General features: G+C 58.3%; 50 protein-coding genes, 2 pseudogenes and 1 riboswitch (1 of these 53 only partly in view). Of the genes and pseudogenes, 29 read left to right on the top strand and 23 right to left on the bottom strand.

Annotation, left to right across the window (positions count from 1 at the left end; translation table 11 throughout):
• The 14 genes from NW816_RS09415 to rsmH all read right to left on the bottom strand — a co-directional run.
• Window positions 1-1,373, bottom strand: partial view of a DUF3352 domain-containing protein gene (locus tag NW816_RS09415; protein WP_414408976.1) — the 5' portion only. 271 nt of this gene lie to the left of the window's left edge; 1,373 of the gene's 1,644 nt are visible here — the first part of the coding sequence; its start codon is at window positions 1,371-1,373; its stop codon lies off the left edge, out of view.
• Window positions 1,374-1,468: 95 nt separating this feature from the next.
• Window positions 1,469-1,969, bottom strand: coding sequence for a ribonuclease H family protein (locus NW816_RS09410; RefSeq protein WP_414356510.1), 501 nt, complete (start codon window positions 1,967-1,969; stop codon window positions 1,469-1,471).
• A gap of 480 nt (window positions 1,970-2,449) precedes the next feature.
• Window positions 2,450-3,556, bottom strand: coding sequence for a phosphotransacetylase family protein (locus NW816_RS09405; protein WP_414408975.1), 1,107 nt, complete (start codon window positions 3,554-3,556; stop codon window positions 2,450-2,452).
• Window positions 3,557-3,798: 242 nt separating this feature from the next.
• Window positions 3,799-5,223 (bottom strand): TrkH family potassium uptake protein, encoded by a 1,425-nt coding sequence (locus NW816_RS09400; RefSeq protein ID WP_414408974.1) that lies wholly within the window; start codon window positions 5,221-5,223, stop codon window positions 3,799-3,801.
• A gap of 71 nt (window positions 5,224-5,294) precedes the next feature.
• Window positions 5,295-5,984, bottom strand: a complete 690-nt coding sequence (locus NW816_RS09395) for a potassium channel family protein (protein WP_414408973.1) — start codon at window positions 5,982-5,984, stop codon at window positions 5,295-5,297.
• A 70-nt stretch (window positions 5,985-6,054) separates the two neighbouring features.
• A complete protein-coding gene (clpX, locus tag NW816_RS09390) occupies window positions 6,055-7,401 on the bottom strand; it encodes an ATP-dependent protease ATP-binding subunit ClpX (protein WP_414343692.1) in 1,347 nt (448 codons plus the stop codon).
• An 809-nt stretch (window positions 7,402-8,210) separates the two neighbouring features.
• On the bottom strand, window positions 8,211-10,271 hold the full coding sequence (gene ligA, locus NW816_RS09385; RefSeq protein ID WP_414408981.1) for an NAD-dependent DNA ligase LigA: 2,061 nt from the start codon (window positions 10,269-10,271) through the stop codon (window positions 8,211-8,213).
• Window positions 10,272-10,303: 32 nt separating this feature from the next.
• The gene (locus NW816_RS09380) at window positions 10,304-12,355 is read right to left on the bottom strand and encodes an ArsA family ATPase (RefSeq protein ID WP_414408972.1); all 2,052 of its coding nucleotides are present in this window, start codon (window positions 12,353-12,355) and stop codon (window positions 10,304-10,306) included.
• Window positions 12,356-12,477: 122 nt separating this feature from the next.
• Window positions 12,478-12,885, bottom strand: coding sequence for a hypothetical protein (locus NW816_RS09375; RefSeq protein ID WP_238376949.1), 408 nt, complete (start codon window positions 12,883-12,885; stop codon window positions 12,478-12,480).
• A gap of 237 nt (window positions 12,886-13,122) precedes the next feature.
• Entirely contained in the window at window positions 13,123-13,992 is an 870-nt protein-coding gene (locus NW816_RS09370) for a (2Fe-2S) ferredoxin domain-containing protein (protein ID WP_414408971.1), read from the bottom strand.
• A gap of 11 nt (window positions 13,993-14,003) precedes the next feature.
• Window positions 14,004-14,432 (bottom strand): DUF1636 domain-containing protein, encoded by a 429-nt coding sequence (locus NW816_RS09365; RefSeq protein WP_414408970.1) that lies wholly within the window; start codon window positions 14,430-14,432, stop codon window positions 14,004-14,006.
• A 101-nt stretch (window positions 14,433-14,533) separates the two neighbouring features.
• Window positions 14,534-16,504: a TonB-dependent receptor plug domain-containing protein gene (locus NW816_RS09360; protein ID WP_414408969.1), complete on the bottom strand. Its 1,971-nt coding sequence runs from the start codon at window positions 16,502-16,504 to the stop codon at window positions 14,534-14,536.
• Between the two features lie 41 nt (window positions 16,505-16,545).
• Window positions 16,546-16,698, bottom strand: a riboswitch (cobalamin riboswitch).
• 329 nt (window positions 16,699-17,027) lie between these two features.
• A complete protein-coding gene (locus tag NW816_RS09355; RefSeq protein WP_414357046.1) occupies window positions 17,028-17,552 on the bottom strand; it encodes a hypothetical protein in 525 nt (174 codons plus the stop codon).
• A gap of 176 nt (window positions 17,553-17,728) precedes the next feature.
• A complete protein-coding gene (rsmH, locus tag NW816_RS09350) occupies window positions 17,729-18,640 on the bottom strand; it encodes a 16S rRNA (cytosine(1402)-N(4))-methyltransferase RsmH (RefSeq protein WP_414408968.1) in 912 nt (303 codons plus the stop codon).
• Window positions 18,641-18,874: 234 nt separating this feature from the next.
• Here rsmH and aroA point away from each other — a divergent pair, with 234 nt between their 5' ends.
• The 3 genes and pseudogenes from aroA (at window position 18,875) to NW816_RS09335 (ending at window position 21,177) form a co-directional block, all read left to right on the top strand.
• Window positions 18,875-20,209 (top strand): 3-phosphoshikimate 1-carboxyvinyltransferase, encoded by a 1,335-nt coding sequence (gene aroA / locus NW816_RS09345; RefSeq protein ID WP_414408967.1) that lies wholly within the window; start codon window positions 18,875-18,877, stop codon window positions 20,207-20,209.
• Window positions 20,210-20,307: 98 nt separating this feature from the next.
• Window positions 20,308-20,704 (top strand): annotated as a pseudogene (locus tag NW816_RS09340) (IS630 transposase-related protein); the annotation flags it as partial.
• Between the two features lie 122 nt (window positions 20,705-20,826).
• Window positions 20,827-21,177 carry a TIGR03792 family protein gene (locus NW816_RS09335; protein WP_414408966.1) on the top strand — a complete coding sequence of 117 codons (351 nt, stop codon included), beginning with the start codon at window positions 20,827-20,829 and terminating at the stop codon, window positions 21,175-21,177.
• Here NW816_RS09335 and NW816_RS09330 read toward each other — a convergent pair.
• The gene (locus NW816_RS09330; protein ID WP_414408965.1) at window positions 21,174-21,950 is read right to left on the bottom strand and encodes a DUF502 domain-containing protein; all 777 of its coding nucleotides are present in this window, start codon (window positions 21,948-21,950) and stop codon (window positions 21,174-21,176) included. The genes NW816_RS09335 and NW816_RS09330 overlap by 4 nt on opposite strands.
• A gap of 294 nt (window positions 21,951-22,244) precedes the next feature.
• On the opposite strand from NW816_RS09330, the gene NW816_RS09325 reads away from it, so the two are divergent.
• The 3 genes from NW816_RS09325 (at window position 22,245) to NW816_RS09315 (ending at window position 25,505) form a co-directional block, all read left to right on the top strand.
• Window positions 22,245-22,712, top strand: a complete 468-nt coding sequence (locus tag NW816_RS09325) for an SRPBCC family protein (protein WP_414357051.1) — start codon at window positions 22,245-22,247, stop codon at window positions 22,710-22,712.
• A 77-nt stretch (window positions 22,713-22,789) separates the two neighbouring features.
• Window positions 22,790-23,293: a GNAT family N-acetyltransferase gene (locus NW816_RS09320; protein WP_414408964.1), complete on the top strand. Its 504-nt coding sequence runs from the start codon at window positions 22,790-22,792 to the stop codon at window positions 23,291-23,293.
• A 106-nt stretch (window positions 23,294-23,399) separates the two neighbouring features.
• Window positions 23,400-25,505: a thioredoxin domain-containing protein gene (locus NW816_RS09315; protein ID WP_414408963.1), complete on the top strand. Its 2,106-nt coding sequence runs from the start codon at window positions 23,400-23,402 to the stop codon at window positions 25,503-25,505.
• A gap of 47 nt (window positions 25,506-25,552) precedes the next feature.
• Here NW816_RS09315 and NW816_RS09310 read toward each other — a convergent pair whose 3' ends face one another.
• Complete coding sequence (locus NW816_RS09310; protein WP_414408962.1) at window positions 25,553-25,987, bottom strand: Fur family transcriptional regulator; 435 nt, start codon at window positions 25,985-25,987, stop codon at window positions 25,553-25,555.
• 153 nt (window positions 25,988-26,140) lie between these two features.
• Between NW816_RS09310 and NW816_RS09305 the strand changes: the two genes are divergently transcribed.
• The 8 genes and pseudogenes from NW816_RS09305 (at window position 26,141) to NW816_RS09270 (ending at window position 30,863) form a co-directional block, all read left to right on the top strand.
• Window positions 26,141-27,400: a metallophosphoesterase family protein gene (locus NW816_RS09305; protein ID WP_238376945.1), complete on the top strand. Its 1,260-nt coding sequence runs from the start codon at window positions 26,141-26,143 to the stop codon at window positions 27,398-27,400.
• A 207-nt stretch (window positions 27,401-27,607) separates the two neighbouring features.
• Window positions 27,608-27,859, top strand: a pseudogene (locus tag NW816_RS09300) (zinc ribbon domain-containing protein); the annotation flags it as partial.
• Between the two features lie 40 nt (window positions 27,860-27,899).
• The gene (locus NW816_RS09295) at window positions 27,900-28,103 is read left to right on the top strand and encodes a hypothetical protein (protein ID WP_414408983.1); all 204 of its coding nucleotides are present in this window, start codon (window positions 27,900-27,902) and stop codon (window positions 28,101-28,103) included.
• Between the two features lie 93 nt (window positions 28,104-28,196).
• Entirely contained in the window at window positions 28,197-28,541 is a 345-nt protein-coding gene (locus NW816_RS09290) for an ArsR/SmtB family transcription factor (RefSeq protein WP_414330075.1), read from the top strand.
• A 247-nt stretch (window positions 28,542-28,788) separates the two neighbouring features.
• Window positions 28,789-29,016 (top strand): hypothetical protein, encoded by a 228-nt coding sequence (locus NW816_RS09285; RefSeq protein ID WP_414351969.1) that lies wholly within the window; start codon window positions 28,789-28,791, stop codon window positions 29,014-29,016.
• Between the two features lie 113 nt (window positions 29,017-29,129).
• Window positions 29,130-29,675 (top strand): DUF3110 domain-containing protein, encoded by a 546-nt coding sequence (locus tag NW816_RS09280; RefSeq protein WP_414408961.1) that lies wholly within the window; start codon window positions 29,130-29,132, stop codon window positions 29,673-29,675.
• 41 nt (window positions 29,676-29,716) lie between these two features.
• Complete coding sequence (locus NW816_RS09275) at window positions 29,717-30,442, top strand: hypothetical protein (RefSeq protein WP_414408960.1); 726 nt, start codon at window positions 29,717-29,719, stop codon at window positions 30,440-30,442.
• 31 nt (window positions 30,443-30,473) lie between these two features.
• Window positions 30,474-30,863 carry a hypothetical protein gene (locus NW816_RS09270; RefSeq protein WP_414408959.1) on the top strand — a complete coding sequence of 130 codons (390 nt, stop codon included), beginning with the start codon at window positions 30,474-30,476 and terminating at the stop codon, window positions 30,861-30,863.
• 24 nt (window positions 30,864-30,887) lie between these two features.
• Here NW816_RS09270 and NW816_RS09265 read toward each other — a convergent pair whose 3' ends face one another.
• The 3 genes from NW816_RS09265 to larE form a co-directional block, all read right to left on the bottom strand.
• Window positions 30,888-31,169: a DUF1830 domain-containing protein gene (locus NW816_RS09265; RefSeq protein ID WP_414331305.1), complete on the bottom strand. Its 282-nt coding sequence runs from the start codon at window positions 31,167-31,169 to the stop codon at window positions 30,888-30,890.
• Window positions 31,170-31,610: 441 nt separating this feature from the next.
• Window positions 31,611-33,443: a DUF3769 domain-containing protein gene (locus NW816_RS09260; protein WP_414408958.1), complete on the bottom strand. Its 1,833-nt coding sequence runs from the start codon at window positions 33,441-33,443 to the stop codon at window positions 31,611-31,613.
• 59 nt (window positions 33,444-33,502) lie between these two features.
• Window positions 33,503-34,423, bottom strand: a complete 921-nt coding sequence (gene larE / locus NW816_RS09255; RefSeq protein ID WP_414408957.1) for an ATP-dependent sacrificial sulfur transferase LarE — start codon at window positions 34,421-34,423, stop codon at window positions 33,503-33,505.
• Window positions 34,424-34,866: 443 nt separating this feature from the next.
• On the opposite strand from larE, the gene ebsA reads away from it, so the two are divergent.
• The 9 genes from ebsA (at window position 34,867) to NW816_RS09210 (ending at window position 44,501) form a co-directional block, all read left to right on the top strand.
• The gene (gene ebsA, locus NW816_RS09250) at window positions 34,867-35,238 is read left to right on the top strand and encodes a type IV pilus biogenesis protein EbsA (RefSeq protein ID WP_414408956.1); all 372 of its coding nucleotides are present in this window, start codon (window positions 34,867-34,869) and stop codon (window positions 35,236-35,238) included.
• Window positions 35,228-36,922, top strand: a complete 1,695-nt coding sequence (gene cimA / locus NW816_RS09245; protein ID WP_414408955.1) for a citramalate synthase — start codon at window positions 35,228-35,230, stop codon at window positions 36,920-36,922. Before ebsA ends, cimA begins: the two co-directional genes overlap by 11 nt.
• 74 nt (window positions 36,923-36,996) lie before the next feature.
• On the top strand, window positions 36,997-37,707 hold the full coding sequence (gene coaE / locus NW816_RS09240) for a dephospho-CoA kinase (RefSeq protein ID WP_414408954.1): 711 nt from the start codon (window positions 36,997-36,999) through the stop codon (window positions 37,705-37,707).
• A gap of 36 nt (window positions 37,708-37,743) precedes the next feature.
• Entirely contained in the window at window positions 37,744-38,250 is a 507-nt protein-coding gene (locus NW816_RS09235) for a hypothetical protein (protein WP_414408953.1), read from the top strand.
• A 122-nt stretch (window positions 38,251-38,372) separates the two neighbouring features.
• Window positions 38,373-40,484, top strand: a complete 2,112-nt coding sequence (locus tag NW816_RS09230; RefSeq protein WP_414408952.1) for a DNA polymerase III subunit gamma/tau — start codon at window positions 38,373-38,375, stop codon at window positions 40,482-40,484.
• 76 nt (window positions 40,485-40,560) lie between these two features.
• Entirely contained in the window at window positions 40,561-41,100 is a 540-nt protein-coding gene (locus NW816_RS09225) for a hypothetical protein (protein ID WP_414408951.1), read from the top strand.
• Window positions 41,101-41,338: 238 nt separating this feature from the next.
• Window positions 41,339-42,193 carry a PD-(D/E)XK nuclease family protein gene (locus NW816_RS09220; RefSeq protein ID WP_414408950.1) on the top strand — a complete coding sequence of 285 codons (855 nt, stop codon included), beginning with the start codon at window positions 41,339-41,341 and terminating at the stop codon, window positions 42,191-42,193.
• Between the two features lie 233 nt (window positions 42,194-42,426).
• Entirely contained in the window at window positions 42,427-43,557 is a 1,131-nt protein-coding gene (locus tag NW816_RS09215) for an ABC transporter ATP-binding protein (protein WP_414408949.1), read from the top strand.
• Entirely contained in the window at window positions 43,551-44,501 is a 951-nt protein-coding gene (locus NW816_RS09210; protein ID WP_414342559.1) for an ABC transporter permease, read from the top strand. The genes NW816_RS09215 and NW816_RS09210 overlap by 7 nt, the downstream gene beginning before the upstream one ends.
• On the opposite strand, the gene NW816_RS09205 is transcribed toward NW816_RS09210, so the two are convergent.
• Window positions 44,484-45,503 carry a Rieske 2Fe-2S domain-containing protein gene (locus tag NW816_RS09205; protein WP_414408948.1) on the bottom strand — a complete coding sequence of 340 codons (1,020 nt, stop codon included), beginning with the start codon at window positions 45,501-45,503 and terminating at the stop codon, window positions 44,484-44,486. The genes NW816_RS09210 and NW816_RS09205 overlap by 18 nt on opposite strands.
• 203 nt (window positions 45,504-45,706) lie before the next feature.
• Here NW816_RS09205 and crtH point away from each other — a divergent pair, with 203 nt between their 5' ends.
• The 3 genes from crtH (at window position 45,707) to NW816_RS09190 (ending at window position 50,449) form a co-directional block, all read left to right on the top strand.
• Window positions 45,707-47,263: a carotenoid isomerase gene (crtH, locus tag NW816_RS09200; protein ID WP_414408947.1), complete on the top strand. Its 1,557-nt coding sequence runs from the start codon at window positions 45,707-45,709 to the stop codon at window positions 47,261-47,263.
• A 263-nt stretch (window positions 47,264-47,526) separates the two neighbouring features.
• The gene (locus tag NW816_RS09195) at window positions 47,527-49,500 is read left to right on the top strand and encodes a tetratricopeptide repeat protein (RefSeq protein ID WP_414408946.1); all 1,974 of its coding nucleotides are present in this window, start codon (window positions 47,527-47,529) and stop codon (window positions 49,498-49,500) included.
• Between the two features lie 226 nt (window positions 49,501-49,726).
• Window positions 49,727-50,449, top strand: a complete 723-nt coding sequence (locus tag NW816_RS09190; protein WP_414351054.1) for a hypothetical protein — start codon at window positions 49,727-49,729, stop codon at window positions 50,447-50,449.
• On the opposite strand, the gene NW816_RS09185 is transcribed toward NW816_RS09190, so the two are convergent.
• Together NW816_RS09185 and NW816_RS09180 are read right to left on the bottom strand one after the other, a co-directional pair.
• A complete protein-coding gene (locus NW816_RS09185; protein ID WP_414408945.1) occupies window positions 50,446-52,503 on the bottom strand; it encodes a serine/threonine protein kinase in 2,058 nt (685 codons plus the stop codon). The two genes, NW816_RS09190 and NW816_RS09185, sit on opposite strands and share 4 nt — an antisense overlap.
• Before the next feature lie 540 nt (window positions 52,504-53,043).
• Entirely contained in the window at window positions 53,044-53,229 is a 186-nt protein-coding gene (locus NW816_RS09180) for a hypothetical protein (RefSeq protein WP_414408944.1), read from the bottom strand.
• Between NW816_RS09180 and NW816_RS09175 the strand changes: the two genes are divergently transcribed.
• The 3 genes from NW816_RS09175 (at window position 53,228) to NW816_RS09165 (ending at window position 55,918) form a co-directional block, all read left to right on the top strand.
• Window positions 53,228-54,196 carry an NAD(+) kinase gene (locus NW816_RS09175; protein ID WP_414351512.1) on the top strand — a complete coding sequence of 323 codons (969 nt, stop codon included), beginning with the start codon at window positions 53,228-53,230 and terminating at the stop codon, window positions 54,194-54,196. The two genes, NW816_RS09180 and NW816_RS09175, sit on opposite strands and share 2 nt — an antisense overlap.
• Before the next feature lie 59 nt (window positions 54,197-54,255).
• Window positions 54,256-54,894 (top strand): histidine phosphatase family protein, encoded by a 639-nt coding sequence (locus NW816_RS09170; RefSeq protein WP_414408943.1) that lies wholly within the window; start codon window positions 54,256-54,258, stop codon window positions 54,892-54,894.
• Between the two features lie 64 nt (window positions 54,895-54,958).
• A complete protein-coding gene (locus tag NW816_RS09165) occupies window positions 54,959-55,918 on the top strand; it encodes a patatin-like phospholipase family protein (protein ID WP_414408942.1) in 960 nt (319 codons plus the stop codon).
• 103 nt (window positions 55,919-56,021) lie between these two features.
• Here NW816_RS09165 and NW816_RS09160 read toward each other — a convergent pair whose 3' ends face one another.
• Window positions 56,022-57,065, bottom strand: a complete 1,044-nt coding sequence (locus tag NW816_RS09160; protein WP_414408941.1) for a DUF58 domain-containing protein — start codon at window positions 57,063-57,065, stop codon at window positions 56,022-56,024.
• Window positions 57,066-57,399: the final 334 nt, after the last annotated feature.

Genomic DNA, 57,399 nt, shown 5'->3' with positions numbered 1-57,399 from the left:
TGGGCGAGGGTTTGCAGCGCCGCCGTGCTGCTGGTCACGATCAAATAGTTGCCTTCCCAGGCGCGGGTCAAAAGCGGGCGGTTAAACAAGGGATCCGCCCACGTCACCTGTCCACCCGCCTCCGTTACCCCTACTCCCGATTCTTGGGCCAGCCGATCCAACTGAGTCAGGGCCGCGTTGGCCTTGTCTTTTTGGCTGGTCTCGATCACCAAGGCTGCTCCCATGCCCTGCAACAGGGGATGGGCCTGGGCATCCGGTGCCACCAGCAGGGCCATCTCCCCATCCATCCAAGCCAGCAGATCTTTTTCCAAGTCCAAACGGGTATTGGCGCGAAACTCAGCCCGCAGCTCCTCTAACGACTCCTTGACCGGCGGATCTTTTTCCAGCTCAGGCATAACGGCTTGCCAGCGCTGGGCAATCTGCTGGGTGGTCAGCACCGCCAAGGCATTGCCGGGCAGCCGCTGAATGAGTTCGCCGCGAGCCGTTTGCCACCCCCCCTGCACCTGGGTTTTCGGATCGGTCTGGGTCAACATGCGCAGCCGCAGGCCCTGCTCCTGCCAGTGGGCAGCCATGGCCAAAGAGCGCAGGGGTTGCAGGGATCCCAGCGTCGCCGGATCCAGATCCTGCATCCAGTCTTGGAAAGATTCGGGATCCTCCTGCAAAGCCTGGAAGTTGAAGTAGGCAAAGGCCAGCGTGCCGCTCTTATACAGATCGCCAACAGCGGTGCGGAAACTTTCGGAGCGGCCAATCGGCTCTGCTTCGCCGCGATACACAGCAATCGCCTGCTGCATCACCCTCGGGTCGTTGGCCACCGCCACAAAACGGTTGCCAAACTCAGCAGTTACCCACCGCTCGCCCGGCTCCCCGTTGGTTTGCACATAGAGGGTGACCCCCTGCTCCTGGCGCTGCTCGAAGTTGGCCCCTTCTGCTGCTGCTTGTTGCCGCACCTGGGCCAAGAATTGCCCAGACAAATCAGCGTTGCGGGTGCTGGCTCCAAACAGGATCCCAGGCACCGGCTCGGCAGCTCCAGGCACCAGATTGGGGATCACCACTGCCATCGTGAATTGCTCGCCAGCCCAAGCTTGCATCTCTTCCCGAGAGAACTCCTTGCCGGTTTCAGCCAAAGCTTCTGCCGTCCAGCTCTCCCACTGGGCCAAAAGGTCAGGGTGAGTGCGAAAAGATTCTTCCGGTTGGGTAGAAAAGGTCAGTACCAGGGGCGCCGACTGGGGAACCAGCGCGGTTTCCGGCAGAACATCGCCGGGCAACTGTACCTGTGGCCCTCTGAGTTGGCAGGATCCCAGGAGCCAAGAGCCCCCCACCGCCATCAACGTAAGGGAGAGAGGACGAAACCGGCACTGAAGTTGGGTCTTCATATCACACCTGCGACGAGCCGTCCTCTTGAGGATAGGCGATGGACTCAGAGCCTGTCTGTGATCGCAGCCTCATACATCGGAATATGTAGAAATTGTTACTTTGGCCGGGCGCGAGCGACCAACTCATCCACGTACTCGTTCCAGCGCAACCCTTCGTGAGCCTGGATCCAAACCACCCGCACCTGGGGGCACTCCTGCTTTAGCCGATACAGTTCCTGGATCAAATCCAGGTTTTCCACCGGGCCTGTGCGCCGCCGCCATCCCTGAGCTGCCCACTGCGACATCCAACGGTTGTAGGTTTGCACGCAGAGGTGGGAATCGCTGTAGATGGTGTCCACGCTGTTGCCTTGGGTGTCACGGCAATACCGCAAAGCCCGAATTAAGCCGGTCAGTTCCATGCGGTTGCTGGTGCTATCGGGATCCCCTCCCCAAAACTCTTCCACAACCCGATCATCTTGAACCACCACCACGGCCCATCCCCCTGGCCCCGGGTTAGGAGAACATCCCCCGTCCGTGAAGATGCCGCTGCGGGGGCAGGCAGCCAGACGGCTGGGGCGCGCTCCTTTGCGGCTGCGCATCCGTGAAACCTTGGTCATGGTGCTCATCCGATGCTAACGGGAAGATTTGGGATCCCGGCTCGACAACAGACACTGCATCTTACCGCACAAGGGCGTGCCAGCACCACTATTTAGTGTATCTAGTTCCGGGAAAGTTTTACTTTACACTATCAGTAGTATAAACCTCGTCAACACCAGCTCACGTGACGTAAGGTTAGAGAGACAGGGAAATTCTGCCAAAACGGCGCGAACAAAAACCCCCAGAAAATCTGGGGGAGGAGTGGTGTGTTGAGGTGATGAATACTCGCATGATATCTCTCGAATTCGGTGAGTAGGCCAAACCGGCGATAGATCCCTGCGTTTTTTTGCAGAAATCATTGCAGATACTGGAAAGCATCAGACACTAGAGACCAGCGCGTCAAAACTGAGCTTATTTCGTCTTGATCATATATATAGTGCTCAATCTCGAAGAAATATCTATTTAGACACCAAATATAGAGAAGCCAGTAATAACTTTTCTTATGCACCTACCGCCGACACTAGGGGTTGTGTCAAGCCCAAATGAGCATAGAGACGGGAAAAGTCAAAATTCGCTGACATTAGCTCTTGGATGCAGCGGACTTTCACCTCCTCGTGCAGGCGAATCTGCCCAAAAACCCGTTCGATGCGGTTGATGGTGGTGAAGGTGTCCAGATCCACCGAGAGAATCGGCACTTCCAGCTCTTCTGCTCGAGACCGAATGCGGGGATCCAGAGGGAGCTTGCCGGTCAAGATCAGGCAGAGGGTGGAAGTTTCCAGGGCGGCCAGTTGAATATCGGTGCGGTCTCCGCCGGTGATCACCGCTTTGTGATCCAGCTTGCGGAAGTACTTCAAGGCCGAGTTGACGTTCATCGCCCCCACCGCGATGTCTTCGACCATCAAGTCCATCCGATCCGGACAGCAGAGCACCTCGGCATCCAGTTGCCGCACCAACTCCCCAACGCTGATGCTGCGCAAAATGCGATGGGAGGGCAAAATCCCCAGCACCGGGATCCCGTGTCCCTCCAAAAAAGGCCGAATGATCGTTTTTGCCGGTTGCATTTGGTCAGGTGGCACATCGTTCAGCAGCACGCCTGCCAAGCGGGATCCCAGTTGGCGATGAACAAAGAGAAGAGAATCGACGGCCAAGGGGGAATGGTAGCGACTGATCAGCAGTACCGGAGCATCCAGGGCTTGGGCCATCTTGGCCAGCGACAGGCCAAACAATTCCCCCTCGTAAAGATCGGCTGGGCCTTCCAGCAGCACCAAATCGGCAGGGGAGCGCTGGACAAACTCCAACAGAGGGGCAACCGGGCACTCTGGAGCTGGATCCCCGGGAGCTCGCTTCATTTGAGCCAGCAAAGCCTCTTCGTTGAGCCGGAGCAGCATCGGCGGCATTTGATCCATCGTCAGCCGCAGAGACTCCGCCACAAAGCGCATATCCGGATCGCCCCCTTCCAGCGAGCAATCTTCCCGCTCGCAAGAACCGATGGGCTTCCCATAGGTGACTTTTATCCCTTGCTGCTGCAGATGCTTGGCCAAACCCAAGATGGCAGCCGACTTACCGCTGAAGGGCTCAGTAGAACCAATTAAAAGGAACTTGGACACGGATGGCTCCCGGTAACGAGAGGGACGAAGGGATCCGATACTCAGTCTAACGAAGGCTACTCGGGGAGAAGCCGGTGCAGAATCTGAGCAAAGGTGGGGATTTCCCGTCTCTTGAACTAAAACGCAGGTTGAACGCAAGCTTGGACGCAAAGTCTTACTCTTCAAGTTCCCAAAAACCAGAGACCAATGTTGGAACCTGGGCAACGCCGCCGCGACCAGACTCTTTTTTTCTCGGTTCCGGGCTAACCGATTAAGATCGGCTCTTCCGGGTAGGTCACCAACGGGCGAGGCTGTTGTTGGGCCAAGGCCAAGACAATGGTCAATGCCCCCAGCCGGCCCCAGAACATCACCAACACGATAATCAGTTGGCCAAACCAGTTTAACTCCCCAGTGAAGGCTGCCGAGAGGCCGCAGGTGGCGAAGGCGGAGATCACCTCAAACAACACCGGATCCAACCTACTGTTACTGTGGGTTATCAAAATCAACCAAGCGGCCAACAACACCACAAACAGAGAAACCGTCAACACCGCTGCCGCCTTGCGCACCATGGAGGGATCCAAGCTGCGCCCGGCAATCTGAGCGCTGGGCAAACCGCGGGCATAGCCCCAGAGGGCCAACACCAACACCGCCAAGGTGCCGGTGGTTATGCCGCCCCCCATAGAAGCTGGGGCTGTCCCAATAAACATGAGAGCCATCAGCAGCAACCGGCTTGCCGGGGTCAAATCCTCAATGGGGATCCCGGCAAACCCAGCCGTTCGAGCAGAAACCGATTGAAAAAACGTCAGGCCCAAGCGGCGGGGCCAGCTCACCTCCAGCAGGGATCCACCGGGCAAGCTCTCTCCCAAAAACAAACCAATGCCGCCCGTGCAGAGCAAGACCACCACCACGCCCAGGGTAATGCGGGTGTGCAGAGAGGGGCGGTGGCCCCGCGGCCAGGTTAACAAATCCGACAAAACCGGGATGCCCAAACCGCCGATAAAAATCAGACCGGCCAAAATCGCCAGCGACAGACCGTCTGTAGGGATCCCTTCCCGGCCAAACAGGTCAAATCCTGCATTACAAAAGGCCGACACCGCGTGAAAAATAGCCAGAAAAACTGCCCGCCCCGGCCCATAGAGATCCCGCCAGTGCACCCAGAGCAGCAGAGCCCCCCCCAACTCAATGAGAGTGACCCCCAGCAGCACCCACCGAGTCAATTCCAGGATCGCCCCCGGATCGATTAGACCCAGCGAATTGCACAGCGCCAAGCGATTGAGGAGGGAAATGCGCCGCCCGATCAATTGAAACACCACCACCGCCAACACCATGAAGCCCACCCCGCCAATCTGAATCAGGATCAGCAGCACAATCTGGCCCAACAGGGTGAGATCCTCCGCCGCCACAATCGTCGAGAGCCCCGTCACGCTCAGGGCCGACATGGCCGTAAACAGCGCCTCATTCCAGCTCAAGGGATCCCCGCGCCCGATCCCCGGCAACATGAGCACCAAAGTTCCCACCACTGCCAAGAGCCCCAACCCTACAACCAGGCGCAATGGCGGTGGCAGCGGGCGACGCCTGTCCCCCCCGAAAAACCACTGCAGACGATTCCCAAAGGCCCTAGAGGACTGAGACAATGCCGAGCCCGGTGTCGGCAGGTGGCGGGCGCGGGATGGTACCGGTGGAACCAAGCGCTCAGAGCCCTCCTCTCGCGGAAGCGGGACGGATCCCTCTCTCATCGGAGCCCTCCCTACATTTCATTCTACATTTCATTCAGCCGCGAGATGTTGGTATTGGCCCCCAGAACCACCAGCAAATCCCCCTTTTCCAGCAGGTAGTCTGCGGGGGGAGAGACCACCAGCGATTGCTTTCGCTTCACCACCAGCACCGTGATGCCGAAGCGGCGACGCAGATCCGACTCCGCCAGCGTATGGCCCACCAACGCCTCCGGCACCTGTAATTCCATAATGCTGTAGCCCGGCTCCAGCTCTAGCTGATCTAGGATCCCCGGTGCTGTCAACACCTGAGCCAAACGGCGCCCTGCCTCTTGCTCCGGCAACACCACCCGATCTGCCCCCACTCGCAGGAGAATAGAGCGTTGCCGCTCGGTCGACGCCTTACAGACCACATTGCGCACCCCCAGACTTTTCAGGGCCACCGTCGTCAGCAAATTGCTCTCAAAATCGCTGCCAATGGCCACCACCACCGTGTCGAAGGAGAGGATATCCACCGCTCGCAGCGCATCTTCATCGCTGGAATCGAGTGCCACCACCTGCGTCAACTGATCCGCCAGGCGCTGCACGATCTCACGGCTGCGGTCGATCCCCAAGACATTGTGCCCTCGCTCCATCAAGGTGAGAGCCAAGCTAGAACCAAAGCGCCCCAGACCAATTACCGCATATTCACGATCCACCCGCTGTCGTTCGCGCCAGCGGAACGCAGTCCCTGCCATAGGATCTCCTGCCCCCTCTTTCAAGAACAGATCATAAGTTCATCCAGCAGGGATCGGAAGGGCCGCGACTCTAGGCCGACTCAGGCTTGGGCAGCGTAGAGGGGTGAGGAATCAGCTCGCGGGTGGAACGGCGCTCCACCATCTCTGCGGTGATGCGGATGTGCTTTAGGTCGCGGCGGGAGGGTGCCTCGTACATCACATCCAGCATTAGCTCTTCCACAATGGCCCGCAGGGCGCGAGCCCCGGTCTTGCGGCGATAAGCCTCTTTGGCAATGGCAGCAATGGCGGCAGGTTCAAACTCCAGTTCCACCCCGTCCATGCGCAACAGCTTCTGCGCCTGCTTGAGAATGGCGTTTTTGGGCTGCGTCAGGATCGCCTCCAGCGCCTTCTCATCCAGCGGATCCAAAGTCGCCACTACCGGGAGCCGCCCCGTGAATTCGGGAATCATGCCGTACTTGATCAAGTCTTCAGGCTCCAAAGCCTTGAGGGCATTGGCCATACGTTGCTCGCGGCTAACCGACAATTGCTCCCCTGGCTTGATAAAGCCCATCGATTTCTTGCCAATGCGCTGCTCGATTACTTTTTCCAGGCCAACAAAAGCCCCCCCGCAAATGAAGAGGATGTTGGAAGTGTCGATTTGAATGCAGTCTTGATAGGGGTGCTTGCGCCCTCCCTGGGGAGGCACGTTGGCTATTGTCCCTTCCAGCATCTTCAACAAAGCCTGCTGCACCCCCTCGCCGGAGACATCGCGGGTAATGGAGGGGTTCTCGCTTTTGCGGGCAATTTTGTCGATTTCGTCGATGTAGATGATGCCGCGCTGGGCCTCTTCTACGTCCATGTCCGCCACCTGCAGCAGGCGCAACAGGATGTTTTCCACATCCTCGCCCACATAGCCAGCTTCCGTAAGGGTGGTAGCATCTGCAACCGCAAAAGGCACATCCAACATGCGAGCCAGGGTTTCCGCCAGCAGGGTTTTGCCGGAGCCAGTGGGGCCAATGATCAAAATGTTGGACTTCTGTAGCTCCACCTCATCCAGTTCCGAAACTCCGACGCTACCGGGGTTGGCCTTGGCAGCCAGACGCTTGTAGTGGTTGTAAACCGCCACCGACAAAACCTTCTTAGCTTTTTCTTGGCCAATCACATATTGGTCGAGATAGCGCATGATCTCCTGCGGCTTGGGCAACTGCGCCAAAGAAGGCAGGCTGCGGGAGGATTTTTTAGGAGCTTCACGCCGGCCGCCGGCAGGGGCGGCAGCAGGAGGAGTGTTGCCGTCGTAGAGTTCCTCATCCAAAATCTCGTTGCAGAGCTCCACGCACTCGTCACAGATGTAGACCCCCGGCCCCGCAATCAACTTACGCACCTGATCCTGTGACTTGTTGCAGAAGGAGCACTTTAGATGGGAGTCATATTTGGCCATGGGATCCTCGTTGCTGCTTGCTCTTGGCTATCCTAATCCGGCAAAAGCCAGAAGAAAACTAAACCTTCCAATCCAGTCGCAAATTGGCTGCGAAAGCGTAAGGAGGCCGAAGTTGGTGGAATCTCACTGAGCTACTAGTCTAGCATCTCCACTGGGCTCGTAGGGCTTGTTTCCGGATCCCCAAGGGGGCAGGGTGCCAAGAGATTCCCATGGGGATCAACTGGAAAGACTGGAGATATAGTCATTTCAAACTGGATTGAGACACTTCCCAAGCGCTCCGTGCCGCTTCCGCGACCACCCACTCTTCAGGGAGCTGGGAAGCAATGCAACGGAGGTGTTTCATTCTTGCTTCAAAGTGACCATAAGCTTCTCCAGCGCTCTGCGCTACCCGTGCAAACGCCACAGCCTCGGTTCTCCCCAAGTGTCTCACAAGGAGGAAAACTGGAAATGGAAGGGGTGAGCCGTTTCGCTGCTATCGGGAATGGTCATACATCCTTTGGACGGATTTATAGAAAAACCGCCCGACTTGACGCCGAGCGGAAGATGGTGTGAGGAGTGAACGGAAACATGCGTCTCCGCTGATCCCATCATAGTTGAACTTATCTGGCACTGGCAAAGGAATCCTTCAGTTAAGTTGGATACTTTTTGGAGGTGTGGCCGCGCCTTTTTGTAACCAAAAAGGGGAAGGAACTGTCCGTGTTTCGTTCGCTTCCCCCTATTGGCGTCCACTCCTCACTAGAGGTGAATCATAAATTATCCCTGCCGCTAAGACAACCCACCCTACCCAAGTTTTTCGGGGATCCACCCTGTCAAGGATGCAGATCACCGGATTCCACGGTGGGATCCAGCGCCAACAGCTCCGCTTCGGTCAGCAGGGGGATCCCCAGTTGTTGGGCTTGCTCCAGCTTGGAGCCGGGGTCAGAGCCCACCACCACGTAGTCGGTTTGGCGGCTGACGCTGGCGGTGACTTTGCCCCCCCGACTCTCAATCCAAGCCTTGGCCTGCTGGCGGGAGAGGGTGGGCAAGGTGCCGGTGATCACGAATTTTTTCCCGGCCAGGATCTGGGAGACGGCAGGGTTCTCCTGCTGAGGAAGAGCGGGGATCCCTAGCGCCTGCAACTCCTGCAACAGGCGACGATGGGCCGGCTCGGCAAACCAGGCCACCACCGCTTCCGCCACTTCCGCGCCTATCCCATAGATCTGGGCGATGGTTTCTGCGCTGGCTTGGGCCAAAAGCTCAGGGGTGGGAAAATGGCCGGCCAAAATCTGGGCGGTGACCACCCCCACATGGGGGATCCCCAGCCCGTAGAGCACTCGTTCCCAGGGCTGTTGACGAGAGCGCTGAATGGCTTGCACCAGCTTTTGGCTGGAGCGGGATCCCATCCCCTCCAAGCCCTGCAACTGCTCTGGGGTGAGGCGGTAGAGATCGGCTACGGTGCGCACCCCCAAGCTCTCCACCAATTGGGCTGCCCGCTTTTCCCCTAAGCCTTCGATATCCAAAGCATCACGGCTGGCCCAGTGCTGCAATTGGCCCCGCAGCTTGGCCGGGCACTCGGGGTTGGGGCAGCGGGTCACGGCTTCGCCAGGGGGACGAACCAAAGGGGCGTGGCATTCGGGGCACTGGCTGGGCAGGCTGTAGGGAACAGCGTCGGCAGGGCGCAATTCCTTCAGGATCCCGACCACCTCCGGGATGATCTCCCCGGCTTTGCGCACGATGGCAGTATCGCCAATGTGCACATCCAGCTCCCGCAGGCGATCGGCATTGTGCAGGCTGGCGCGGCTGACAAGGGTGCCGGCCAAAGGAACCGGCTCCAGCTCTGCCACTGGAGTGACGGCGCCGGTACGGCCCACGCTGGCCACGATGGCGCGGATGCGGGTGGGGACTTCCTGGGCAGGGTATTTGAGGGCAATGGCCCAGCGGGGAAATTTTTGCGTAAAGCCGGCCTCCTCCTGCAGCCGCAAGGAGTTCAATTTCACCACCACCCCGTCGCTGGCGTAGGGGAGCTGGGCACCCCGCCATCGCTCATAAAATTGGATCACTTCTCCCAAGCCCCGACAGACCTGGGAAAGGGGGTTGACTGGAAATCCCAATTCCTTGAGCTGCTGCAGACACTGCCACTGGGTTTGCGGGGGATCCCCGGCAGGCCATCCCTCCGGCCAGTGGAGGGCGTAGGCGAAGAAGCTGAGCTTGCGGGCAGCCACAACGCGGCTATCCAACTGCCGCAGGGTGCCGGCAGCACAGTTGCGCGGGTTAGCAAAGGGGGGATCCCCGGCGGAGCAACGCTCCCGGTTAATCCGCTCGAACTCGGCCAGGGCCAGATAGACTTCCCCCCGCACCTCCAAAACGGGAGGCGGATCTGCTGTCGCCAGCCGCAGGGGAATCGAACGAATGGCGCGCACGTTGGGGGTGATGTCCTCTCCGGCCTGTCCGTCCCCCCGAGTAGCACCCCGCTCCAAAAGACCCTCGATGTAGGTTAGGGCCAAGGCGGCGCCATCAATCTTCAGCTCACAGACATACTCCAGCTCTCCCTCTGTCCCGCTGTCGCGCACAGGGGCACGGCCCAAAACTCGCAGCAGGCGCTCTTGCCACTCCTCTAGCTCTTCTGGGTTGAAAGCGTTTTCCAAACTGTAGAGGGGGATGCGGTGGAAGACGGTGGGAAAATGCTCTGCAGGTTTTTCTCCCACCCGCTGAGTAGGGCTATCGGGGGTGACCAGTTCAGGGTAAGCCCGCTCCAGCTCTTGCAGCTCGCGGTAAAGGCGGTCGTAAACGCTGTCTTCCAGGATGGGAGCATCGTGGACATAGTAGGCAATGCTGGCCTTCTGCAGCAGGGTGCGCAGCTCGCGGGCGCGTTCTTCCAACTTGGGATCCATAACGCTTTGGGTGAGCAAGGTCTACCCCTAGGTTAGGGCTCCTGAGGAGCGAACAAGTAGGAGCCGATATTCTCCACGCTGGGAGAATGCAGCGAGGGAATGATCAAGATAGCCTGCTGGGAAAATAGCTGGGGGAGCTGGGCCAGAAGAGCCTGGTGACGACGGCGGAGGGCCTCTCCAAAGGGGGTAGAATCCTCTAACCACACCCGATTGAGAACGGCGTAGGGATGAGGGATCCCCAAAGCATCCAATTCCGCCAAAAGACGCTCGGTTTCTGCCAGAACCGCCTGCTCGGGGTTAAAGACGGGGATAAAGGTGACAAGCTGGGGATCCTGGAGCTGCTGCCGAAGCTGCCGCACCTGGGCCAAAAGCTCCCGCATCCGCTGCGCCCATTCCGACCTGCCCACCACATCCCGATATTTCAGCCACAGCTTCAGGGCCAAGCTTACCCAACCTTCCAGAGCCTGGGGCATCTGCAGAAACCGCAAGAGATGGCCTGTGGGAGCCGTGTCCAGCACCACCAGGTCGAACTGCCCGCTCGTCTCCTGTCGGAGAACACTCAACAGGGCCATCACCTCATCCAAGCCGGGTGGGGGCATCTGCAGCAGTTGCCGCCACGCCTGTGGGTCGTATTGGACTTCCACCCCTGCCGTCCCCTCCCCTGCCAAGATGGCCGCCACCTCCTCCAGGTAATCCTGCCGGAATTGCTCCAGCACCACCGCCGCATCGATCTCCTGCCCCAGCAGGTTGGGCAGCAGGGGGATGGGATCCTGACCCAGTTTCGTTTGAAACAGATCCCCCAACGAGTGGGCCGGATCGATGGAGACCAGCAAGAGCTGCTTGTCGGGATGGCGCTTGGCCAAGGTCCAAGCCAGGGCCCCGGCCACCGTCGTCTTGCCCACACCCCCTTTGCCCCCCACCAACACCAGTCGGATCCCTTGGGTCAAAAAATCCGGTAGGGACGGGATCCCCTTGAAGGAAGGGAAGAGGGTGGAGAAGAGAGACTTTCTCTTCTCTTGGCTCTCTGCTTTTTGCTCTGGGATCCCTTCCAACTCCAGCAGCACCTCTGGCAAGGGGCGAAGCTGCTGAACCAGCTCATCCAGGGCCGCCAACCCAACCGGCTCCTGCAGTTGATAAGGACAGACCCAGATAGAGTATCCGGGCAGCTCCTCCTGTAGGGCTTTGAGCACACGCCGCTGTTCCTGTTGCCGCGCCGAGTAGAGAGGAGAGGGGAGAGCAGCGGGCAGCGAAGGTTGGCTGTTATTCTCTCTTGCAAGCAGCACCTGATTGACCAGAAGACCGCCGATGGGCACGCGGCGGTTTTGCAGTTGCTGACAAAAGCGGCGGGTTTCCGCCACGCTCAACTGCTCCGGGATCATCACCAGCCAAGCAGAGGTGCTCTCCGGATTGGTCAAGCGGGCTTTGCCCCCCTCAAGTTCCCCCTGCAACTGGGCCAAAAACGCATCCGCCTCATCCGGTCGATAGGTGCCTGTCAGGGCTTGGGCGATCTCCCGATGCTTGGCCTGAAAGGTGGCAAACACAGCCAGCAGATTATCTAAAAAGTCGGGCAGCTCCAACAGCCGCAGGGTATGCCCGGTGGGGGCCGTATCCAAGATAACGGTATCCACCTCCTCCCCAGCCAGCAGCCGGTTGACCTCCAGAATCGCCATCAGCTCATCCACCCCCGGCCAGGCTAAATCCCAGATCGGCAGCAGATCCTCTCGGCCAAACCAACTGCCCCGCTCGGCAATGAGCTCCAGGGCCGGCCCATAGGTTTGCCGAAAAGATTGCAACAAAATCTCCGCTTGCAAAGCCCGCACCTGCAAATTGGGGCGATCCGGCAGGGGTTGGGCCACATCCGTAACCGAGATTTGCAGCACGTCCCCCAGCGAGTGGGCGGGATCCGTGGACATCAGGAGCAGACGGCGCTGAGGATCCACCTGGGCCAGTTGGCGGGCCAGCGCGCAGGTCAGGGTCGTTTTTCCCACTCCCCCCTTGCCGCTGAACAGCAGGAGACGTTGGGAAGGAGAGAGCAGAGAAGGACGGTAGGCACTCCTGCCACTGTTGAGATGAGAAAGCTGCAAAGGGATCCCCTCCCACACAGGTCGCCCCTATTTTGGCCTGGATCCCTCTTGGGGATGTTCCAGATCACTGCAAAAGTGCTCCGCACCGCTGACGGGATGGGAAGAGCTTGTACGGGAGCAGCTCACCGCAGTTTCTCCTCTCCCAGCCACACCCGGCGACGTCCTCTGTCCCACACCAGCAGCGCGTGGATCCCGATCCAAAGTCCTGTCCACAGCCAGTTGTGCAGCCAGATTTTGCCCAGAATGGGCAGGGTCAGGCCCTCCGTTCCCCCCAAAACCAGGCCGGCGGCCAAAATCAGCCCTTCAAAAGCCAGAAACCCCAAGATGAGCATGGCCGGGATCCAGAGATAGTTCAGCAGCAGTTGCCTTGGCCGAAGCGGCTTGGACTGAGAAAACAGAGGTCGGTAACCGCCAGCAAGAGCAATCCCCACCGTGCCGATCCCCAGCACCAACCCCCAGGCAAACGAATCGGGAGTGCGGGGATAGTTGTGCCAGGTGTAGCCAAAGATTTGGTTGGCCAGCCAAATCATCAAAGCACTAATGATTGCCCTTTGGCGGGTTAAAGTTGTGCCTGCAACAATACCAACAGTTACAAAAGGAAGGGTACATGTATAAGCAATATTGCTGAGACAGCCGACGGTGGTAAACAAGCTGGGCCAGAACCAGCCTTGGGCCAAATCTTGAGCAGCTTGTATCCAAAGTGGGGCTGAGATCAAGCGGCAAGATCTGGGGATAGGTTGAGCACTCGATTGCAGGCCAATCATGCTTTAATCTCCTGGAAAAAGGTGGTCTTTCAGAGGACAGCTATTAAGCAAATGCTCAAAAACAATTTGCCGAGCTACTTGGGGAGTAACCCGCTTGTACCAGGTGCAATCTCCGGAGTAAAAAACCACCGGCCCCTGTTGGCAAACTTCCAAGCAGCCTGAGGTGATAACCTGTACGTCCAGGTTGGCTTCTCGAAGGGCGGATTCCAGAGCTTCTACAACCGGTTGGTAGTTGCGGGAAGGATAACAACGGCTGGAACGACAAACAGCAAGGTAGGGACGTTTAAGAGGGTTATCCTCATAGGGGATCCGCTCTTTCCCCTGCACATAGATGGCGCGGATGCGCTCGTAAAGAGAAAGCTTTTGGTAATCTGCTTTGCCTTCCGGCAGGTAGTCTTCCTCTGGCCCCAAAAAGGGGCTGGGCAGAAAAATCTGCAGCAAAGGTTCTTCTGCTCCATTCCAGAATTGGATCCCCCACATGCGGGGCTGACCTTGGGGATTGAGGCGCCGGTAGAGAGCAGCACGGCTAACCAATCTTTTGCGGCGCAGCTCGGGTGGGGTCTTGCAATGGGGGCCGCCTTGGTGCTCCTCCAGGCACAAATGCAGGTGCCAAGTTTCGGTGGCAACGGTTAGATAGCCATCGTAGAGCACGCACAAAGCTGGAGGTTTCTTGAAAGCCAGCTCCAGCACCCCGCCTTCCGCCACATGGCCCACCTGGATCTCGGCCCAGTGCTCTTGAAACAGCTCGTAGAGCAACGGCCCCAAGCAGTCGATGTGGGCAGGGATCCCTTCATAAAGGGTTGTCCAACCCGTCAGAGAAACTTCCTGCCAAGTTTGATGGAGAGGGGTTATCCAGGGCGTGAAAGCGGCCATGAGAGAGCTCCTCAAGGTAGTGGTGGAATACGAGCAATCACCCCTTTTTTGAGAGGGCGCTCGGCCCAGGGTAGGATCCCATCTGGCTTGGTGAGGTAGAGCTCTGCTGTCTGCAGAATCAGCTCCACATCTTTTGGATCCAGATCTCCAAAAACATAGGTCATCTTTTGAGGTGCTGCCAACGCAACAACGCAAGCATGGCTGCAGGCGCTCATACAGGCAACTGGTTTTAGAGTTAGTTGGGGGTGGATGGTTTGGGATTGCAGGGCAGACAGCAGCATTTCTCCCTTGCTAGTCCCTTCTTTTTGGCCGTTAACCCACCGAGATCCGCAGGTGATGCAAACCCAGAGATAATGACCGCTGGGTTGCTGAGCAGCGCTGCCAGCTTGAACTGGCAACTGGGAAGTTGATTGAGACACAGAGCTGCTTGATACCGGCATAACTTGCAATCCAGACTTGACTGTAAAGGGCGCGATGAAGAAGGGGAAATGATCTCAATATCTAAGCGAGTGGTCAAGCAGTGAGCGAAATGGCTAAGCCTTTAAAATTGGCCTCTCAGATTGAGCCGAACGGTGCGACCCACTCCGGGGTAGCCGGGGAAAACCTCATATTGCTCATCCAGCAGGTTATCAACCCCCACTTCTAGAGCGAGATTTTCTGCAACCGGGATCCCTCCCCGCAGAGCCAGGTTGGTGTAGCCGGGCAGAGATTGGGTATTGGCGTTGTTGGTAAAGAAAGTGCCAATGTGATGCAGGAAAACTGAGGCATACCGATCCTCTGCATCGCGGTAGCTCAGGCCCAGGTTGAAGCTGTCTGCTCCCACGAAGGCTAGCTGTTTGCCAACCGCTTTGGGATCCAGCGCCGAGCGGATGATGGGATCGTTCAGGGTGTAGTTGGCAAAAAGAGTCCAGTTTTCCCCCAATCGCAAATCCAGGGCTGCTTCCAAGCCCGTGTATTCCACGAGCTCAATGTTTTCGTAGGTTCCCCTGCGCGGGCCGGTGCTGACAAAGGTGATGCCATCGCGGATGCGGTTATGGGCAAAGGTCAAGCGCAGCAGGCCAAAATCTCCCAGAGCCTGATCCAGGCCAATGTCAAAACTCTCTCCCCGCTCCGGTCGCAAATTGGGGTTCCCATCTACCTCAAAAAAGCCCCGCAAACGAAAGAATAAGTTTGAGATCAAGGGGGTGCGAAAGCTGCCGGCATAATTGGCCCTCAGGGTGGTGCCTTCTGCCAAAACCCAGCGGATCCCTGCGGCAGGAGAGGTGGCCGAACCGTTGACCAGATTGCTCGAATCTTGGCGAACACCTAAGTTGAGATAAAAGTTGGGCTGTGGCTTGTAATCCAGGCGGGCAAAGAGGGCCCCTTGGTTCACGGTATTGTCGTAGTTGACATTGGTGGATCCCCTGGCAAAGGAGAAGGTGGTGTTGCGAGCTGAAATGGATCGGTAATCCGCTCCTAGAGTAAGCTCCAGGTTTTCAGCAGCCTTCCAGGTGTATTGCAGTTGGGATCCCCACCCCGTTCGCAGGATCTCATCCCGGGATCCCTGGCTTTGTGGGGCGCTGAAGCGATAGTTGAGGTCGTCAAAAAATACCCTAGCTTGCAGGGATCCCCTCTCTTGATCCCACAGCCAACTGAGATCTAACAGCAGGTCGTTGGTGTTTTGCACTGCATCGGGGGAGGGAAACTCGGTGCTGCCAGGCACCTGAAACGCTTTGTTGAGATAAAGGGCATTTCCGGTTAGGACTTGGCCTTCTGCCAATTGCCAGGTGAGCTTGGCTTGTAGGTTGTGGTACTCCACCGCCGAGTTTTCCCGCCTGCCGGCTTTGCCCAAACGCCTAATTTCAAAGGGAAAGTCGTTGTTGCTCTGCAGACGGCGATAGCTGACCACCCAGCCCAGATCCTGCACCTGGCCGCGGTTCTGGATCCCTTGCTCATTGAGGCCGTAGCTGCCGATAGCCGCTTCCAGCACAGTCTCGGATCTCGGCTTTGGATCCAGCGTCACGATGTTGATGACCCCGCCAACGGCATCGGAGCCGTATAAGGTGGAGCCCCCACCTGGAGAGATCTCAATACGCTCGACCACATCTGTAGTGATCTGAGACAGATCGAACCCGCCAAAAAAGCCCAGGTCGTTAATGGGGCGGCCATCCAAGAGCACCAACACCTGGGCCGTTCGTCCTCCCCGCATAAACTGGGAGCTAAGGGCTCCCAACTGGGTTCCCGCCGTGCCGTTGCTGAGGATCCCGGGCAGGTAGCGCAGGGCCTCCTGAACCGTTCTTGCCCCTTGCTCTCGAATTTGCTGGCGGGTAATGACGTAAACCGGGCGGGAAGAATCCCGCAGCAAACCAGGACGGCGAAAAGGTGTGGTGACGGGTTGATTTAAAATCTCGGCGCTAACACCGGTTTCCAACACCTCTTGAGCTGAAGGTGAAGAGGCCGCCGGCTGCGCCCACGCTGGGATCCCCAAAACAAGACCCCCCAGCGCCAGGCTGAGACCTAGAATGGGATTCATTTTCTTTCTTGAAGCTCCTGATTCCGTGCGACGCGGAAGAAATGCGAGCCAAAACCGCAGGCGGGCATCCTGACTGAGGGCATAGGTCTAGCCCAAGCCCATCACAGTTGCGGCACAGCGCCGGATTTGCACCGGACTTTCCCCTTTACATGCCCTGGCTGATCCCCAGGACAACCTGTCGGTACAGCTTTCTCTGCGATTGCTCCGAAAAAGCCGTGCTAGGCATCATACATCCCCTGCTCTGGAGTTCCTATCCTGCCAGGGGGGATGTCATCCCCAGGGGTGAACGGGATCCCAACGGCAATCCCAGGGCTTCGGATGGGCCACATCCCATTTAGGCCAGATTTCTTCACTGCTTTGTAAGCAGTTGAAGGATAGCCCGCTGCTACTCCAGATCGCGAGGCCCAGGGATCCCTTAGCCTTTTAGAGAACAGAGATACGCTGAGACTTCACAAGACCCACAGCTTTTGGGAAAGCAAGATGGGGACGCTGGCCTAGCCGTCATGGGCGGGATCCGTATGAATTAGTACCCAACCGGATAGAAAAGAGGGGCTTTTTCGATTTCTGGCAAAGCCGTTGCCTGGTGGGCTGGATCCGGCTCAACTTGGCTGGGAGAGGCAATCGGCACCTCGATCATCCGATCCGGTACCAGCGGCACCATTTCGGAGCGGTCGGCGATTTCCCGGAGAGAATTGGCAATGGATTCTTGAGTCAGCAGAAACTGTCGTTCGTTGCGCTGCATCTGCTGCCACACCTGGTAACGCTGGCTCCACCGGCTTTGGGTGTGCACAGTCCAACTGTAAAGGCTCAACACTGAAACGCCGGAGAGGATAGCCATCCCTGTGGAGATTTGCTTCCACCAGGCTAGGTGTTCTGCCCAAGCAAGATGCTGGCTGCGAGGATGGGCTGATTTCAACTTCAAATTCAAAGGTTGGGTGCGGCTGGCCTGAACTGTACCGGAGAGGGGTCGGCTCAGAGCAGAAGGCTGTCTGTGGCGACGAGGGCTCTTGGGACGATCAAGACCTGCGTTCAAAGGCTGGCTAACCATAGGGCTTAACCTCACACACACCAAGGGATCCGACGGTGCAGGACTGCCGGTTCCGCTTCACCCTAGTTCCCCGCATCCCCCAATAGCAACCCCCTTCTCCCGATTCCTGGTCTCGGCGGGCTAGCCGTCCGCTTCACAGTAGCCGATCTCTTGAGAGCGGGAGAACCAACCTAAACCTACATCTGAATGCTGCGGGCAGCCACTCGCAGTTTGGCAGAGCGGGCCCGTGGATTGCGTTGCCGTTCCAGTTCGGAAGGGGACAAGGGCCTGGGGGTGAGCACCTGCCAACGGGGATCCCTGCGGAAGGCCCATTTCACCAAGCGATCTTCAAGGCTATGGAAGCTGATCACGGCCAACCTGCCGCCGGGTTTCAACCAAGTGGGGGCTTGGGCCAGCAAGGTTTCTAAAGCCTCCAGTTCTCGGTTCACGGCAATGCGCAACGCCTGAAAGACCCGAGTGGCCGGGTGAATGCGGCCTCGCCGAGCTGCCGGAGGTACTGCCTGCCAAACCACCTGGGCCAACTGAGTGGTTGTGGCGAGGGGACGAGCCTGCTCGATGTGATGGGCAATGCGGCGGGCAAATCGCTCTTCGCCGTAACGGGTGAAAATCTCGATCAACTCTTCGACCGGGCGATGATTAACCCAATCGGCGGCAGTCTCCTGAGCTGTACTGGGATCCATGCGCATGTCCAGCGGCCCCTCCCCGCGAAAGCTAAATCCCCGCTCAGGACAGTCCAGTTGCGGAGAACTCACCCCCAAGTCGGCCACGATGCCATCGAAGGGGATCCCCTGCCCCTGCTCATCCCGAAAGCCATGCTGCTGCAGATCGAAATCGGCAAAATTGAGGTGCCACAGTTGGATGCGGCTGCCGGGGATCCCTTCTGCTGCAAAACGCGCTTGCGCCGCCTGCAGAGCCGCCGGATCCCGATCCAACCCCACCACTCGAGCAGCTCCCCCCCGCAGCAGCGCCAAGCTGTGTCCACCCCCTCCCAACGTCACATCCAAAAAAATACCGCCCCCCTGGGGTTGCAGGTAGGCCATCACCTCCTCGGTCAAAACGGAATCGTGTTGATACACCTTGCCAAGCACGGTCTGCGGGGGTTCTATTTCTGCTGCTACAAAGTTCAGTATCTGCAAAAAAAAGGCCGAGGCCAGGCCCCGACCGAGGAATCCATGTTGTTAAGGTGATCCTCTGGGAAAAGAGGGGTTGCCGTCAAAAGACAGGCTGTCTTGGGATCCCCGGCAAAATCTCTGGGGCGCGAGTCCCGCTCTGAGTATGATGAGACTGCTCCCGCTTTTGCCAAGTCTGCCATCAGAGTTGCTGTGTTGACTCACTCTTCTGCTACTGATATCTTGACCCTCTCGCCGGCCAAGGGCCTGCGCGGCCAAGTCAGCATCCCCGGCGACAAATCCATTTCCCACCGCGCCCTGATGCTGGGATCCCTGGCCGAAGGAGAAACCACCATCCAAGGGCTGTTGCTGGGAGAGGATCCCCGCAGTACGGCAGCCTGCTTTCGGGCGCTGGGGGCAGATATTTCGGAGCTTAACAGCGAGTGTGTTCGCATTCGGGGGGTTGGCCTGGGCCGGCTGCAAGAACCGGCGGACGTGTTGGATGCCGGCAACTCCGGCACCACCCTGCGACTGATGCTGGGGATCCTGGCGGGCCATGCCGGGCGCTTTTTTGCCGTCACCGGGGATCGATCCCTGCGCTCGCGGCCCATGGGACGGGTGGTAGAACCACTGCGGCAGATGGGGGCCAGCATTTGGGGACGGGCCGGTGGAACCTTGGCACCCTTGGCCGTGCAAGGGGGATCCCTGAAGGGCATTCACTACCGCTCCCCGGTGGCTTCAGCGCAGGTAAAATCCTGCCTCTTGCTGGCGGGTCTGCTGGCGGAAGGCACCACCCAAGTCACCGAGCCGGCTCTCTCTCGGGATCACTCGGAACGGATGTTGCGGGCCTTCGGAGCCGACATTCACGTGGATCCAGAGGCGAAAACCGTGGCCGTGGTGGGCGGATCCCGCCTGGTGGGCCAAAAAGTTCAGGTGCCGGGAGATATCAGCTCGGCAGCCTTTTGGCTGGTGGCCGCCTCCATTGTGCCCGAGAGCGAATTGCTGCTCCGGGATGTGGGCCTCAACCCCACCCGTACCGGTGCACTACGGGTGTTGCAGGAGATGGGGGCTGACATCCAAATTGAGAACCTCCGGGAAATGGCCGGTGAGCCCCTGGGAGATCTGCGGGTGCGTTCGGCCCGCTTGCGCGGCTGCACCATCGCCGGCGATCTCATCCCCACCTTGATCGACGAGATCCCAGTTTTGGCGGTGGCGGCTGCCTTTGCCGAAGGGATCACGGTGATTCGCGATGCCGCAGAGCTGCGGGTGAAAGAAAGCGACCGCCTGTCAGCCATGGCCCAAGAGTTGAGCCGCATGGGAGCCCAGGTCGCCGAATATCCCGATGGCCTGGAAATCAAAGGAGGGATCCCCCTTCATGGAGCTGAGGTCGATAGCCACGAGGATCACCGCATCGCCATGAGTCTGATGGTGGCAGCCCTGGGAGCGCAGGGATCCACCCTCCTCAGAGGAGCCGACTGTGCCCGCATCTCCTACCCCGACTTCATTCCCACCCTGCAACGATTGACAGCTTCTTCCCTCGAGTCTTGAGAGGATCTTGTGGGGAGCGAAGATCTATGGTCAATTCAGTTGATGATGAGACGGTATTAAAGTAAGATGGCATGAAGGCAGACTCAGGAGAAAGCTCCATGGGCTACAGCTTAGACCTGAGAGAAAGAGTCGTAGGGTATGTCCAGGAAGGGGGCAGCCCCACCACAGCCGCACAGATTTACAAAGTCAGTCGCGCAACGGTTTATCGCTGGCTGAATCGAGAGGATCTTAGGCCGACAAAAGTCAAGACCCGGAAACGCAAGATAGACTTGGCCGCCCTGCAGCAAGATGTGGACCAGTACCCAGAAGCTCGACTGAAGGAGAGAGCCCAGAGGTTCGGCGTCCAACCCAGTGCTATTTACTATGCTCTCAGGAAGCTGCAAATAACACGAAAAAAAAGAGTTAGGGTATCGAGAGCGGGATCGAGAAGAGAGAATTCAGCACTCCAGGGTCTTGAGGGGATGGGTTCAGAAGTACGGGAGTGAGAGCCTGGTTCCGTTGGTGAAGGGATAAGACCTACGGCCCGCTTTCGCGAACAGAGCTGTTGCACTGGCCAGTGTCTTGTTGCTATTTGAATTGACCACATCCCCATCTCTAACTTTGTCGCCCTTGTTCTTGTGTCAACCCATCCCAGCCCGCCCGGCCCTATCGCTATTGAACATCTCTGCTTCCGGGTTCCTCCCGGTGGGGTAGCAGCCTTTCTTCAGCAAGACGAGCAGGTTTGGGGATCTGCCCTTCGCCGACATCCGGGTTTTCTGGGCAAAGAAGTTTGGCTGGATCAGCAGGATCCTGAACTTGTCCACCTCATCCTCCGCTGGGCCAGCCGCGCTGATTGGAAAGCCTTTTCCCCCGAGCAAGTGGAGGCGTTGGATCGGCAGATGCGGCCTTTTTATGTGCGCTTGGAACAGGCCAAAGAATACCGGCTCTGGCAGCCCGGCCCTTCTCCAGAGCCCGGAAAGCAGGATTAAGGGATCCCTTCGCTCTCAAAACCTACCTCGGAGCGCACCGAGTCGGCCCTGGAGGATCCTGCCACCCGCTCCTGCTCCACCAGCTCCCGCAAGCTGGGCATGGTCACGGCCAAAGCTCCTTCCCGCCGTTGCAGTCCCGCTTCAAAGCTCTCGGGGGTGACAATGCCGCCGGAGATGAGCATCTTAAAGGCGTCTTCCACCGGCATGAACACTTCCACCACTTGGTCTTCCGGCACAATGGCGTACCAGCCCGTCGTTGGGTTGGGGGTGGTGGGCACAAACAGGCCAAGGGAGCGCTGCGGCCCATCGGGCCGAATGGGAGTTTGAATGGTGCCCGTCACAAAGGCCAGCGCCCAAGCCCCCGGGCGGGGATATTCCACCAGCACCACCCGCCGAAAGCCCTGATTGTTGGGGGCAAACAAAACACTGAGCAATTGCTTCAAGGTCTTGTACACCAGACCCGCCACCGGAATCGCATGGAGCAACTGTTCGCTCAGGTTGAGCAGCCACTGGCCGACAATGTTGCGGGCCATAAAGCCGATCAGCAGGATGAGCACAATCGGCGTCAGCAAGCCCACGGCCAGGTCAATCAGGTTGATCAAAATCGGGTGCAAACCCTGGATGGGATTGAACTGCTTCGGAATGCTGGTCAGAAAGCCAATGCTCCAGGTGGCCACCTCCACCGTCAGCCAAATGGTAGTTGCCAGAGGGATCACCACCAGCAACCCCGCCACGAAGTAGTTCTTCAGATGCTGTTTCCATTGAGAAACCATGGTGAGGTCGTTCCGTCAAGTCAACCGAGTGGATGCACCGAACCTTTGCAAGTGGAGCTTGCAGATGGCAATCATGATACCTGCCTTCTGCATTGCCCTCATGGGGGGCAGCCGCAACTTGCTCGAAAAAGAAACCGGGCTGCCAAAAAGCGCAGAGCCCCAAACTTTCACGAGGCCGATAATGCTATCTTAGGTCGATATAAAATTTTGTAAAGGCAGGGATCCCGTTCCGAGGCGTTGTGGTCAAGCCCTTGGATGGTTCGCGTTTCTGCCGGGTGTTGCGTGGGAGGCCCTATGTCAGAGTCGGATTGGCTAGAGCATACCTGTCAGGTGGAGGTACCTGTTCCCATCGAGCAGGTATGGGATTTGTGGGCCAACCTCACCCTCATGCCCCGTTGGATGAAGTGGATCCGCTCGGTGGAATTGCTGGATCAGGAGCTGTCCCGGTGGACACTGGATACCCGCGGCCTCACCTTCAGTTGGATCTCCCGCACCCACACGGTGGTGAAACACCAACACATCGGCTGGAGTTCGGTGGAGGGGCTGCCCAACCGGGGCGCGCTGCGCTTTTACGACCGCAAAGGCAGTACCATTGTTAAGCTGTCGGTTGCCTACAAGATCCCGGGGATCCTCGGCAAAATCTTGGATGGCCTGTTTGTGGGCAAAGTGGTGGAGAGCACCATCCAGGCGGATCTGGAGCGCTTCAAAGCCTATGCCCTAGAGCATGCGGGGCCAACCGCCGAAAGTGCCTCGGCCAGCTAGCCTCAGTTTGTCAGGCCCAAGTGTTTTGCTGAACTCCCCCTTCCTTGCCAACCCTCACTGCTGCAAAGGTCTTCTTCATGCCCGATCCCTCTCCTGAGCCTGTCATTGCCCTCTCTCGTCAGCCGGTGGACAACCGCAACATTCGCTTCTCTCTGGAGCGGGGCGAGCTGGATCTGGATCAGCTTCTCCTGCTGTTGAACCGCAACGCCTTTTGGGCGCAGAATCGCCGGCGGGAGGAGATGGAGCGGGCCGTTGCCCACAGCCATCCGGTGGTCAGCGTGTGGGATGGGGAACGCCTGATTGGCTTTGGCCGCGCCACTTCCGATGGGGTTTACCGGGCCGTCCTCTGGGATATCGTGGTCGATCACGACTACCGACGTCAGGGCATTGGGCGCAAGTTGGTGGAAACCCTGATCAGCCATCCCCACCTGCAGTCGGTGGAGCGCATCTACCTGTTCACAACCCATCAGCGCGGCTTTTACGAGCGGATCGGCTTTGTGGAAAACCCCAGCACCACCTTGGTCTTGCACGGGCGCCCTCTGGAGTTTTTGATCCCGTCTACTGAACAGGCGCAGGCTTGACCGACAGGGATCCTGGGTGAGTGTATCTTGAACAACAGTGGGTTGGCTCTGCCTTGGGAGGAGGACGCGCTAGCCTGAAAAGCAAAAAGGGTGAGAGGGTGTACTCATGGCCAATCGCCTCGCCACAAGTTCCAGCCTTTATTTGCGCAAGCACGCCGAGAACCCGGTGGACTGGTGGCCTTGGATCCCCGAGGCTCTGGAGAAAGCCCGGGCCGAGGATAGGCCGATTTTTCTGTCCATCGGCTATTCCAGTTGCCACTGGTGTACGGTCATGGAGGGCGAGGCTTTTTCCAACCCGGAGATCGCCGCTTTCCTCAATGCCCATTTTTTGCCCATCAAGGTGGATCGCGAGGAGCGGCCCGATCTCGACAGCATCTACATGCAGGCGTTGCAGCTCATGAGCGGGCAGGGGGGGTGGCCCCTCAATGTTTTCCTCACGCCCGATGACCTGGTGCCTTTTTACGCCGGCACCTATTTCCCCGTAGAGCCCCGCTTTGGCCGCCCGGGGTTTCTGGCCTTGCTGCAGCGCATCCTGCAGTTCTACCGGCAGGAAAAAGAAAAAATAGAGGAGATGAAAGGCCAGATTTTGACGGCTCTGACCACCCTCAGCGACCTGGTGCCGGAAGACCACATTCCCGCCGACCTGCTGCGCTCTGGGATCCCCAAGATCCAGCCTTTGCTCTCCAATGCCGGGGCGGTGCAGCAATTTCCCATGATGCCCTACGCTCAGTTGGTATTGCGTTCGGCCCGCTTCGACCCACCGGAAGGGATCCCTGGCTCGCCGAGCGCTCTGGAACGGGCCAAAGAGCGAGGTATGGCCTTGGTGTTGGGAGGGATCTTCGACCATGTGGCCGGAGGATTTCACCGCTACACCGTGGATCCCACCTGGACGGTGCCCCACTTTGAAAAGATGCTCTACGACAACGGGCAGATCCTAGAGTTTCTCTCCGATCTGTGGGCGCACGGTATCCAAGATCCGGCCATCGAGCGGGCGGTGCGGCTGACGGTGGAGTGGGTGGCGCGAGAGATGACCGCCCCTGCCGGGTATTTCTACGCCGCTCAAGATGCCGACAGCTTTGCCCGGGCAGAAGATCGAGAGCCGGAAGAGGGAGAGTTCTACGTCTGGCGCTGGCAGGAGCTGCAGGATCTCTTGGGGGAAGAAACCTTCCGCGCCTTGCAGCAGGCGTTTGACCTGTCTCCGGGGGGCAATTTCCCTGATCGGCCCGGCTGCATCGTCTTGCAGCGCAAACAGGGGGGGACGTTGCCGCCAGAAGTTGAAGCCGCCTTGACCACCCATCTGTTTCAGGCACGCTATGGCTCTGCGGATCGACGAGTTCCCTTCCCTCCGGCAGTGGATGCCCAATTGGCCCGTCTGCAATCCTGGCCAGGGCGAATCCCACCTGTCACCGACACCAAGATGATCGTCTCTTGGAACGCCTTGATGATCTCCGGCCTGGCGCGGGCCTATCAAGTGTTCGGCAACGCAGACTATCTGCAATTCGCTCTGCGGGCTGCCCAATTCATCCTCAGCCAGCAGCGCCACCCTGAGACCGGATCCCTGTTGCGCCTGAACTACGATGGCACAGCTCAGGTGCCCGCCAAATCGGAAGATTACGCCCTGCTGATCAAGGCCCTGTTGGACTTGCAGCAAGCCTGCCTGCCTCTGGTGGGGGATCCCACCCCTCAAGACTGGTTGCAGGCTGCCCTCCAGCTCCAGCAGGAGATGGATGCGCAACTGTGGGATCCGGCCAGGGGGGGATACTTTGTCAGCGATGCCCAGAGTGCCCCTGAGCTGTTGGTGCGAGAGAAGGAGTTCCAGGACAACGCTACCCCTGCAGCCAATGGGGTGGCCATTGCCAACCTGGTGCGCCTTGCCGCCCTCACTGGAGATCTGGACTACCTGGAGCGGGCAGAGCAGGCCTTGAAAACCTTTGCCCACATCATGAGCACCCAGCCGCGCACCTGCCCCAGCCTTTTTGCCGGACTGGATTGGTACAGCAATTGGGTGAAAGTCACCCTGGAGGCCGATTCCATTCCCGCCTTTCAGCAACGATCTTGGCCCACCACCGTCTTTGCTCTCCCCACCGAAGCCGAACCTCTGCCGGAAGGAGCTCTAGGGCTGGTGTGCTGGGGCAACAAATGCCTGGCCCCTGCCAGTTCTCTCGAGCAAATCCAGTCCCAAATCACCAAAGGCCAAAATCGAGCTTACTGACCTTTGCCCAACTTTTGCTCAGGGCAACAGGGATCCCTTTGCCAAGGTTACTGCTGGGGCTCCGCAGGCTTTTCCACCCCAAAAAACTCAATGCGGTAACTTTGGATGCGGGTGCCCGTTTGTTGCTCCACTTGGGCCAGCAGTTCAGGCGGCAGCTCCACGTCCACATCCAAGATGCGGTTGCTATCCAGACAGTTCACGTGGCTGTGGGGATGGGTGCGGTTGCCGTAGCGGCGCCCATCGGCACGATCCAAGCACTCGACAATGTTGTGGCTGGCCAAAGCTTCCAGGTTTTGATAAACGGACGTGTGGCCAATCGGTTTGCCCCGCTGATTTAGGCGATCGTAAATCTCGCGGGCGGAGAGGTGCTCGCCACACTGCCACAGCAGCTCCAGGATATAACGGCGCTGTCGGCTCAAACGCAGATTGCACTCCCGGCACCGTTCCAAAGCAGCTTCCAAAGAATCCAAGGGGCGAGGCATGGAAAACCTCAAGTCATACCGAGTCTGAGATAGGTAGTTGCTCATGTCTACCAAGGTAGCATTTGTGCGTCAACAGTTGTTCAAAAAACACCCCGAACTCTACAAGAGCTGCCGCGCATAGCCATCTTCGAGCCGAGTCCAGGCCGTGCGCAGATGGAAGAGCCCAACATCAGCCTTTTGATTTTCTACAATACCGCTGGAGTGTTGGGGGCAAAGATCATGCAGCGGCGCAAGGTAATTCTGGGTTTGTTGGGGTTGGCCAGCAGCAGTGGATTGGCAGGAGCCTATTGGGCCAGTCGGCAGCAGCCCTCTCATCTAGCCCCAGGGATGGGATCCCCTAGAGCCGCTCTCCCCTCTCCTACCCCCCAGCCCACCCCCACCGTCGTCCCCCATCCAGATGCCCCCCATGGCCTCTACATCCCCCCCCGCCGAGATCTGCGCCTCTTGGTCATCAGTGACATGAACGGCATCTACGGCTCGGTGGAATACGACCCAGAGGTGGATCGGGGCATCGGCCTCATCCCCTATCTTCAGCCGGATATTGTTTTGGGAGGAGGAGATATGGTGGCCGGTCAGGATCCCCGCCTGTCGGAGGAGCGCATTCGCGCCATGTGGGCAGCCTTCGACCGGCATGTGGCTGGCCCAATCCGTGCGGCCAAACTTCCCTACGGCTTTACCTTGGGCAATCACGATGCTTCCTGTGCCCGCACCACGCGGGGCGGCTTTCTCTTTCAAAAAGAACGGGATCTGGCCCGCGAGTTTTGGAACGATCCGGCCCACGACCCAGGTTTGAACTTTGTGGATCGGGGGGACTTTCCCTTCTACTACACCTTTGAAAAAGACGATGTGTTTTACCTAGTCTGGGATGCCACCTGCAATTACATCCCGCCCGAACAAATGGCCTGGGCGGAAGCGGCTCTGGCCAGCGAACGGGCTCAGAAGGCCAAGTTGCGCATTGTCATCGGCCATCTGCCCCTCTACGCCATCACTGTCGGGCGCGACGATCCGGGAGAAGTGCTGCTGGAGGCGGATGCCAAACGGGCTCTGCTGGAGAAGTACCGCGTCCACACCTACATCAGCGGCCACGACCACGGCTACTACCCTGGCCACAAAGGGCAACTGCAACTGCTTCACTGCGGCATTCTCGGCTCTGGCCCTCGTCCCCTCTTGGGCAGCCCTCTGCCCCCCCGCAAGACCCTCACCCTTATCGACGTGGATTTCGAGAGCCCAGATGTTACCTATTACACTACCTATCACATGCGGGATCTGAGCGTGATCGACCAAGCAGAGCTGCCCCGTTTCATCACTGGGCACAATGGCTTGGTGCTGCGCCGCGACGTCAATTGGGACAACCTCACCCCCCAAGAAATCGCCACCTGCCAAGCTCGTATTGGATCCCTGTGTCGGGATTAACGTCTCCGTCTTGGCAAAAGATTGATGAGCCGTTTGTAGATGCTCTCGCGAGGGTTCTGCACACTTCGCGAGCAGCCCAGGCTTTTCAACAGATGATTCAAAGCAGCTTTTTCCAGCAACACCAGCCATAGCCGGTGCAACTGTGTCTCTCGCATAACGGATCCCAGTGATTGATTTCAGCGAAACTGTGGAGAGCTTGTGAAGAAAGTGGTAACTGTACCACCGGCCTATACCTCACAGACTTGCCACAAATGCTTGCCCATTCATCCCGACTCTGGTAAGTCGTACCGGGATGGGAAGGGATTTAAGTGCGGGCATTGTGGTTGGGAAGGGGATGCTGATTTTAACGGTGCAAATGTGATTGCGCTTTTGGGGGCTGCTGTAAACCAGCCTAGAGGTCAAGCCTACGGCTCGCTTCGCGAACGTGGTTGGCTTGCCAACTACAGGGCTACCGAAAGCCTGCCCTGTACTGCGAAGCAGTCAGGGTCGGGTAGTTTACATGACCTATTTCCGAGAGCTGGACAAATCTTGGTACCTGACTCAAGCGGGCTTGGCGGAGTACCTCGATACCCTCAGCGAACTCACGGAACGCTTGGAAGGTTTGCAGTCTTTTGCCAATCTCTGTGAACAGGCCAATCAGAAAGATCCGTATCAACTGATCCCTTCTGAACCGGAAGGTCTGTATTTGCTTGCCTTCGAGTGAGATGCTGCCAAACTGGTTGATTGTCGCGCCTTTCCCCTGCCATCGAATCCATCAGCAGCCGCAGCGCAAAACTCCTGCTACCCTGGTTGAATGATGGTTTCGTTCCTGGTTGAGGTAGAGGGGAATTTGACAGATGAGCAGGTGCGGGAGGGATTCCACGCCCTCTCTGACCCGATTCGCCTGCGCGTGCTGCAACTGCTGCAGGGGCGTGAGTTGTGTGTTTGTGATCTCTGCGAGGAGCTGAAGGTGAGCCAATCCAAGCTCTCGTTTCACCTCAAAACCCTGCGGGATGCGAAATTGGTCAATGCTCGCCAGCAGGGGCGCTGGATTTACTACAGCCTCAACCCACCCGGTTTTCAGCTCCTGCAGCATTTTTTGGATAGATTGGGGCAAGCTGGCCCTGTCAAGGCCGCAGTTCCCTGTGTGGAAGACCTCTAAGGCGCGCAGGGATCCCAAAATGTCCCTAGAAAAACTGTCGGATCCCGCCCTTGTACATTCCGAAGACGGGCTTGCTGCAACACAAGAAATTACAGATGTGAATGGTGTTCCCTGCTGGCAACCCCAGGGATCCCGGCGGGTCAACTCGGAGAAAATGAGGATCCCATCTCCTAAAATCCATCAAAGTTCCCTGACACCAGCTCCCCTGTTGCTTAGTTAGGATTGATACAAGAGAGGTGGGAACAACATGATACGTGAACAGCGAGAAGAGTTGGAACGCATCCACCGAGCACACCTGTGGAATCGCCTCAAGGAGCGGGTGAAACGCGCCCAGTTGAATCCATCTCTGCTGGCTTTGCTGGCACGAGAGGCTTTTGAGTTGGGCTTCCCCCTTCCCTCTTTATCTGACCAACCCCAGGTCAATTCCCCTGCTGAGCAGCCCCAAGATGGAAGTAATCATCGCCGCACTCGGTGAGTCCACCCTCTCTTCTGGCCGAGAAAGCGGGCAGCCACGATCATAGGAGAATTTCTCTCCAGAGACTCTCAAAGCAGCTAGTCTAGGCAATGATTTTGAATAAATCAGAGCCCATGATGAACACCGCCGAAGCCCTTGAGATTCTCAACCTTCCGCCGGACGCAACCGAGCGGCAGATCCGGGGGCGACTGTTTCAGGAATACCAAACCCTCAGTACTGCCCTCGCAGAACTGGAGGACGAGCGACAAAGACCCTTGCTAGAGGCGCAACTGGCGCGGCTGAATGAGGCGCGGGATGTATTGCTTAGCGGGGGATCCCAGGCTGAGAAGGGTTTGTCTTGGGTCAGCCCAGAGGACTTGCCCCCCCAGGTGATTGTGCTGCTTTACCAAGCCAATGGGCAGGAGGGAATCTGCACGCGCCAGGTTGGGGGTCAAGATATCGTCATTGCTTTCGAGAGCTCGTTTGCGGCAAGAAAATATGCGCAGCGGTTGGCTCAACAGGGACTGCCCAAGCCCGTGGCAGAACGCTTTGACACGCAGGAGATCGTCGATTTTTGCCGCAGCGGAGGGTATGGGTTGATGGTGGTTCCGGCCAGCGAAACGCTGGAGCCCCTACAAGAAAGCACGGAAGCTGCCCGTGATTGGCAGGGCAGGTCTTGATGCCGTTTGGCCTCGATCCACTTGCGTTAAGGGTGCCCTCGATGATTAGTGTGGAACCGATCTCTGTGGACGAGTTTCGCCAGCTCATGGCCGCCGATCTGGACGCTTGCTGCGAGGCCTTTGATTTGCGGGCGGAGTACCTGCGTCTGCAGCAACAGCGGCTACGCTCCTGGGGCATGCTGGCCTTTGGTTTGATAGCAATAGCCTTGGTCATCTTCTTGGGGATGCGGGATCCCGGCTCTTGGGTGTCCTATACCGCGGCTGCCGGGATCCTACTGCTGCTCCTGTTGGGGATCCTGAGAGTCAGCCTGCGCTTGGGAAAAAGCCTGCATCGCATCCGCCAGCGTTGGCAGGAAGCCCATCTGCTCAACAGCACCCCTGAGATGATGAAGTTTGCCACCGATCTGGCCCGCAAGGTAAAAGACTACAACCACTGGGTCAACGAGCTCCAACAATCCCTGCAGGGGGGGCAGCATTGGCGAGATTTTCGGCAACTCAGTGAGGCCGAGCAGAAGTACATCCAATCGCTGTTTTTACAAGTGCGGGCCCAACTGGTGATGGCCCTACAGGTGTGCCGAGCTTTGATCGAGGATCCACAAGCCTCTGTGGCTCAGTATCTCAACCAAATGGTTGCCCGGGATCAGCAACTGTTGGAGCAATTTACCGCCAAAAACTTGACTGGCAACCGCTACGCAACCCTGGCTCGTGAGCTGTCCGGCCTGGAGGCAGATCTACAAGCTCAGCTCAGAACCTTGGGCTCTCGATGATACCCTGTTGGAGGTGTCCAGCAGCGTACTCATGGGCAGTAGAGGCACTCGAAAATTGTACGGCCTGTTGCTTGCCGGCGGACTGGGCTTGCTGGGATGCGGGGATCCGAATGTACCTCTGACCCAACCGCCCCCCGATGCTTTTCGGGTTAGCACCCCACGGCCACCGCGCCTAGATCTGTACCCCACCTCACCACCCACGCCAACTCCTACGCCGACACCACCCCCCAGCTTGCTGGAGCTCACAGCCCGTTGGTTGGGGATCCCTTGGCCGCCCCAAGAGACCAGCCTGGTGAGATTGAGCGCCCGTTTCCTGGAGATCCCCCTACCTCCCAAGCCGCGCCGCTCCGCCAGCCCCTCGCCTCAGCCTTCCCCCAGTTCGGAAAGAGAAGAGAGAAAGCAGCAAGGCCGCGAAACCTAGTCCGCACCCCTGGCCTCTGGAGATCTAGGCGCCCGCAGTCACCGGCTCCGTTTCTCGAACGCGCAGCTTTTCACAGGGGATGGTGTCTGCCAGAATGGAGCTGGCCATCATGCCCGTGTGAATCTCTAGCTTGGCTCCAGGCACCGCTTCAAAGAGCAGCCGCTGGCCTGGAAAGACCACCCGCTCAAAGTACCAGTTTTCGATATTCGTGATGCGAACCACCTGAATGGAGCTGGTCGCATTGATGTAGCTACAGGTTATTCGCTCTGCTCGTTTTTTATCGGGGATTGCATCGAGTGTTTGCATAATTCAGATTACCAGCCCACGTTGCTCAGCCTACCATCTACCCTAACACCGTCTGGGGATCACTGCGGTAGTCTGCGATACGGCGATCCCAACTGGCAGAAATCAATCCTGGAAAAACATAGTCATTCATAGTCATTCCAAACTAGATTGAAACACTTCCCAAGCGTTCCGCGCCGCTTACAGAGGGAGTCATCCTTCACCCCCAGCCCCTCTCCTTTGGGAGAGGAGAGTTAGGAAGCAATGCCACGGAAAGGTCTCATTCCTGTTTAAAATGACTGTAACTTCTGTATCTTACCTTACCGTTTCGATGTCCAGAAGGGTTCTGCAATTCAAGGCAGATTTGAGGTAGGATTTCTCCCCAAGTTGGGGTAATTTCTCATAGAAAATCTCCACAGAGTAGTAGTCAGGATTACATTTTTCCGTTCCCTTGGAGTTTGGGGATCAGGGCTCTTGGATCCTCGATCCGGTCGTCGGCTGCGGCGAGGATTGGCCGGGATCCCAGTTCAGGCCCTCCACCCGCAGCTCCAGAGCCCCCGACTGGCGCACCGGATTGTATTGCAGGCTGAAGCCATAGGTGCGGCGGTCATAGCCCAGGCGATAGACGACATCCACCTGCTGGCCTGACTGCAAATCTACCGTCGTCTCTGCCCCCACCCGCAGCGGGCCGTACAGTTGTTGCAAAAAGCCCAAGACGAGCTGTTCCCGCGTGGTGATGCGGTCGAACAAAAACGGCGAGGCTCCGGCCAGAAAACCGTTGGAGTAGGTCACCCTCAGGTTGGTGTAGTCGAAGGTATCGGCCACGAAAGCCCCGATCACCGCATCGATACCAATGCTGCCGGCGGTATAGCTCTGGGCCCGGCCATTGGAGTAAAAAGACTGGCTGCTGCTCACGCCGGTGTTGAGCCAGATCCCTTGCTCAATAGGCAGAGCGGAAAAGCGGGGTGGGGGATCCGCCGCCGTCTTGGGAGGGCTCCAGAGGGGAAAGGAGCGATTCAAGGTTGCCCCCAGTTGCAGGCGGGAGAGCTGAATGCGGTCGGTGGTGTTGGCTAAGGCCAACTCCGGATCCGTGTCGATTTCATCCGGCTGCCCCAAGGCATCGATGTAGTCGGCGGCTATGCGGTAGCTGAGATCCAAGCCGGTATTGCCCAGGCGGAGGGTGGGTGAGCGGTAGCTGGCACCGAGGCGGTTTTCCACAATTTGAAACCCCAGGCGACCGCTGAAGAAGCGTTCCCGATAGGCGTAGGTGTAGGCGACTTCTCCACCATCGCCGGTGGTGATGCGGTGTTCGACCTGAGCTCGCAAGCGCTGAGCAAACTCCTGGAAGACGATCCCCCGCAGCTCGGCAAACAGGGAGGTTTGAGCGTTGGCTTCCGGTTGCCGCCAACGAAAATCGGCCCGCAGCCCGATCCCATCCAAAAGGCCCTGCTCACTGCCCCAAAGACGTTGTGGATACAGTTGCGGGGAGAGCACCAAGCTCACGTTGGGATCCCGCAGCAGCTCGATGTTGGACTGGAGGATCAAGCCCCGTCGCAATTCTTCTCGGTCGAAATCGTCGTAGAAGATGCTGACCGGAGGCTGACGGTTCAACGAGTCGAAGCGCAGCCGAATGGGCAGGGGCAGAAACAAGACCTGGTCGAAAACCAATTGCCCCGCCTCGGCAATCAGCAGGCTGGAACCATCTGCCTGAAGAGTGGAGGTCACCCGTGGGCTGCGAATCTCCAACTCCGGCGGATCCAGCGGGTCGTTGGTCAGCCGCACCTGTTCTCCTTCCCAGGTGTTGGCATCGAAGCGAATGCGAACGGCACGAAAGCGCACCAACCGCTCTGGCGCCAAAGCGGCTGCCGGGGATCCACCGGCCTGCAACTGGCCAATATCCACCTGCCCGAAGGCCTCTTCCAAAAACCCCCGCTCCTGCTCAAAGTCGTATTCTAGGCGGGATCCCTGGATGCGCTGCCGATCCAGTTGAATAGAGACATTGCCCTCGGCCACAGCCCGCCGCTGTCGCAGCTCAATGCGCAGGCGATCCGCCCGCAACACAGAGCGACCCAGCCGCATCTCCACATTGCCTTCCGCCTGGAAAACTTCCGCCCGTTGGTCGAAGGTTTGCCGATCAGAACGCAGCCGTAACGTTCGGTCGGCAAGGGCGCCGAGGTCGGTCGTACTTATGGGCTGGGCGACCCCCTTCTTCTGTGGTTCCACCTGAGCCGCAGTAGGGCCGGCAACTGCCAACCCCAGCACCCCCAAGCAGAGCCAGAGCAACCGCAACCCTCCCATACCTCCTCATCACCCGGCGCGAAACTTCAACACACATCCCCTACGGCTTCCCCAGCCCGCTAGCTTGTGGTCAACTGAGAAGGGTTGAGGACTCGGTTGAGCTTGCCGCTGCGGTAGCCCTCCAGATCGAGACTGACATAGAGATAGCCCACCGCCTGAAAGGCTGCGACCAAGGCTGAGAGATCGGTTTTCTGCACAAACTCCACGATCTGATGGGGGGGAAGTTCGATGCGGGCGGTGTCCTTCTCCGAGCGCACCCTGACCTGCCGCCAACCCAAGCTGCGCAAGTAGCGCTCCGCCGCTCCCACCCGACGCAGCTTCTCAGGGGTGATTGCCTCCCCGTAGGGAAAGCGAGAGCTGAGGCAGGGTTGGGCCGGTTTATCCCACCAAGACAGCCCCAGGTGGCGAGACAATTGCCGCACCTCCAGCTTGCTCATCCCCACCTCCGCCAAAGGGGAACGCACGCCGCGCTCCCGAGCTGCCTGTGTCCCCGGTCGGTAATCGGCCAGATCGTCGGCATTGAGACCATCCACCACATGGTTATATCCCTGGGCTTGGGCCAACAGGCGCAAGGTATCGTGCAAGTGACTTTTGCAGAAGTAACACCGGTTAACAGGGTTGGCAGCGTAGCTCGGATCCTCCAGCTCGTGGGTTTCGACGATCTGATGGCGGATCCCGATTTGCCGAGCCTGCTGAATTGCTTCTTCCAAATCTTCGGGCAGCAGCGAAGGAGAAGCAGCGGTGACAGCCAGGGCCCGCTCCCCCAGCTGATCGCAGGCCAACTTGGCCACCAGGCTGCTATCAACCCCCCCAGAGTAGGCCACCAAGACCTGCTCCATCTCGGCGAAGATCTGGACAAGCTGCTGGAACTTGCGCTGCAGGACGGGATCCCACTCCAGCAGGGGGTTGGCCGCTATTCCTCCCTCTCCGGGGGGGAGAGGGTCGAGACGAGAGGCGGTTGGGCCTTGGGCTGTGCTCATGAAGACAGAAGATGCCAAGCGTTTGGATAACCAGGCAAGGATGCCATCTCGCTATTGCCGGCAGGAGAAGAGCCGGTTGCGAGCAGGGGCAGGGATCCCTCCTTTTCTATTCTTTCCTAGAGATCCCCGACTTTCCAACGCTTCTCCCCAGCATGGGATGCGGGATCCCTCAAGGAAAAGTAGACAATTGGGCAATCTATCCGTAGTCCGCTCACCCGCTGTCGCGATTGTGCTCCGCACCGCTAACGCGATAGGCTGGATGGGGTAGGTTGCGATGGCCCCTGAGATTCTCTCTGGGTTCTCTCCTGCCATTGACCTCACAACTTTATTCCGGCGACACTTGCTACAGCCAACGCAGAGATCTCTCTCGGCTACAGGGATCCCACCTATCTTGCAGAACTTCATGAAACTTAGAAAAAGCGGTACCCCTCTCCTAGCGCACCATGGCTTTGCAACTTGAACCCGCCAGCCCGCCAGAAGTGGCCGTTTATCAGCCCTATTACGCCGTTGCCCGCCGACAGTACCTAGCCCTCGCGGTGGGCCTCTACAAAAAAGCCAGCCTGGAAGGGCAGAGGGCCATCGAGGGAGAGGGGCCTGTCCGCTTCTTGGCCAGTTGGCACATGTCCCCGTTGCCCTCGGATCTGACGGTGGTTCAGGTGATCTTTGCTCAGGATGCAGATCTCACCTATCAGCTCTCCATTGCCAACTACGAGTTTGTGGATCATCTGATCGATGTGGTCGCTTTGGTGCAGCGCGGACAACCGCCGGATTTCTCCACCGCCTTTTACAAGAAACTGATGCGATATGAAGATTGATCTGGGTTGCTCAGCCACCATCACCCTCTACGACACCACACTGCGAGATGGGGCCCAGCGAGAGGGGCTATCGTTGTCGGTGCAAGACAAGTTACAGATTGCCAAGCTGTTGGATCGCCTGGGGATCCCGTTCATTGAAGGGGGTTGGCCGGGAGCCAATCCCAAAGATGTGCAGTTTTTCTGGCAGATGCGGGAGGAGCCTCTGACCCAAGCAGAGCTGGTGGCCTTTTGTTCCACCCGCAAGCCGGGGCGCAGCGCGGCGGAAGATCCGATGTTGCAAGCCATCTTGGCAGCGGGCACCCGCTACGTGACGGTGTTCGGCAAGTCTTGGGATCTGCATGTTACCGAAGGTCTGGGCACCACGCTGGCCGAAAACCTGGCTATGATCCGGGATACCATTGCCTACTTGGGATCCCAGCAGCGGCGGGTCATCTACGATGCCGAGCACTGGTTCGATGCCTATCGCCACAACCCCGACTATGCCCTGCAAACCCTGGTGGCGGCTGCCGAGGCAGGGGCAGAGTGGCTGGTTCTCTGCGATACCAATGGCGGATCCCTGCCCCATGAGATCGCCCAGATTACCGCAGCCGTCTTGGCAGAATCCCATCACCTGCGGCATTTGCCTCTGGGCATTCACACCCACAACGACTCCGGCACCGCTGTGGCCAACGCCCTGGCTGCTGTGCAGGCGGGGGCGCGCATGGTTCAGGGCACTATCAACGGCTATGGGGAACGCTGCGGCAATGCCGACCTGTGCAGTGTCATCCCCAACCTGCAATTGAAGCTGGGCTATCGCTGTCTGCCGGAAGAGAAGCTGAAGCACCTGACGGAGATCTCCCGCTCCATCAGCGAGGTGGTCAATTTGGCCCCGGATGACCATGCGCCGTTTGTGGGCCTATCGGCCTTTGCCCACAAGGGTGGGATCCACGTCAGCGCCGTTCAGAAAAACCCTCTCACCTACGAGCACATCGCCCCCGAGCAAGTGGGCAACTGTCGCCGCATCGTGGTCTCAGAACAGGCGGGGCTGAGCAACATTCTCCACAAAATGGCCGGATTCGGGATCCGGCTGGACAAGTCGGATCCACAGGCGCGCTTGATTTTGGAGCGGCTGAAAACTTTGGAGCTGCAGGGCTATCAGTTTGAGGCTGCTGAGGCCAGCTTTGAGCTGTTGGTGCGGGGCTTGCTGGGACAACGCTCCCATCCTTTTGAGGTGCTCAGCTTCAACGTGACGACCACCACACGCTCCGATTGGAACAGCAAAGACCGGGATCCCAGTGGCGAGGCAACGGATGTGCAATCGTTGGCAGCGGTGAAAATCGCGGTGCAGGGGCAGACTCGGGTGACGGCGGCGGAAGGCAATGGGCCGGTGGCCGCTCTGGATGGGGCGTTGCGCAAGGCGCTGCTGGAGTTCTATCCCCAACTGGAGGCGATTCACCTGTCTGATTACAAGGTGCGCATTTTGGATGGGCGAGCCGGCACCTCGGCCAAAACGCGCGTGCTGGTGGAGTTTAGCGACGGTCACCGCCGTTGGACAACGGTGGGGGTTTCCACCAACATCATCGAGGCCTCCTGTCGGGCTTTGGTGGAGGGCTTTGAGTATAGCCTGCTGCCGCCCAGCTCTCCTTTGCCGGCTGCGGCAGAGCACCGTTCTTCTCCGCTGGCTGCAAAAACGGCCTCCCCTTGAAGAAAAACCTTCAACTGGCTTTACCCTGGCAGCGCCCCTCTACCCCAGCAAGCTAAACCGTAACCACGACAGCTATGCGAATCATCGGCCTGACAGGCGGAGTGGGCACGGGCAAATCCACGGTCGCCCGCATCTTGGAGCAGCACGGGATCCCGGTGGCCGATGCCGATCAAATGGCCCGCCAGGCTTTGGCATTGGGATCCCCTATTCGAGACAGGGTGCTGGAACGCTATGGAAAGGCCATCCAAACGCCCTCTGGAGATCTGGATCGCCGGCAGTTGGGCCAGATCGTGTTTGCCGATGCTGCCGAGCGGGCTTGGCTAGAGGCCCAGATCCACCCTTTTGTTAAAGCTCAACTGCAAGATTTTCTGTTCGGGTTAGCGGAGCAGAGCTCTGAGGCGCATGGCGTGTTGCTTGAGGAAGGGCCTGGTTCCCAAAAGAACAGCGGGCCAGGGTTTTCCTCTGCCCAGGGATCTCAAACCGTTTGTCTGATGATCCCGTTGCTGTTTGAAGCCCACATGGAAAATTGGGCCAGCGAGATTTGGGTGGTGACTTGCACCCCAGAGCAGCAGCGGCAACGCCTTGCCCGCCGGGATCCCCTGACGCCGGAAGAAATCGAAGCTCGCATTGCCAGCCAGTGGCCTTTGGCGGAAAAAGTGCGCCGTGCAGACGTGGTGCTGGACAACTCCGGATCCCTGGCCAAGCTGGAAGCCCAGGTGAAGCAGGCTTTGGCGTTAGAGAGGCCATTTGCCTCACCTCGGCAGGCCGGATACAGTGACGAATAGGGGATCCCCTACGCCCCGGTGGGACGGAGGGTAGCCATGTACGGGTGGGTTGAGGGAGAAACGATGCAGGAAGCAGGCTGCGTTGGCGAGACGGAGTTTGCTCAAGCTCTGGCCGCGCGGGAGCGGGAAATCCAGCTTTTGCGAGAGCGCAATCGCATCTTGCAGGGCCAGATAGACCTTCTGGAGCTGCGCCAAGAAAAGCAACACCGGCAAATTCGCAGCTATGAGGCGGAGATCGAGCAGCTTTACCAAGAGAAGCAGTTGCTGGAGCAGATGATCCAGGAGTTGCCGGAGCTCTACCGGCGCAAGCTGCAAGCCCGCCTTCAGCCCATTCGCGAGCGCATCGCCGCCATCCAGGTCGAGAATCGCCAGCTTAGGAAGGAGTTGTACCAGCTCAGCTACCGCGTGCAGCACATAGATCAGCTCGACTCGCCCGGCTGGATCCAGCTTCCCTCTCTGCGTCGCCGGGATCCCAAGTCCTCAGCGGAGCGGAGCACAAAAGCTCTGCCGGTCTCCCCCCCTGGTGTCCAGCCCTGCTCTTGATGGGCAGGGAGGGATCCCGCCATCGAGAAGCCAGAATAGGGGAGCCCCGGTGGGATCGCGTCAGCAGAGCAGAGCTCTTGCGCGGTTCCGGTTGGGGCGCTGCTTGCTTGGAGATCCCGGAAATGGCCACCGCTGGCAACTATGAACCCCTGCATTTAAAATACCGCCCGCAGCGCTTTGCCGATGTGGTCGGCCAAGGAGCGGTGGTGCAAACGCTGGCCAACGCCATCCGGCTGGGGCGGGTTGCACCTGCCTATTTGTTCTGCGGGCCGCGGGGCACGGGAAAAACCTCCAGCGCCCGCATCTTGGCCAAGTCTTTGAATTGTGAACAGGGGCCGACGCCGGATCCCTGCCAGGCGTGCAGCCAATGCCGCGCCATCACTGCGGGAGCCTCCCTGGATGTTCTCGAGATTGACGCGGCCAGCAACACCGGCGTAGACAACATCCGCGAGCTGATCGAGCGGGCCCAGTTTGCCCCGGTGAACAGCCGCTACAAAGTCTATGTCATCGACGAGTGCCACATGCTCAGCAATGCGGCCTTCAACGCCTTGCTGAAAACTCTTGAAGAGCCGCCCCCCCGCGTGGTATTTGTCCTGGCCACCACTGACCCGCAGCGGGTTTTGCCCACCATTGTTTCCCGCTGTCAGCGGTTTGACTTCCGCCGCATCCCCCTCGACGACATGGTGGCCCACCTGGGCAAGATCGCCGCCCAAGAAGGGATCCCTATCACGCCGGAGGCGCTGCAACTGGTGGCCCAACTTTCCCAAGGGGGCCTGAGGGACTCCGAACGCCTGCTGGACCAGCTCAGCCTCTTGGAAGGATCCATCACCCCGGAGGCGGTTTGGGACTTGGTGGGCGGGATCCCGGAACAGCAGCTTTTGGCTCTGATGGATGCGCTGCTGGCTCAGGATGTGCAGGCGGTGCTCAGCCAAACTCGGCAATTGTTGGAGCGGGGCAAAGAGCCCTTAGCCCTGTTGCAGAACTTGGTGGCCCTTTACCGGGATCTGCTGCTGGTCAAGACAGCCCCCCAGCAACGGGAGTTGGTGGCTGTAACGGACTCCACCTGGGCAGCCCTGCAGCAACGGGCCCCTCGCTACTCGGTGGAGATACTGCTGGCAGCCCAGAGCCATCTGCGCCAGTGTGAGCCGCAAATTCGTCAAAGCGGACAGCCCCAACTGTGGTTGGAAATTGCCCTAGTGGATCTGCTGGGCCAGCTGCGCCCAAGCATGGTGGCTGAGGATTCAGCGGAACGGAGTCCTTTCCCAGCCCTTGACCTATCTCCTGCACCCCAGAGAACTCCCCCGGACGGGACAGCCCCTCCGGCCCCTGCTGCGACCATCAGCCCATCAAGCCCATCAACTGTTGGTGAGATAGATGAATTAACTGTTGGGCCTTCAGCCTCCCCTGCTGTTGCGTCGAGCCAGAAGGCAGATCGCGCTACTCGGACGGAGTCCTCGGAGCAGCCCAGAGAACCGGCAAGGGACGCCGCCAAAGTCAAGCTGCTGCGCCCCCACTGGGACGAGTTCCTCAAGCGCCTCTCTCCCCTCACTAAGGCTCTGATGGGATCCGGCCACCTGTACCAAGAGACTCCTGAGGCAATTACCCTCGCCTTTCCCAGCAAGGGTTTGGTGGAAAAAGTGCGCAGCAAAGAAGCCGAACTGCGGTCGGTGCTCCACAACCTGCTCCAGCGTCCTGTGCAGCTCAACTTGATTGTGCAGCGGGGGCCGGATGTTTCCATTCGCGTCAGTGGGACGGAGTCCTCGGCATTGCCCAGCCGAGAAAAAGACCTGCCCCCCGCCCCCCCAGATCCTGTGGCCACGCCGGGGTTGCAGAGCGACAACACCAACAGTCGTGCTTCCTTGGGGGAGCCCAGAGCAGAACCGCAGAGCCATGGGGGGCGACAGCAACATTCCCCTCCTGACTACAGCCCACCTTCGCCAGAACCTGAGCGGGACAATTCTACAGGTGGTATCAAGGTGGCCGGCTTGGCAACCCAAGGACTCTCTCCCGCCGGTGCGAACTTTGAGCTAACCCATGAGCTGGCGGAGATTGCCCGCCGTTTTGCCGACCATTTCAACGGCAGCTTGGTGGATTTGGAAGGGGTGTTGGGGGCTGACGCGACGGAATCCGCGGAAGAGCTGTCCCCCATGGAGATTTCAGAAGCCGATCGCGACAGCGGGACGGAGTCCTTTCGCGATAGCGGGACGGAGTCCTTTCGCGACAGCGGGCCGTAGGTCTCGGTCTTGGAGGAGGAGTTGCCTTCTTGAGCGCTATCTTAAGCTTGATAAAGCTAGCCTCATCTTGCCGACGATGACCTTCCCCATCTCCCCCCTAATTCGCTACGCTGTGCAGGCTCTGTACTGGGGACTGGTTCTGCCCCTGCCCATTTTGCTGGCCCGGCAACAGGCAACACCTCTTGAGCTGGGATCCCTTTGGGTGGCTCTGCTGCTGGGGTGGGGAGTAGTCCTGGGATCCCTGAGCCAGCAGATCCAGTTGGACGAAGAGGGCATGCAGGCCACCTACCCCAGTTGGGTGCCGCCTTTTGTGCGGCAGGAGTGGCAGATCCGGTGGGCCGATATCGAGCGCATTGAGCCCCGCTCCACCAGCCAGGGTGGTATGGTGTATTACTTGGTCAGCCGAGGGGGGGATCGCGTACTTTTGCCGATGCGGGTGACCAGGTTCAAGCAGCTGTTGGCTGAGATTCGACGGCACGCTCAACTGGAGATTGGCGGGCTGCGCCCCTACGTTCAGCCTTGGATGTACGGGCTCCTAGGATGTTTTGCTCTGCTTCTGTTGCTCTGGGATGGGATGGTCGCCATCTGGGTCTGGGCAAGTCCGGTGGGAACCTAGCGCAACCACAGACGGTTCCGGGTCTAGCCATCCCGACAGGGATCCCAGCTCCAGCGGGCGGTTGCAGTCCAGATCCCGCCCACGCCCTTCTGCGCAAGCGTTGCGGAGCAGCAGGATGGAAATTTGGAGCAGGTTGGAAATGAGCTCCTCCGCTGGGCGACCCCTGGTGGCGGTGGGGGTATCCTGAGAGCAGTGGAACTTAGCCCCCTCTTGCCAGCTCTTCCCCTTCGCGACAGCGGTGCGGAGCACTTTGTCTGGGATCCCTGCTGCCCCTTCTCTGGAGAGGTTGAGTCTTGAGCAGGTCAACCTCTCCGCCTCTTCGCTGGCCCTGCTGGACCATTGCCCCCGCCTGTTTCGCTATGTATATCTGGAGCGGTTGATCTGGCCTGCTGCCAGGGCTTTTGAGCACGAACTGGAGCAGAGGCGCGGACGGCAGTTTCACCGTTTGGTGGAATGGCACAGCCGCGGGCGGCAGGTGGAGCCGCGTTTGTCCGGCCTGGATGAAGGGGTGCAGCAGTGGTGGCAGGTGTTCTTGGCCAGCTCCCATGCCCATCCCCAGGGACGGGTGTTGGCGGAGTTGCCCCTGTGGCAACGGATTGAGGGCTTTAAGCTGATAGCCCGTTTGGATCGGCTGGTGATTGTCCCCGGATCCCTGCACATTGTGGATTGGAAGACCGAGCGCCAACGCCCGCCCGACCGGCAGCTTGCCCAAGATTGGCAGGTGCGCCTCTACCCTCTGTTGCTCTGCGAGGTAGCTCAGCAGTTGCCCCTGGAAGGCCCTTTTGAGCCAGAGCAGGTGCATCTCACCCTCTGGTATGCGCAACATCCCCAGCAGCCTTTCCACCGGCACTACAGCGCCGCCGCCTACGAGCAGGATCTGGCCCACCTAAAAGCCACTCTAGAGCGTCTGCGGCAACTGGAGGCGCAAGACTTCCCCATGATCCCCTACGGCGAACGCTGTGCCGCTTGTCTGTTTTGCTCCCGCTGCCACGGGCTCATGCCGCAAGGGATCCCTTCCCAAGACCTCACAGATTGGGTTTGGCCCATGCAAGAGCCTGCGCCGCCTGAGGATCCCATCCCTGATACCTATTGAGGGCCGGGGCAGGAGCTGTTTTGGCAGCAACCCATGCATACCCTATTATGGGGCCGTTCGCGATAGCGAGACGGAGTCCTTTGTTCCCAACGTTTCCCATCTGGAAAGGCTACGGCCAGGGATCCCCGTTTGCAGGGCTGAGCGTGGAACTGGTGCCCCTGGTGTGGAGGATAACTGCAATTTTCTCGGAGACTTGCATACTGGGTTAGATGGTTTTATCAGCGCTGTCAACTGTGATCGCGAGTGTCATCTCCAGTATTTCTACCCTCCGGGATCCCGACTGGGATGTGGAAGTAACCGGCCTCCACAAGCGTTTTGGCGATTTTGTGGCTCTCAATGGCATTGAGCTGAACATTCGGCGGGGGGAGTTTTTCGGCCTGCTGGGCCCTTCCGGCTGTGGCAAGACCACCCTGCTGCGCATCCTGGCCGGCCTGGAGATGGCCGATGCTGGGGAAGTGGTGATTCGAGGTCGCCCGGTAGGCCACCTGCCCGCCCACAAGCGCAACGTCAACATGGTGTTTCAGAGCTATGCCCTTTTCCCTTTTATGACGGTGGAGGACAACATCGCCTTCGGCCTGCGCATGCGGGGTGTGCGGGGGGAAGCTCTGCGCAAGCGGGTGGCCGCTGCTATGGAATTGGTGGAGATTGCAGCTCTGGCCAAGCGGAAGCCCCATGAGCTGTCGGGGGGACAGCAGCAGCGGGTGGCCTTAGCTCGGGCTTTGGTGAATGAGCCGGAGGTGCTCTTGTTGGATGAGCCGCTGTCGGCCTTGGATGCCAAGTTGCGCAAGCAGCTTCAAGTGCAGTTGTGCGAGTTACAGCGCCGCCTGGGCATGACCTTTATTTTTGTTACCCACGACCAAGAAGAGGCTTTGGTGACCAGCGACCGGGTGGCGGTGATGCGGGCAGGGCGCATTGAACAGGTGGGCCTTATCGATGAGGTGTATGAGCGCCCGGCGACGGCCTTCGTAGCCGACTTTTTAGGGGCCAGCAACCTGATCGAGGGGATCGCCTGTGGGACGGACTGTGTGGATACGCCCTTGGGAAAGCTGAAGGTCTTGGGGATCCCGGCCAGCTCGGAACCGGTGCAATTGGCTATTCGCCCGGAAAAGATCCAGCTCTCTCGCAGCGGCTGGGATCTGCTGCCCAACCAGGTGCCGGTGCGGGTGGAAAACCTCATCTACACTGGGGCTGAGAACCAATACCTGTTGCGGACAAACCAAGGTCAGCAGCTCAAGGCCACGGCCCTCAACACCGATATTGAGGATGCAGGGTTTGAGATCGGCGCAGCGCTGGTGGCCCACCTACCCCCGAAAAGCCTGATTCGCTTGCGACCGGATCCCCGTCAGGAGGAGACTGGATGTTGAAGCTGCCATCTCCTGTGGGCAAGTGGATCCCTGGCCAAGCCCAGGTGCGATTTGGGGAGCTGCTCACCCCTTGGCAGGAGCTGGGACGCAGCCTGATTTTTGCTGGGCCAGGGGTGCTGTGGGTGATGTTTTTTCTGGTGCTGCCGGGGCTGTTGCTGTTGGTGTGCAGCTTTCTCAGCCGCGGGGAGTTTGGCCAGATTCAACTGCCCCTGACCCTGGAGAACTATCTGCGCATTCTCGGCTTTGGCCCCTTGGGATGGACGCCCATCTACTGGCAGATCTTGGGCCGCAGCCTGCTGGTGGCGGGGGTGACCACCTTTTTTTGCGTGCTGCTGGCCTACCCATTGGCTTTCTTCATTGCCGCCCACCCACCCCGACAACGGGATCTGTTGCTCACCTTGGTGGTGGTGCCCTTTTGGACGAACCTGGTGATCCGCACCTATGCCTGGATGGTGGTGCTGGCCCCGGAAGGGTGGCCGGCTCGCTTGGCGGCCTGGCTGGGCTGGATCCCACCGCAAACGGCTCTGTATCCCAGTTGGCTGGCGGTTTATCTGGGCATGGTCTACACGTTTTTGCCCTACATGGTCTTGCCCCTGTACACGGCGGTGGAGCGCATCGATTGGCGGCTGGCGGAAGCGGCACGGGATCTCTATGCCAAGGGTTGGCAGGTCTTTTGGTGGGTGCTTCTGCCCCAGACCTTGCCTGGACTGGCGGCGGGCCTCATTCTGGTGGGGATCCCGGCTTTCGGCATGTTCGTAGTGCCGGATCTGTTGGGGGGCAGCAAAACGCTGTTGATCGGGAATGTGATTCAGTTGCAGTTTGGCTCCAGCCTGGACTATCCTTTCGGGGCGGCCCTCAGCTTTTTGGTTACCGGCCTCACCCTGGGGTTGATCTACGCCTACAGCCGCTACGCTGGCACCCGCAGCCTAGAAAATCTGGTTTGAGGAGCTGCTGTGGGCCTTGAGCAAAGCCGCCAGTTGCTTGCGCATCAGGATCCCGGGCTTATCGGTGAGCATGTGCTGTTCGCTACTGAGGGTGAGGGGCACGTCGGGATCCGTGGTCTCCAAAATGGCTTTATCTTCCAGAGTTACAGCCCGGTCGAAGCGAATAACCTCGGCGGCTGGGGTATCGGCTTCGGTGTCGTTGCGCAAACAAAACTGCACCACTTGGGAGGCTCGGTCGTTGATGGGGGTGGGGATGTTGACGATGACATGGCTGCGGCCATTGGGGTAGCGGATGTGAAGGTGGTTGGTGAAGGGCAAATGCCAGGTTGAAGTGGTGGTGCGCTCGGTTTTGGCGGCAGCAATGCCCAGGTTGCGCTGTTGCAGCTCTGGGTTGGCTACACCGAGCACTGTGCGGGTGCGGATCCCGTAGTCCAGCTCCTCGACCTCGAAGTGGCTGGGTACCAAGTCTTCCATACTGCCAAAGGTGTTCTGGTGTACAAAGCTGATGTGGGCGGCGTCGAACTCGTTCTCGCAGATGCGCAAACTGGCACATTCCCAGCGTTCGTAGAACTCGTGGATGAGCCGGTAACTGGGATCCTCAGCTTCCGGGATGACCGGGATCTCCCGTAGAGGCTGAGGATGCAAACACACCCAGGCATAGCCATAGCGGGCCTGGCAGAGGTAGGCGGGAATGCGGTAGCTCTCCGGGATGCGGGACTGATCCGGCAGTTGCGGCACCTTGACACAGGCTCCCGTGCCATCGAACTCCCACCCATGGTAGGGGCAGCGGATATGGTCATCACAGACGATTCCCTTGGACAATTGCGCCGACCGATGACAGCAGCGATCTGCGGCTGCCTGGGGCTGTCCGGCTTTGTCCAGCCAAAGGACGATCCTCTCTCCCAGCAGCTCGAAAGGTTGCGGGGATCCCTGCTCCAATCGGCTGAGGGGCATCACCGGGTACCAAAAGCGCCGAAAGACAGGATGCTGGGTCACCAACATGGCAAAACCATCTGTGTCGTGTGGCCGGATTCTGTATAGCAAATTCGTGAATTCGGTTCCGTAGCCCGCGCCACAATCTCTATTTGGGGATCTTGCAGATCTGGGCAAACTCATTCCCAGGGGAGCTCAACTCATGGGGAAACCCTAGAACCTCTGGTACGGTAAAGATACTGATCTTGCGTTTGAGTTTCCAGAGGGATCCCTTGACCTCTACTTTGCCTTCTCAGACCTTCTTGCAGGCTCTGCACACCCCTTCCCCTGCTTGGGATGCCATCGTCATCGGTGCTGGGATCGGGGGATTGGTCGCGGCCAGCCAGTTGGCTGCCAAAGGATACCGTGTGCTGGTGCTGGAAAAATACCTCATTCCAGGGGGCAGTGCCGGCTATTTTGAGCGTCCGGATCCCTTAGGCAACGGGATCTACCGCTTTGACGTGGGCGCTTCCATGATCTTTGGATTGGGCACCCAAGGCACCACTAACTTGCTGACACGGGCTTTGGCAGCGGTGGGCCAGTCCATAGACTCTATCCCCGATCCGGTGCAGATTGCCTACCACCTGCCCAAGGGGCTGAATCCCCGAGTACACCGGGATTACGGGCAGTTTTTGCAGGAGCTATCCGGCTACTTTCCCCAGGAAGCCGCCGGCATTCGCCGGTTCTACGACAGCCTGTGGCCCATCTTCAACAGCCTCAATGCCATGGAGCTGCTCTCGCTGGAGGAGTGGGGCTATCTGTTTCGGTCTTTTGTGGGCAATCCCCTCGGCTGCCTGACCTTGGCGCGCTATTTGCCGGTGAATGTGGGCCAGGTGGCGCGGCGCTGTCTGCGGGATCCGGATTTGCTGCGCTTTGTGGACATGGAGTGCTACTGCTGGTCGGTGGTGCCGGCGGATCGCACGCCCATCATCAATGCCGGGATGGTGTTTTGTGACCGACACTACGGCGGTATTAACTATCCCAAAGGGGGGGTGGGGCAGATCGCCCAAAAGTTGGCCCAGGGGCTAGAGGCCCATGGCGGGCAGATCCGCTACAAAGCACCCGTGCGGCGGATCCTGGAAGAAAGAGGTCGGGCGGTGGGCGTAGAACTGGCCAGCGGGGAAAAGCTCTTTGCCCGCACAATCATCTCCAATGCCACCCGCTGGGACACCTTTGAGCGCCTATGGCCGGGATCCCTGCCCACGGCGGAGCGGCAGTGGCAAAAACGCTACCAACAATCCCCCAGCTTCTTGAGCTTGCACCTGGGGGTGCGGGCCGAGGCCCTGTCCGGCGAACGCTATTGTCACCACATTCTCCTGGAAGATTGGGATCAGATGGAGGCTGAGCAGGGCACCCTTTTTGTCTCCATCCCCACCCTGTTGGATCCCGACCTGGCTCCCCCGGGCCGCCACATTGTTCATGCCTTTACCCCCAGTTGGATATCCACCTGGCAAGGGTTAAGCCCAAGCCAGTACCAGACCCAGAAACAGCAAGCCGCCGACCGGCTTATCCGCCGCCTGGAGGCCCTTTGGCCTCAACTGGGATCCCACATTGAGCTCAGAGAGATAGGCACCCCCCGCACCCACCGCCGCTTCTTGAGCCGCAGCAACGGCACCTATGGGCCCATCCCCAGCCGGGATCCCTGGGGCTTGCTGGGCATGCCTTTCAATCGCACCGCCATCCCCAACCTATACTGCGTGGGGGATAGCACATTCCCCGGCCAAGGGCTCAATGCCGTTGCCTTCTCCGGCTTTGCCTGCGCCCACCGGGTGGCAGCGGATTTGAGTTAGGTTGCCCTTCTCCTCGCTTACCGGTTTGGAAAAGCGAGTTACAAGTCCTCGAAATGCCGACATAGACATCCAAACATCAACAACTCAGAAGCAACACAACGGGGGCATTCCCAATAGCAGTGAAACTGTTGTTCCGTTGATCCCCAACTCCCCTCTTCCTCTGGGAAAAGGGCTAATGGTGGAGCTTGGGGGATGTTTGTATCCACTTGAAATGACTATACTGGGCAGAGAAATCTGGGGAATTTCTAGCCACTTTGTAGCGGATGTCGGACTTGACACCTACAGACAAACTTCTGGCCGGGATCCGAGCTCAGCAGGCAGGAGATCTGCGGCAAGCAGAGGCCATTTACTCCGAAATCTTGGCGGATTTTCCTGAGCATGCAGATGCCCTTCACCTGTTGGGAACGGTAGCTCAAGCCAGAGGAGACTCGGAATTGGCAGCGGCTCTCATTGCAGAAGCCATTGAGCAACATCCCGAAGTGGCTCTGTATCACCACAATTTGGGTGTCGTCTATGAGTCTTTGGGTCAACTGGAGGAAGCGCTATCCTGTTATCAGCAAAGCCTGAAACTGAATCCACACGCTGCTGGATCTGCCTTTCAAGCTGGAAAAATCTTAGTTAACCTGCGACGTAGCGAAGAAGCCATTGCCCTACTCAATCCTCTACTGGAAAACTCGGATGAACAGACAGGGATCCCTTTGGCGCAGGTGCATCTGAATCTGGCCATCGCCTGTCGAGATCAAGGAGAACACGCTGTTGCGTTGGATCACCTGGAGAAAGCAATGGCTTTGGATCCCCAGTTAGAACAGGCTCGTTGGTTTTATCATCTGTATCTGCCAGCAGTCTATCGGAGCGAGGAAGAACTCAACTCCTTTCGTGCTCGCTTTATCGAGCATCTGGATTGTCTTATTGAGGAAACTCCCCTAGAAACGGAGGAGCAACGTCGCAGAGCGCTGTGGGCGTCAGGACTGGGAACCAATCACTACCTACAGTACCAAGGCTACAACGACCTGGATTTGCAGAAAAAATATGCCCAGTTTGTTCAACGCATAGTCAACGCCTGTTATCCCGATTGGAGATATCTTCCTTGCCAATCCCAACCAGGGGATCCCCTCCGAGTTGGGTTTGCCTCAGCTTCCATGCGAGCTTGCTCTTACAGTCGCTTATCTCTGGGTTGGGTTAAGTACCTGAACGCCAATTGGGCTGATGGACAGGCTAACTCGGAGCGAAAGTTTCAAGTCTTCGCCTATCACTTGGATCCCAGAACCGACTTCATGACAGACCGGTATCGTCAATACGCCGATGTGTTTAGGCACATTCCCAGCAGCCTCGAGGATGCAGCCCAACAAATCCTACAGGATCAGTTGGATATTTTGGTGTATTTGGAGATCGGCCTTTCGCCTCTCATTCTGCAACTGGCTTCCCTGCGACTGGCACCGATACAGTGCTCCACTTGGGCTCATCCTGTAACTTCTGGGCTTTCTACGATTGACTATTTCCTTTCCAGCGATTTAATGGAGCCGGAGAATGCTCAGGAACACTACAGTGAAACCTTGATCCGGCTACCTCATTTGGGTACTTGCTTTGAAAAGCCGGTTTTGCCGCAGCAAAAGCGCTATCGTGAGGATTTCGGCCTGCGTGAAGATGCAGTGGTTTACCTAACTTGTCAATACTTGGGTAAATATCTGCCCCAATACGACTATCTTTTTGCCGCTATTGCCCAACGAGTGCCCAACGCTCAGTTTGTCTTCTTGGCTCTGCCCAATGCTGCCATTGCTCGACAATTTCAGCAACGGCTCACCCGGGCTTTTTCCCTGTACGGTCTCAATGCAGAAGACCACTGTCTGGTTCTGCCTGGATTAGACCATCAAGACTACTTGGATCTCAACCGCTGTGCGGATCTCATGTTGGATTCCTACGGCTGGTCAGGTGGGATCACCACCCTAGAAGCCGTTGCGATTGGGTTACCTGTAATCACTTGCCCTGGAAAGCTGATGCGGGGCCGGCATACCTATGCCATTCTCAAAAGAATGGGGCTGGACAGTTTAATTGCCTCGGATCTGAAAAGCTACGAGGATTTGGCCGTAAAACTGGGATCCGATCCTGAGTTTCGCCACCATATGACTGAAGAGGTTCGGCAGCGACGCGACCTACTCTTTGAAGATCGAGAATGTGTGGCAGCCCTAGCTCATTTCTTTCTCACCCTCACCAAGAAGCCCGACGCTGGTCGTGATTAGCCCACCGCGAAAAAGGGTTTTGCTCTGGATCCCTTCCTGAGGACAAGATGGGCTCAATGGTTCCACTACACTCTGGAAGCTCCTTTCTCGATGCCAGCAGTGAAACAGCTCCCCCAGGCCGGTGCAAACCCAAACGTGTGAAAAGCCTGTCAGTGATCTGCATTTTGCCGCGAATTGCTCAAATCATCGTAATCTAGAGGAACATTGATGATCCGAAGGAGTGCTTATGCCAGGGCCAGCATCGAATGCTTCTAGAACTCCGCAGGGATCCCTGCAGAGGGTTTTCTTGGGCCTTTTGGCCTCGGCTGCGGTTTTGGCAGGTTGTGGAGGAGGTGGAGGGAGCACACTACCGCCTCTGGTGAATGTCTGTGAACAAGCCTTCAGCCCAGACTTTTTCGCTTCGATTGGCCTCCGCCGACAGGGGGATAGGCGCAGTGGAACCTTGGGGCCGAATAGCCTTTTGGAGTTTTATTTCGATGCCGCCGGCAATATTCTGGATGCTCGCACAACTCCGCCGCCTCCCGGCACGTTTACCTTCTATTCAGATGCGTTTCTTTACTTCCCCTCTGCAGCCAACGTTACCGGGGTTACAATCCGGCTGACCAGCCCGGTTTTCGACCCGCTATTGGTCATCGGCAGCTTTGACAGCAACCGGAGATTGGATCCTGACGTTTTTGTAAATGATGATGCTGCCCCTGGCAACTTTACCACCTCTCAGCTAACCATCCCCGTGCGGCAAAACCGCTGCTACTTGCTCCAGGTGCAAAGCTACTGGGCGCAAAATGCCTCTCCAGCCGCTGGGCCGGGCAGCCCTGGGCGAGGCCCTTACACCATCGAAGTTGTGAGCGAAAGCTTTGCTGCTCCTCCTCCACCGCCTCAACGGCAACAGAAACCGGACGATAGGGAAGACGGCGGCGGCGGTGATCGGGGAGGAGGCGTAGGTATTTAGCTCTGCCGTGTGAGCCTAATGGCGAAGCTGGCGCTACCACAGGTAGCCGTTCCTCGAATCGAGCGCCCGTCAGCGCTGACAGTGCCGCTCCAAGTGATGGTTGGGGTGCCACTACCCGCTGCCTTACCGCTGACAGAAAGTTGGTTGCCGATGAGCTGGCCACTGCGTTCGGAAAAGCTGAGAGAGGAAACGCTGATCTGGTTACCGTCTTGACGAATGGAGACGGTTTCCTGGATACCGGTTGCAACATTAACTTTACACAGGGATCCTTGCCAGATAAAGGCTCCTCCTTCATAAAGCCACTGGCCGCTTAGGGCAAGCTCTGGCGCAGGCGTTGGCGTTGCCGGGGCAGGTGTGGCGGTGGGAGTAGGAGGTGGAGGCGGGGTGGGGGTACGAGTGCGGCGGACAAGTGGGGTGAACCGGGGGATAGGGGTGAGCATCGGCGTTGGAGTGGGAGTGGGTGCCGGTGTCGGAGTCGGGGTGGGTGTCGGCGTTGGAGTGGGAGCAGGTTCGAGTGTAGGTGTTGGGGTTACTTCAGCGGTAGGGATCGGATCCGGTTCTTCCCGGCTATCGCGGATCGTTGGGCGTGGCCACAGCAAAAAGGCGGCCAGCAGAGCCATGACGCCTAGGGATCCCCCGGCCAAAACCCACTTCAGGTTGCTGTCGGAAGGTTGCAGAACCGTTTGGGGGGCAGCTTGCCGCAGAGGGCGAGTGCGGGGAGTATCGGTTCGTGCCGGCGTGGCAGGGCGAGCGACGGGGGGATCCTGAACGGTCGGGAGAGCGTTGCTGGCTGGGATCACTGTGGAGGGCGTTTTGGGAGTTTCATCCTCACTTTGGGGGGAGGGATCCGGTGTTTCCGGCGAAGCTTCTGCTGAGGAGGGTTCCCGCTCGGTGATGTAATAGGGGATCCCTGCACCTGGAGGAGGGGGAGAGACCGGCTCATCTTCGATGAGATCCAGATCCTCATCGCGGATATCTTCAAAGGCTCCAGAAGCCGATCCTGTATTGCGGGTGGCTTGGATCGGTGGCTTGGACTCAGAAGAGGGTGGAGCATCCTGTTGAGGCTTGGCACTGCCGGTGGGGATGATCACCGTGCTGGCCTGGCTGGTGGAGAGTTGAGTGGCCACTGTCAGGTCATAGGCTTGCAGCAGCCGCTCCCCTAGCTCCCGCATCGTTTGTGGTCGTTCGTCCGGGTTTTTTTTCAGGCAATCCATCACCACCGCTGCCAAGGGGGGTGGGATCGGCTGGGGAGCTGTATTGGGGTTGATCTCCAGGGGGCTTTCGTAACAATGGGCGTGGATCCAACTGTGCAAAGAGTCAGTTTCCAATTGAAAGGGCATGGATCCCGTCAGCATCTCGTAGAGCACCACGCCAAAGGAGTAGATGTCCGAGCGGGCATCCAAGGCTTTGCCCCGCATCTGTTCGGGAGAGGCGTAGCGAGCTGTGCCGATAAATCCCCCCCCCTTGTAGGTGCCCAAGCTGAGGGTGTGATCCGCCAGGGTTTTGGCCACGCCAAAGTCGAGGATTTTCAGTTGGGGGATGAGCTTGCCGTTTTGAAAAACTTGCTCGATGAAGAGGTTGCTGGGTTTGATGTCGCGGTGGATGACACCCCGAATCTCGCGGCCCTCTATCTTGGCCTGAAACGTGTGGGCAAAGTGCAGTCCCTCACAAGCTTGGAGAGCCAGCCGAATGGCTTGCCGAACCGGCAGAGCCCCTTTTTCTCGAATTAGCTTGGCCAGATCCTGACCCTTAAGGTACTCCATCACCAGATAGGCTTGCTCCCCCTCTTGGCCGTGATCCAGAACTTTGACGATGCGGGGATGCTGGCCCAAGAGGGTGCTGACGCGGATCTCTTCGACAAAGCGGCGGCGCAAGTCCGTCTGGGAGTTGCTCCGGCTTAGCAACATGGGGGCATAGAGGATCTTGACGGCTACCTCTTGGCGGTTGTTGTGTAAGTCCAAGGCACGAAAGACGGATCCCATACCGCCGCCACCAATTTCTTGAATCAGTTGGTAGCGGTTGCCCAAAATGCGATTGGTGAGATCTGCGGTCATGGGTTTGCAGCTTGGAGAAGGGGGATTGAGGCGAGGATGTCCATACCATAAACCGAATTGCTGAGGTCTGCATCAGCCTAGGTCGCGGCTGAACTCAGGGATCCCAGTTGGGGCCATCGGTTGGAAATGGCGGGGTTTTCGATTGATTTTTCGGCTAACTGCTCAAGGCGACCAAGAAAACAATGTCAATTCTCGGATTTACCAAAAAACTGGGTTTAAAGCCCCGCCCTAAAGCCTACGGCCCGCTGACGCGACTAGGGCGGCTTTGTGCTATGCTGCCCGCAGCGGCAGGGTAGTCAACCGCTCTAAAAACCCAACAGTCTCACGACTGGATACAGCCTTAACAGGCTTTGTAGTTCTTGTTTGCAACGGTACCTAAGGGCATTAGGGAACCGCTCTGCGTGCTAGCGCTTGCGTAGTGCTTGGGGGAACGCCTGGGGAGACGAGCGCCGCTGCTGTAGAGGGGCAGCCCAACACGGTAAGTGCTGTCGCAGAACCAGGAACCAGAATCTCCTGCCTAAAGGCAGGAGAGTATGTCAATCAAAAGTTGTAGAAGAAAGCTCCGGCGGGGGTGGTGACGCTCAAGGGAGAACTGCGGTGACCGGTTTCACCGCCCAAGAGGACATTTTCTGGTTGACTTTGGGGGGGAGAGTCTGGGTTATCCTGAGCAATCCCCAGTCTGAAGAAGGGGACAATCGACAGGGATCCCTTGATGAGGTTGACCATGGACTTGGGCTTGGTGGTGATTGCCTACAAAGAGGGGGATCGGGAGAGCAAAGCCGCCTGCCAGAGGTGTGCGGAGCAGTTGCGCCGGCGCGGTGTTACGGTGTTGACAGCTCCCACTGGCTTGCACCACAACCCCTACCCAGTCTTTTTGGAGGCCACCTCAGATCCCATCGATCTGGCAGTGGTGCTGGGGGGAGATGGCTCGGTGTTGGCGGCGGCACGATACCTAGCCTCCTATGGGATCCCGATTTTGCCAATCAAAGTGGGGGGTAGGCTGGGGTTTTTGGCCCAGTCGGAGCGGGTGCTGCAACAGGATCCCTGGGATCGCATTCAGGCAGGGGATTTTTTCTTGCAAGCCCGCATGATGTTGCAAGCCCAGATTTGGGAACAGCCGCAGTTGGGGCAAGGGGATCCCTTGGCCGCCCGTGGAGAGGGAAAGTCGCAAGGCCGTCCGGCCAGCGAAGTCTACTATGCCCTCAATGAGATCTGCCTGAAGCCAATCAACCGAGAACGGCTGCCTGCCGCGATCATGGAGATCGAGGTCAACGGAGAGATTTTGGATCAGTACCACGGGGATGGCGTGCTGGTGGCCACACCGACGGGATCCACCTCTTACACTCTGGCAGCCAATGGCCCCATCCTCGAGCCCACCCTCGACGCCATCATCATCACCCCTATTTGTCCCCTGAGTTTGTCTAGCCGTCCTATTGTCATCAGCGGCACAGCCAGGGTGGACATTTGGCCTCTTGCCGATCCCGAAGGGTTGACCCGCCTGTGGACAGATGGCGTGTTGGCTCAGTCGGTGAATCCCGGCCAGTGGGTTCACATTCAGCAAGCGCCTACACCGGCCAAGCTGATGATCCTGGAAAAAGAGCTCTCCTACTTTCGCACTCTGCGGGAAAAATTGCAGTGGGCGGGCAGCCGCATCTACATCCCCACCACCAACCACCGCCCCGAGGGGGGATAAGGAGAGCTTAAAGTTGGGCAGCTAGAGTGGCAAAGTTCGCTCCCATAAGCATATTTCCCATGAGCCTGAGACTTTACCTCCTTAGACACGGAGAAACTCCCTACAGCCGTTCCGGCAGCTTTTGCGGCGCTCTCGATCCCGACCTCACCCCCGAAGGCAAACAAATGGCAGAAGCCTTTGCCGCAGCCTATGCCGGGATCCCTTGGCAGGCCCTCTACGTCAGCCCGATGCGGCGTGCCTTGGCTACCTTGAGCCCCCTGGCCGAGAAAGTTGGCTTGCAGATGCAGATTCGAGAGGGCCTAAGAGAAATTCACTATGGCGAGTGGGAGGGCAAAACCCACGCCGAGGCACAAGAAGCCTACCCAGAAGCCTATTGGCGCTGGATGACCGAGCCAGCCTGGAACGCGCCCCCAGGGGGGGAAACCGCTGTGCAAATTGCCAATCGGGCTATGCCGGTTGTGGCTGAGATCCAGGAAAAATGGACCCATGGCAACGTCTTGATCGTCTCCCACAAAGCCACAATTCGGGTCATTCTCTGCAGCCTGCTGGGCATTGACCTGGGTCGCTACCGGGATCGCATTGAGGTCTTGGCGGCTTCCCTCAGCGTTGTCAAGTTTGACCGCTATGGTCCTCTTCTAGAAATCTTGGGGGAACGCAGCTATCTGCCTCCCGATCTGCGAGAAAGGGCAGGTACCTAATTGTTAGAGGGAGCAAGGTTTAGGATTCTTGAGGTCTTTTGGGTCTCTTTTTGAGGGAGCAATCATGGGCAAAAAACTGGGATTAGCACTGGGCAGCGGCGGAGCGAGGAGATGGGCTCATATTGGCGTAATTCGGGCTCTAGAGCAGGCCGGGATCCCCATTGATTATATTGCCGGGACGAGCATTGGCGCTTTTGTGGGAGCCATTTATGCAGCAGGAGAACTGGATGAGCTGGAAGACTTTGTGCGAGATCTTAACTGGAAGATGATTTTGTCTTTGTTTGATGTGGTCTTTCCCACCTGTGGCCTTTTGGATGGCAACAAAATTTATGAGCTGCTGACAGAACATTTGCAAGAGCTGTGTATTGAAGAGGCCGGGATCCCCTTTTGCTGTGTGGCTACCGACTTGATCACAGGCCAGGAGGTGCTGTTGCGTTCGGGTAAAATGGCAGATGCCGTGCGGGCCAGCATCTCTATCCCAGGAATTTTCACTCCCTTTCACCACGAAGGGCGCTATCTCGGAGATGGAGGCATTGTCAATCCGGTGCCGGTGCGAGTGGTGCGGGAGATGGGGGCCGATGTTGTCATCGCGGTCAATCTCAACCATGTGGATCCCGCGGATGTGGAGTCGCAACTGGAAGAAACAGAGGTGGAAGAAACCCTTCAACGGCGACAGCGCTTGAATGCTGAAGGAGAAGTGATCGAAGAAGAAACCAACTTCATCACCCGCATTCGCAAACGCTATCAATCCCTACAACAAGGGATCCAAGAAAAAATTAGCCAATGGTTTCCAGATGAGCCCTCTGGTCCCAATATTTTCGACGTTATTGGCAAGACGTTGAACGTGATGGAGCAAATCGTTACCCGCAGTGTTTTAGCCGAACATCCGCCGGATTTGCTCTTACAACCCAAGCTGAGCCAGTATGGGATCTTCGATTTTCATCAAGCAGATCCGATTATTCAGGAGGGCTATCGACAAATGCGGCGGGCCATTCCAGAATTGCGACAAAAGTTGGAGCAGTGAACCACCACTTCTTCAGCAGTTTAACCTAAAGCTTTGCAAGGATCTGCGCCCAAGCTTTCCAAACAATCTCAGATGGATCCTGCTATCAAAATGGGCCTGAAGCTCACTCAATTGGGATAAATTGCAACAGCGATCCCGTGTGGATGAGATGGGCCGGGGCAGATTTTCCATCCTGGTCGGGATGGGCCAGCAGCACACAGCGATCTTGAGGGGTGAGGTCAAACTTGACAGAGGGATCAGGTTCTCTTTCCAGTGGAGGGCTGAGCTGGGGATCCCCGACAAAAGTAAGTCGTGCCAACACGGTCAGCAGGTGATCTTGATGGGCCAGGTCTGACCCAAAAGGAGTCCGCTCTTGTAACGTAACAAGTGCTACCGGGTAACCTTCTCGCATCAAGTAGAAGAGGATCCCGGCACAGCGCTCTACAGCTCGCTCCAACTTGTCTCGATGGATCTCGGGCCTCTCTTTCTGGGGCTGCCAGCGGTTTTCAAAACAGAGGGTGATGGCCTGGGATCGTGGACGCTCCAACTCCCGCACGATCAGTTGATCCCGTTTGGCCGAGATCTTCCAGTGGACAGAACGCACATCGTCCTGGGGGCGGTAGGGCCGTAAGCTCAGGTAGTCTCCCTCTCGACCAGGCTGGGGGCGCAATTGGTTGCCGCTGCTGAGCTGATCCCACAGCGCCAATCCTTGAACCGGGGCGAGCCGCGGAAACACGATCACCGTTTGGGGATCCCTAATTTCCACCGCCCTGCGGAAGAGTTCAAATGGAAAGCTGGTGGCAACTTCAAAACCCTGCAACTGCCAGGCTCCCCGCCTTGAAAAAGTATGCTGGTAAAAAGTGTCCACCTTGGCACCGGGATCCACCCGCAAAACATAGCTGGAAGGCCAATCTTCCCGCCTCAGCCCCTCAATGCGTTCGCTCACCTGCAACGAAAAGCTGGGCAAGCGCCGTTTGCGGTTGATGAGCGTAAGCCCCAGCAAGACAGGCTGACCGGCAAAAATGCGGCTGGGCAACTGCCGGCTCACCTCCAAATCTTTGAGGGTGATATCAGAGAGGGTACCGCTGATGAGGATGAGGCTGAGCAGCATCCCCAGCAACAAGTACAGGGGATTGTTGCCGGTGTTGAAAGCAGCAATACTTACCAACAGGGCGATCCCGACAAACCGCCCCCCAATACGGGTGAAGCGGAAGCGGCGCAGAAAACGAACCTGGCGCCTTGATTCCTGCTCTGAGGAGAAGATCCCCAGGTTTCCCGTCTGTTGAAGTAGTGGAACTAGTTTTCGGCTTCGTTTCCACAACACCGCAGTCCCCTCATCACTCCTTCATCCCCGGCCCCTCTCCAAAGGAGAAAGAGGTCTGGAATCTACAAGCTGCTTCAGTGTAATTTGAAATCACCATAACCAGTGCTACGGGCAGGTTTTTTCTGAGAGGATTTCAGCAATGGCCGCAGCCACCCGCTCTTGTTGACAGGTGGTCAAC

The sequence above is a fragment of the Synechococcus sp. W55.1 genome (genome assembly GCF_047461655.1).
Lineage (GTDB): Bacteria > Cyanobacteriota > Cyanobacteriia > Thermostichales > Thermostichaceae > Thermostichus.
This window is presented reverse-complemented; position numbering and strand designations above follow the sequence as displayed.

Bases quoted from the DNA above. Each gene is read 5' to 3' on its own strand.
- NW816_RS09265 (WP_414331305.1), bottom strand. From the start codon at position 31,169: ATGCAAACACTCGATGCAATCCCCGATAAAAAACGAGCAGAGCGAATA.
- NW816_RS09410 (WP_414356510.1), bottom strand. From the start codon at position 1,969: ATGACCAAGGTTTCACGGATGCGCAGCCGCAAAGGAGCGCGCCCCAGC.
- NW816_RS09260 (WP_414408958.1), bottom strand. From the start codon at position 33,443: ATGGGAGGGTTGCGGTTGCTCTGGCTCTGCTTGGGGGTGCTGGGGTTG.
- coaE (WP_414408954.1), top strand. From the start codon at position 36,997: ATGCGAATCATCGGCCTGACAGGCGGAGTGGGCACGGGCAAATCCACG.
- NW816_RS09205 (WP_414408948.1), bottom strand. From the start codon at position 45,503: ATGTTGGTGACCCAGCATCCTGTCTTTCGGCGCTTTTGGTACCCGGTG.
- NW816_RS09225 (WP_414408951.1), top strand. From the start codon at position 40,561: ATGACCTTCCCCATCTCCCCCCTAATTCGCTACGCTGTGCAGGCTCTG.
- NW816_RS09275 (WP_414408960.1), top strand. From the start codon at position 29,717: ATGATTAGTGTGGAACCGATCTCTGTGGACGAGTTTCGCCAGCTCATG.
- NW816_RS09295 (WP_414408983.1), top strand. From the start codon at position 27,900: ATGACCTATTTCCGAGAGCTGGACAAATCTTGGTACCTGACTCAAGCG.
- NW816_RS09330 (WP_414408965.1), bottom strand. From the start codon at position 21,950: ATGGTTTCTCAATGGAAACAGCATCTGAAGAACTACTTCGTGGCGGGG.
- ebsA (WP_414408956.1), top strand. From the start codon at position 34,867: ATGGCTTTGCAACTTGAACCCGCCAGCCCGCCAGAAGTGGCCGTTTAT.
- NW816_RS09355 (WP_414357046.1), bottom strand. From the start codon at position 17,552: ATGGTTAGCCAGCCTTTGAACGCAGGTCTTGATCGTCCCAAGAGCCCT.
- NW816_RS09190 (WP_414351054.1), top strand. From the start codon at position 49,727: ATGCCAGGGCCAGCATCGAATGCTTCTAGAACTCCGCAGGGATCCCTG.
- NW816_RS09360 (WP_414408969.1), bottom strand. From the start codon at position 16,504: ATGAATCCCATTCTAGGTCTCAGCCTGGCGCTGGGGGGTCTTGTTTTG.
- NW816_RS09285 (WP_414351969.1), top strand. From the start codon at position 28,789: ATGATACGTGAACAGCGAGAAGAGTTGGAACGCATCCACCGAGCACAC.
- NW816_RS09370 (WP_414408971.1), bottom strand. From the start codon at position 13,992: ATGGCCGCTTTCACGCCCTGGATAACCCCTCTCCATCAAACTTGGCAG.
- NW816_RS09175 (WP_414351512.1), top strand. From the start codon at position 53,228: ATGGACTTGGGCTTGGTGGTGATTGCCTACAAAGAGGGGGATCGGGAG.
- NW816_RS09185 (WP_414408945.1), bottom strand. From the start codon at position 52,503: ATGACCGCAGATCTCACCAATCGCATTTTGGGCAACCGCTACCAACTG.
- NW816_RS09375 (WP_238376949.1), bottom strand. From the start codon at position 12,885: ATGATTTGGCTGGCCAACCAAATCTTTGGCTACACCTGGCACAACTAT.
- NW816_RS09270 (WP_414408959.1), top strand. From the start codon at position 30,474: ATGGGCAGTAGAGGCACTCGAAAATTGTACGGCCTGTTGCTTGCCGGC.
- NW816_RS09180 (WP_414408944.1), bottom strand. From the start codon at position 53,229: ATGGTCAACCTCATCAAGGGATCCCTGTCGATTGTCCCCTTCTTCAGA.
- NW816_RS09310 (WP_414408962.1), bottom strand. From the start codon at position 25,987: ATGCCTCGCCCCTTGGATTCTTTGGAAGCTGCTTTGGAACGGTGCCGG.
- NW816_RS09305 (WP_238376945.1), top strand. From the start codon at position 26,141: ATGGAAGAGCCCAACATCAGCCTTTTGATTTTCTACAATACCGCTGGA.
- ligA (WP_414408981.1), bottom strand. From the start codon at position 10,271: ATGGATCCCAAGTTGGAAGAACGCGCCCGCGAGCTGCGCACCCTGCTG.
- clpX (WP_414343692.1), bottom strand. From the start codon at position 7,401: ATGGCCAAATATGACTCCCATCTAAAGTGCTCCTTCTGCAACAAGTCA.
- NW816_RS09210 (WP_414342559.1), top strand. From the start codon at position 43,551: ATGTTGAAGCTGCCATCTCCTGTGGGCAAGTGGATCCCTGGCCAAGCC.
- NW816_RS09170 (WP_414408943.1), top strand. From the start codon at position 54,256: ATGAGCCTGAGACTTTACCTCCTTAGACACGGAGAAACTCCCTACAGC.
- NW816_RS09235 (WP_414408953.1), top strand. From the start codon at position 37,744: ATGTACGGGTGGGTTGAGGGAGAAACGATGCAGGAAGCAGGCTGCGTT.
- NW816_RS09395 (WP_414408973.1), bottom strand. From the start codon at position 5,984: ATGGCAGGGACTGCGTTCCGCTGGCGCGAACGACAGCGGGTGGATCGT.
- NW816_RS09325 (WP_414357051.1), top strand. From the start codon at position 22,245: ATGTCAGAGTCGGATTGGCTAGAGCATACCTGTCAGGTGGAGGTACCT.
- larE (WP_414408957.1), bottom strand. From the start codon at position 34,423: ATGAGCACAGCCCAAGGCCCAACCGCCTCTCGTCTCGACCCTCTCCCC.
- NW816_RS09230 (WP_414408952.1), top strand. From the start codon at position 38,373: ATGGCCACCGCTGGCAACTATGAACCCCTGCATTTAAAATACCGCCCG.
- NW816_RS09280 (WP_414408961.1), top strand. From the start codon at position 29,130: ATGATGAACACCGCCGAAGCCCTTGAGATTCTCAACCTTCCGCCGGAC.
- NW816_RS09165 (WP_414408942.1), top strand. From the start codon at position 54,959: ATGGGCAAAAAACTGGGATTAGCACTGGGCAGCGGCGGAGCGAGGAGA.
- NW816_RS09315 (WP_414408963.1), top strand. From the start codon at position 23,400: ATGGCCAATCGCCTCGCCACAAGTTCCAGCCTTTATTTGCGCAAGCAC.
- NW816_RS09320 (WP_414408964.1), top strand. From the start codon at position 22,790: ATGCCCGATCCCTCTCCTGAGCCTGTCATTGCCCTCTCTCGTCAGCCG.
- NW816_RS09365 (WP_414408970.1), bottom strand. From the start codon at position 14,432: ATGCCGGTATCAAGCAGCTCTGTGTCTCAATCAACTTCCCAGTTGCCA.
- NW816_RS09290 (WP_414330075.1), top strand. From the start codon at position 28,197: ATGGTTTCGTTCCTGGTTGAGGTAGAGGGGAATTTGACAGATGAGCAG.
- cimA (WP_414408955.1), top strand. From the start codon at position 35,228: ATGAAGATTGATCTGGGTTGCTCAGCCACCATCACCCTCTACGACACC.
- NW816_RS09195 (WP_414408946.1), top strand. From the start codon at position 47,527: ATGTCGGACTTGACACCTACAGACAAACTTCTGGCCGGGATCCGAGCT.